General features: G+C 46.1%; 52 protein-coding genes, 1 tRNA gene, 1 other RNA gene and 1 riboswitch (2 of these 55 only partly in view). Of the genes, 17 read left to right on the forward strand and 37 right to left on the reverse strand.

The window, feature by feature from the left end:
* The 9 genes from DC345_RS08780 to pelA all read right to left on the reverse strand — a co-directional run.
* On the reverse strand, positions 1 to 2020 hold the 5' portion of the coding sequence (locus tag DC345_RS08780; protein ID WP_113052753.1) for a glycoside hydrolase family 95 protein. Its footprint begins 356 nt before the window's first position; the window shows 2020 of its 2376 coding nt (coding positions 1-2020); its start codon is at positions 2018 to 2020; its stop codon lies beyond the left edge, outside the window.
* 29 nt (positions 2021 to 2049) lie between these two features.
* Positions 2050 to 3813: a right-handed parallel beta-helix repeat-containing protein gene (locus DC345_RS08785; RefSeq protein WP_113052754.1), complete on the reverse strand. Its 1764-nt coding sequence runs from the start codon at positions 3811 to 3813 to the stop codon at positions 2050 to 2052.
* A 113-nt stretch (positions 3814 to 3926) separates the two neighbouring features.
* The gene (locus DC345_RS08790; protein WP_113052755.1) at positions 3927 to 5570 is read right to left on the reverse strand and encodes an extracellular solute-binding protein; all 1644 of its coding nucleotides are present in this window, start codon (positions 5568 to 5570) and stop codon (positions 3927 to 3929) included.
* 97 nt (positions 5571 to 5667) lie between these two features.
* On the reverse strand, positions 5668 to 6567 hold the full coding sequence (locus tag DC345_RS08795) for a carbohydrate ABC transporter permease (protein ID WP_076289382.1): 900 nt from the start codon (positions 6565 to 6567) through the stop codon (positions 5668 to 5670).
* Between the two features lie 15 nt (positions 6568 to 6582).
* Entirely contained in the window at positions 6583 to 7464 is an 882-nt protein-coding gene (locus tag DC345_RS08800; RefSeq protein WP_258530590.1) for an ABC transporter permease, read from the reverse strand.
* A gap of 324 nt (positions 7465 to 7788) precedes the next feature.
* Positions 7789 to 9999 (reverse strand): helix-turn-helix domain-containing protein, encoded by a 2211-nt coding sequence (locus DC345_RS08805; protein ID WP_113052756.1) that lies wholly within the window; start codon positions 9997 to 9999, stop codon positions 7789 to 7791.
* A gap of 369 nt (positions 10000 to 10368) precedes the next feature.
* Positions 10369 to 14298: a X2-like carbohydrate binding domain-containing protein gene (locus tag DC345_RS08815; protein ID WP_113052758.1), complete on the reverse strand. Its 3930-nt coding sequence runs from the start codon at positions 14296 to 14298 to the stop codon at positions 10369 to 10371.
* A 332-nt stretch (positions 14299 to 14630) separates the two neighbouring features.
* A tRNA-Leu gene (locus tag DC345_RS08820) sits at positions 14631 to 14714 on the reverse strand.
* 116 nt (positions 14715 to 14830) lie between these two features.
* Complete coding sequence (pelA, locus tag DC345_RS08825) at positions 14831 to 15790, reverse strand: pectate lyase (protein ID WP_113052759.1); 960 nt, start codon at positions 15788 to 15790, stop codon at positions 14831 to 14833.
* A gap of 413 nt (positions 15791 to 16203) precedes the next feature.
* Positions 16204 to 16335: riboswitch (cyclic di-AMP (ydaO/yuaA leader) on the forward strand.
* 5 nt (positions 16336 to 16340) lie between these two features.
* Here pelA and DC345_RS08830 point away from each other — a divergent pair.
* On the forward strand, positions 16341 to 16805 hold the full coding sequence (locus DC345_RS08830; RefSeq protein ID WP_090895654.1) for a C40 family peptidase: 465 nt from the start codon (positions 16341 to 16343) through the stop codon (positions 16803 to 16805).
* 79 nt (positions 16806 to 16884) lie between these two features.
* Here DC345_RS08830 and DC345_RS08835 read toward each other — a convergent pair whose 3' ends face one another.
* From DC345_RS08835 to DC345_RS08850, 4 genes are all read right to left on the reverse strand, one after another.
* Positions 16885 to 17214 carry a carboxymuconolactone decarboxylase family protein gene (locus DC345_RS08835; protein ID WP_113052760.1) on the reverse strand — a complete coding sequence of 110 codons (330 nt, stop codon included), beginning with the start codon at positions 17212 to 17214 and terminating at the stop codon, positions 16885 to 16887.
* A gap of 116 nt (positions 17215 to 17330) precedes the next feature.
* Positions 17331 to 17549: a hypothetical protein gene (locus tag DC345_RS08840; RefSeq protein WP_076289379.1), complete on the reverse strand. Its 219-nt coding sequence runs from the start codon at positions 17547 to 17549 to the stop codon at positions 17331 to 17333.
* A gap of 123 nt (positions 17550 to 17672) precedes the next feature.
* Complete coding sequence (locus DC345_RS08845) at positions 17673 to 18002, reverse strand: hypothetical protein (protein WP_024629266.1); 330 nt, start codon at positions 18000 to 18002, stop codon at positions 17673 to 17675.
* 98 nt (positions 18003 to 18100) lie between these two features.
* Positions 18101 to 18682 carry a xanthine phosphoribosyltransferase gene (locus DC345_RS08850; RefSeq protein WP_113052761.1) on the reverse strand — a complete coding sequence of 194 codons (582 nt, stop codon included), beginning with the start codon at positions 18680 to 18682 and terminating at the stop codon, positions 18101 to 18103.
* Positions 18683 to 18886: 204 nt separating this feature from the next.
* Here DC345_RS08850 and DC345_RS08855 point away from each other — a divergent pair, with 204 nt between their 5' ends.
* Complete coding sequence (locus DC345_RS08855; protein WP_113052762.1) at positions 18887 to 19945, forward strand: YkvI family membrane protein; 1059 nt, start codon at positions 18887 to 18889, stop codon at positions 19943 to 19945.
* Positions 19946 to 20032: 87 nt separating this feature from the next.
* Here DC345_RS08855 and DC345_RS08860 read toward each other — a convergent pair whose 3' ends face one another.
* From DC345_RS08860 to DC345_RS08885, 6 genes are all read right to left on the reverse strand, one after another.
* Positions 20033 to 21163 carry a glycosyltransferase family 4 protein gene (locus DC345_RS08860; RefSeq protein ID WP_113052763.1) on the reverse strand — a complete coding sequence of 377 codons (1131 nt, stop codon included), beginning with the start codon at positions 21161 to 21163 and terminating at the stop codon, positions 20033 to 20035.
* A 379-nt stretch (positions 21164 to 21542) separates the two neighbouring features.
* Positions 21543 to 22097, reverse strand: a complete 555-nt coding sequence (locus tag DC345_RS08865) for a GNAT family N-acetyltransferase (protein ID WP_113052764.1) — start codon at positions 22095 to 22097, stop codon at positions 21543 to 21545.
* 101 nt (positions 22098 to 22198) lie between these two features.
* Complete coding sequence (locus tag DC345_RS08870; RefSeq protein ID WP_113052765.1) at positions 22199 to 23254, reverse strand: hypothetical protein; 1056 nt, start codon at positions 23252 to 23254, stop codon at positions 22199 to 22201.
* A gap of 99 nt (positions 23255 to 23353) precedes the next feature.
* Positions 23354 to 24157, reverse strand: a complete 804-nt coding sequence (locus DC345_RS08875) for a Cof-type HAD-IIB family hydrolase (protein WP_113052873.1) — start codon at positions 24155 to 24157, stop codon at positions 23354 to 23356.
* Between the two features lie 270 nt (positions 24158 to 24427).
* Entirely contained in the window at positions 24428 to 25174 is a 747-nt protein-coding gene (locus tag DC345_RS08880) for a pseudouridine synthase (protein WP_113052766.1), read from the reverse strand.
* Positions 25171 to 26868 carry an RsmB/NOP family class I SAM-dependent RNA methyltransferase gene (locus DC345_RS08885; protein ID WP_113052767.1) on the reverse strand — a complete coding sequence of 566 codons (1698 nt, stop codon included), beginning with the start codon at positions 26866 to 26868 and terminating at the stop codon, positions 25171 to 25173. The genes DC345_RS08880 and DC345_RS08885 overlap by 4 nt, the downstream gene beginning before the upstream one ends.
* A gap of 222 nt (positions 26869 to 27090) precedes the next feature.
* Here DC345_RS08885 and DC345_RS08890 point away from each other — a divergent pair, with 222 nt between their 5' ends.
* Complete coding sequence (locus tag DC345_RS08890) at positions 27091 to 27639, forward strand: thioredoxin family protein (RefSeq protein ID WP_113052768.1); 549 nt, start codon at positions 27091 to 27093, stop codon at positions 27637 to 27639.
* A 215-nt stretch (positions 27640 to 27854) separates the two neighbouring features.
* Here DC345_RS08890 and DC345_RS08895 read toward each other — a convergent pair whose 3' ends face one another.
* The 3 genes from DC345_RS08895 to DC345_RS08905 form a co-directional block, all read right to left on the reverse strand.
* A complete protein-coding gene (locus DC345_RS08895) occupies positions 27855 to 28349 on the reverse strand; it encodes a DUF309 domain-containing protein (protein ID WP_113052769.1) in 495 nt (164 codons plus the stop codon).
* Positions 28336 to 29151: a GTP diphosphokinase gene (gene yjbM, locus DC345_RS08900; RefSeq protein WP_113052770.1), complete on the reverse strand. Its 816-nt coding sequence runs from the start codon at positions 29149 to 29151 to the stop codon at positions 28336 to 28338. Before yjbM ends, DC345_RS08895 begins: the two co-directional genes overlap by 14 nt.
* Positions 29152 to 29286: 135 nt before the next feature.
* Positions 29287 to 30384: a quinone-dependent dihydroorotate dehydrogenase gene (locus tag DC345_RS08905; RefSeq protein ID WP_113052771.1), complete on the reverse strand. Its 1098-nt coding sequence runs from the start codon at positions 30382 to 30384 to the stop codon at positions 29287 to 29289.
* Positions 30385 to 30639: 255 nt separating this feature from the next.
* On the opposite strand from DC345_RS08905, the gene DC345_RS31690 reads away from it, so the two are divergent.
* Complete coding sequence (locus tag DC345_RS31690; RefSeq protein WP_162842436.1) at positions 30640 to 30777, forward strand: hypothetical protein; 138 nt, start codon at positions 30640 to 30642, stop codon at positions 30775 to 30777.
* An 86-nt stretch (positions 30778 to 30863) separates the two neighbouring features.
* Here DC345_RS31690 and DC345_RS08910 read toward each other — a convergent pair whose 3' ends face one another.
* The 3 genes from DC345_RS08910 to DC345_RS08920 form a co-directional block, all read right to left on the reverse strand.
* Entirely contained in the window at positions 30864 to 32303 is a 1440-nt protein-coding gene (locus DC345_RS08910; RefSeq protein ID WP_113052772.1) for a L,D-transpeptidase family protein, read from the reverse strand.
* 173 nt (positions 32304 to 32476) lie between these two features.
* Positions 32477 to 32719 (reverse strand): ferredoxin, encoded by a 243-nt coding sequence (locus tag DC345_RS08915; RefSeq protein WP_053783645.1) that lies wholly within the window; start codon positions 32717 to 32719, stop codon positions 32477 to 32479.
* A 119-nt stretch (positions 32720 to 32838) separates the two neighbouring features.
* Complete coding sequence (locus tag DC345_RS08920) at positions 32839 to 34143, reverse strand: DNA polymerase IV (RefSeq protein WP_113052773.1); 1305 nt, start codon at positions 34141 to 34143, stop codon at positions 32839 to 32841.
* Positions 34144 to 34689: 546 nt separating this feature from the next.
* Here DC345_RS08920 and cimA point away from each other — a divergent pair.
* Entirely contained in the window at positions 34690 to 36309 is a 1620-nt protein-coding gene (cimA, locus tag DC345_RS08925) for a citramalate synthase (protein ID WP_113052774.1), read from the forward strand.
* A 93-nt stretch (positions 36310 to 36402) separates the two neighbouring features.
* On the opposite strand, the gene DC345_RS08930 is transcribed toward cimA, so the two are convergent.
* Positions 36403 to 36954, reverse strand: coding sequence for a TlpA family protein disulfide reductase (locus tag DC345_RS08930; RefSeq protein WP_113052874.1), 552 nt, complete (start codon positions 36952 to 36954; stop codon positions 36403 to 36405).
* A gap of 184 nt (positions 36955 to 37138) precedes the next feature.
* Between DC345_RS08930 and DC345_RS08935 the strand changes: the two genes are divergently transcribed.
* Positions 37139 to 37627 carry a Mov34/MPN/PAD-1 family protein gene (locus DC345_RS08935; RefSeq protein ID WP_113052775.1) on the forward strand — a complete coding sequence of 163 codons (489 nt, stop codon included), beginning with the start codon at positions 37139 to 37141 and terminating at the stop codon, positions 37625 to 37627.
* Here DC345_RS08935 and DC345_RS08940 read toward each other — a convergent pair.
* From DC345_RS08940 to DC345_RS08950, 3 genes are read right to left on the reverse strand one after another with little or no spacing between them, the layout of a single operon-like run.
* Entirely contained in the window at positions 37613 to 38350 is a 738-nt protein-coding gene (locus DC345_RS08940) for an exonuclease domain-containing protein (protein WP_113052776.1), read from the reverse strand. The two genes, DC345_RS08935 and DC345_RS08940, sit on opposite strands and share 15 nt — an antisense overlap.
* Positions 38347 to 39441 carry a DUF294 nucleotidyltransferase-like domain-containing protein gene (locus DC345_RS08945; RefSeq protein WP_397333653.1) on the reverse strand — a complete coding sequence of 365 codons (1095 nt, stop codon included), beginning with the start codon at positions 39439 to 39441 and terminating at the stop codon, positions 38347 to 38349. The genes DC345_RS08940 and DC345_RS08945 overlap by 4 nt, the downstream gene beginning before the upstream one ends.
* 33 nt (positions 39442 to 39474) lie before the next feature.
* The gene (locus DC345_RS08950; protein ID WP_076292032.1) at positions 39475 to 40875 is read right to left on the reverse strand and encodes an ammonium transporter; all 1401 of its coding nucleotides are present in this window, start codon (positions 40873 to 40875) and stop codon (positions 39475 to 39477) included.
* A gap of 354 nt (positions 40876 to 41229) precedes the next feature.
* On the opposite strand from DC345_RS08950, the gene DC345_RS08955 reads away from it, so the two are divergent.
* Together DC345_RS08955 and DC345_RS08960 are read left to right on the forward strand one after the other, a co-directional pair.
* Positions 41230 to 41658, forward strand: coding sequence for a MerR family transcriptional regulator (locus DC345_RS08955; protein ID WP_076292098.1), 429 nt, complete (start codon positions 41230 to 41232; stop codon positions 41656 to 41658).
* 29 nt (positions 41659 to 41687) lie between these two features.
* Positions 41688 to 42368, forward strand: coding sequence for a zinc metallopeptidase (locus DC345_RS08960; protein WP_113052777.1), 681 nt, complete (start codon positions 41688 to 41690; stop codon positions 42366 to 42368).
* A 33-nt stretch (positions 42369 to 42401) separates the two neighbouring features.
* On the opposite strand, the gene DC345_RS08965 is transcribed toward DC345_RS08960, so the two are convergent.
* Positions 42402 to 43313 (reverse strand): glutamate biosynthesis transcriptional regulator GltC, encoded by a 912-nt coding sequence (locus DC345_RS08965; protein ID WP_024629242.1) that lies wholly within the window; start codon positions 43311 to 43313, stop codon positions 42402 to 42404.
* Positions 43314 to 43383: 70 nt separating this feature from the next.
* On the reverse strand, positions 43384 to 44010 hold the full coding sequence (locus DC345_RS08970; RefSeq protein WP_076292034.1) for a rhomboid family intramembrane serine protease: 627 nt from the start codon (positions 44008 to 44010) through the stop codon (positions 43384 to 43386).
* 148 nt (positions 44011 to 44158) lie between these two features.
* Here DC345_RS08970 and tpx point away from each other — a divergent pair, with 148 nt between their 5' ends.
* Positions 44159 to 44677 carry a thiol peroxidase gene (gene tpx / locus DC345_RS08975; protein ID WP_113052778.1) on the forward strand — a complete coding sequence of 173 codons (519 nt, stop codon included), beginning with the start codon at positions 44159 to 44161 and terminating at the stop codon, positions 44675 to 44677.
* Between the two features lie 73 nt (positions 44678 to 44750).
* Here the strand turns inward: tpx and DC345_RS08980 are convergent, their stop codons facing one another.
* From DC345_RS08980 to cshA, 4 genes are all read right to left on the reverse strand, one after another.
* Complete coding sequence (locus DC345_RS08980; RefSeq protein ID WP_024629239.1) at positions 44751 to 45143, reverse strand: DUF1499 domain-containing protein; 393 nt, start codon at positions 45141 to 45143, stop codon at positions 44751 to 44753.
* Positions 45144 to 45328: 185 nt separating this feature from the next.
* A non-coding RNA gene (gene ssrS / locus DC345_RS08985) (6S RNA) lies at positions 45329 to 45520 on the reverse strand.
* A 51-nt stretch (positions 45521 to 45571) separates the two neighbouring features.
* The gene (locus DC345_RS08990; RefSeq protein WP_113052779.1) at positions 45572 to 46408 is read right to left on the reverse strand and encodes a YesL family protein; all 837 of its coding nucleotides are present in this window, start codon (positions 46406 to 46408) and stop codon (positions 45572 to 45574) included.
* 183 nt (positions 46409 to 46591) lie between these two features.
* The gene (gene cshA / locus DC345_RS08995) at positions 46592 to 48175 is read right to left on the reverse strand and encodes a degradosome RNA helicase CshA (protein ID WP_090895601.1); all 1584 of its coding nucleotides are present in this window, start codon (positions 48173 to 48175) and stop codon (positions 46592 to 46594) included.
* Positions 48176 to 48478: 303 nt separating this feature from the next.
* Here cshA and DC345_RS09000 point away from each other — a divergent pair, with 303 nt between their 5' ends.
* The 4 genes from DC345_RS09000 to DC345_RS09015 all read left to right on the forward strand — a co-directional run bounded on the left by DC345_RS09000 (position 48479) and on the right by DC345_RS09015 (position 52578).
* On the forward strand, positions 48479 to 49300 hold the full coding sequence (locus DC345_RS09000; protein WP_181586526.1) for a YitT family protein: 822 nt from the start codon (positions 48479 to 48481) through the stop codon (positions 49298 to 49300).
* Positions 49301 to 49475: 175 nt separating this feature from the next.
* Positions 49476 to 49664, forward strand: coding sequence for a hypothetical protein (locus DC345_RS09005; RefSeq protein WP_029880762.1), 189 nt, complete (start codon positions 49476 to 49478; stop codon positions 49662 to 49664).
* A gap of 160 nt (positions 49665 to 49824) precedes the next feature.
* On the forward strand, positions 49825 to 51006 hold the full coding sequence (locus DC345_RS09010) for a putative glycoside hydrolase (RefSeq protein ID WP_113052780.1): 1182 nt from the start codon (positions 49825 to 49827) through the stop codon (positions 51004 to 51006).
* Between the two features lie 210 nt (positions 51007 to 51216).
* A complete protein-coding gene (locus tag DC345_RS09015) occupies positions 51217 to 52578 on the forward strand; it encodes an MATE family efflux transporter (RefSeq protein WP_113052877.1) in 1362 nt (453 codons plus the stop codon).
* Between the two features lie 79 nt (positions 52579 to 52657).
* Here DC345_RS09015 and pfkA read toward each other — a convergent pair whose 3' ends face one another.
* Together pfkA and DC345_RS09025 are read right to left on the reverse strand one after the other, a co-directional pair.
* A complete protein-coding gene (gene pfkA, locus DC345_RS09020) occupies positions 52658 to 53629 on the reverse strand; it encodes a 6-phosphofructokinase (protein WP_076292040.1) in 972 nt (323 codons plus the stop codon).
* Between the two features lie 54 nt (positions 53630 to 53683).
* A complete protein-coding gene (locus DC345_RS09025; protein ID WP_181586527.1) occupies positions 53684 to 54763 on the reverse strand; it encodes a tetraprenyl-beta-curcumene synthase family protein in 1080 nt (359 codons plus the stop codon).
* A 305-nt stretch (positions 54764 to 55068) separates the two neighbouring features.
* Here DC345_RS09025 and DC345_RS09030 point away from each other — a divergent pair, with 305 nt between their 5' ends.
* The 4 genes from DC345_RS09030 to DC345_RS09045 form a co-directional block, all read left to right on the forward strand.
* Positions 55069 to 55350 (forward strand): hypothetical protein, encoded by a 282-nt coding sequence (locus tag DC345_RS09030; protein ID WP_113052781.1) that lies wholly within the window; start codon positions 55069 to 55071, stop codon positions 55348 to 55350.
* Between the two features lie 77 nt (positions 55351 to 55427).
* The gene (locus DC345_RS09035) at positions 55428 to 56042 is read left to right on the forward strand and encodes a class F sortase (RefSeq protein ID WP_113052782.1); all 615 of its coding nucleotides are present in this window, start codon (positions 55428 to 55430) and stop codon (positions 56040 to 56042) included.
* A gap of 286 nt (positions 56043 to 56328) precedes the next feature.
* Positions 56329 to 57162: an amidase domain-containing protein gene (locus DC345_RS09040; protein WP_258530591.1), complete on the forward strand. Its 834-nt coding sequence runs from the start codon at positions 56329 to 56331 to the stop codon at positions 57160 to 57162.
* An 83-nt stretch (positions 57163 to 57245) separates the two neighbouring features.
* Positions 57246 to 57671, forward strand: the start of a protein-coding gene (locus tag DC345_RS09045; protein WP_113052783.1) for an oligosaccharide flippase family protein. The gene runs 1044 nt beyond the window's last position; only the first 426 of its 1470 coding nucleotides appear in the window; the start codon lies at positions 57246 to 57248; its stop codon lies off the right edge, out of view.

Consider the following 57671-nt stretch of genomic DNA (forward strand, 5'->3'; position numbering starts at 1 on the left):
GTGCGCCCAGAAGATTCGGATATACACCGCCATGGTTGTAGTGCTCCGACGCTCCATCTCTGACGAGGCGCAGCATATTGGAGAGCAGATGCAGGGAGCGATTTCCCTCCCTGAAACGACTCCAAAGGGCAACACGCCATCCCAGGCTCCAGCCCGTGCTTTCGTCTCCCCGTCGCTCAAGGGAGGTTCTGGCGGCGACAAACAACTCTGGTGTCTCTTCGTCCGAAAGCTGTCGACCCGGATACACGCCTACCAGATGCGAGGTATGCCGGTGGTAAATGTCCTCATCCTCATAGTCCTTCGACCACTCCTGCAATTGGCCATATTTCCCGACTTGCAGCGGCAGAAGGCGTTCGCGGATGCTCACCAGCTCATTTCTGAAATGCAGATCCGTTCCAAGTATTTCCGAGGCTTCAATACAGTTTGTGAGCAACTCCCAGATTAATGAGATATCCATGGTTGAACCCGGACTGACCGCTGCTACGCCTTCCGCTGTCCGGAATTTATGCTCCGGCGAAGTCGAAGGCGAAGTCACAAGGTGACCGCTACCATCGTCAATGAGCCAGTCCAGTGCGAACAGCGCAGCTTCCTTCATTACTGGATAAGCGGAATCACGCAAATATGTCTCGTCTCCGCTGAAGGCATAATGCTCCCATAAATGCTGGGTCAGCCAAATACCTCCCATCGGCCAGAAAGCCCAGCTTGGATCACCGTCACCATAATTGCCCACCGGTGCCGTCTGCCCCCAGATATCCGTGTTATGATGCGTGGTCCAGCCGCGGGTACCATAGTTGACCTGTGCGGTCTCAACGCCCTTCTTCGCCAAATGGCTGATCAAGTCCAGCAAGGGCTCATGGCATTCAGCCAAATTGCATATTTCAGCCGGCCAATAGTTCATTTCAGTATTAATATTCAACGTGTAATTACTGCTCCAGGGAGGACGAGTTACTGCATTCCATATGCCTTGAAGATTTGCAGCCTGCGTTCCCGGACGGGAGCTTGCGATCAGCAAGTAGCGCCCATAATGGAAGAGAAGTTCCACAAGCCCCGGATCCTCCGCCCCATAGGTGGTAATCCGCTGTTCCGTGGACATCTGCTCTGGAGCAGGTGAATTCCCAAGCTGAAGCTTCACCCGATCAAATAGCAAACGATAATCCGCAATATGTGAGTCAAGCAGGCTGTCATATGGCTTGGCTACCGCCTCATTCAGAAATGAACTTGCAGTGAAGGAAGCATCTTTTCCCTCAACTCCTGGAATGGCATCCATACCATTAAAACTTGTAGCCGCACTGAAATAAAAGGTTGCCGTTGTCGCACCCAATACATGAATTCCACTGCCATCCACCGTTACCTGTCCGTCCACTGTCCTCACCGCTAACTGGCCTTCAAACACCATGCCCTTGTTATTTCCGGGGTCCCCGTATCGGATCGGATCGTCGCTTGCAAAGTAGCTGGGATCGACATGCTCCGGGGCTGCTCCTTCCAGAACAAAGCGGCCTTCCCTAACACTAGTCGCATGCCGAAGCGGGCTATCCAGTGACGCATGTACATTCAGCGCACCTTCCACACTTGCAGCCAGCCGCAGTACAAGTACCTGATCAGGATGCGAAGCAAACATTTCACGGGTATAGATCACATGGCCAATCTGATATTCAAGGCTGTGCACTGCATTTTCTATATCCAGCGTCCGCTTGTAGGAATGGTGGATGTCCCCGTGCTCAAAACGCAGGAGTAAATCCCCGAAAGGAAGATAGGACTGGGTGTACGGACCCAGCATCTCTTTGGTCAGCGTGTCTGCTTCCGTATAACGTTCCTCCTGTAACAGCTTTCGAACCTTTGGTAGAGCGTCCTTTGCGCCAGGATTACTGCCATCCTTCGGATAACCGGACCACAGTGTGTCCTCATTTAAGCTGATTTTCTCCTGCTCCACCCCACCAAAGATCATGCCGCCAAGACGGCCATTACCTATGGGAAGCCCTTCGGTCCATACATGTGCAGGTTTGTCATATTGAAGTTTCATGTGCACTCTCCCTTATGATTATTTAATTACTAGTCAGTTCCTTCTGGAACATTAGTGAACGTATTATCTACAATGTCAACCTCGCTGCAGGCGGTCACATAGACTGCTTCTTCAACGCAGGATAACTTTCCTGTCTCGCTGGGGGAACATATTTTATTCGACTTGAAAACCAACCCACGAGTGGACTTGGCACTTAAAATCGGGACATCACCACAAGTTTCGAAACGATTATTCAGGATGACGACCTGTCGGTGTACAGGAGTGCTCTCATCAACCACCACATTCTCTGGGGATATGAATATCACGGGATGCTCACTGCCGCCACATTCAATAAAGTGGTTATCGAAGATCATCACATCCTCTACCCTTCCGGACTCGTACCAGGACTCAGCATCCACCGCAATTAAAATAGCATTCATGGACATGCGTTCAAACGTATTCTCGGTAATCAGCACTTTCCGACGAGTCGTTACGAGTATTCCTCGTGTTGGCACTCGGGCAAAATGATTATTTGTAATTTCCACTTCTGGTGTCCAGGTTACATTCTCAATGACATCATGGCTGCCAATACCGTCCGGTACCGGATGAGCAAGAGTCAGCAAGAGCTCACGAGTACTTAAACGTTCTACCGCAACCACATTGTTGGAGGCGTAGGTCGTCAACGAACCGGAACTGACAAATTCGATCTCATCACCAGGATAAAATGCCGGAAGCCCATACGTCTGGGGATGCATGAATCGAACCTTCACACGATCCACCGCCGGCTGATCTACAATTCGTAAATAGGTACCGTGGACATTGACAGGATCATCATGCGAGCCGGAAAAATAGCTGTCCCTTACGGCAACCTTGCCTCTGCAGCTGGAAATGTGCAAGAAATCCGCAAAACCGGCAACCGTGCGTTCCGTTTCAGTGCGGGGAGCCAGGTTCATTCGTGAGAAGGTCAGATTTGTGCTGAACTGGCCGACGACACCTAGTCCGTGCAGGAAATGCATACTCACGTCTCTCCACGTTATATCTGAACATTCGGTCATAAAAACTCCAACTTGATCACGAATGCCGTCGCGATTTTGTAGTACATGACCCGGGACCACAGCAGGTTGAAAATCAAAATGCAAACGGATGGTCATAGGCTCAAGCTCTTCCACAGATTGGGCCAATTCCAGCCAATTGTCGATTCGCCAGGTTGTATTCCGTAATGGATCATAGGTTTGCATGGGACCTTCCGCAAAACTCCAGCCTTCACCGAGCCAGGTTAGCTTGTTGTCCCGAATCTGATAACGGGAATCGGGGTGAACCCGGGCATCGAAATAATGCTTTCCGCTTGAGATAATCGTCATCTCGGTCACCGTAGGCTGGTGATAGTCTGTACGCAGGTTGCGAATCTCTACATTTATGCAATTGTCCAGCAAAAACAGGGTCTGTTTGCCGTGGAAAATAAACAGGGAGCCGTTGCCCTCCAGTGTTACATCTGTCATTCCTTTAAACAGAATGGCAATGGTCTTGGTTACGTCTGGGTTTTCTTCTTCACTCGTCGTATTGGAGATATAATAGGGAGCCCGAATCGCCTCCTCCGGGTAGAAATGATACCTGCCTCTCGCACAGTCCAGCACGACCGGACCAGGAATTTCGGCCGCCGCCTGAATGGCACGAACCATGGCTGGCTGGGTGTCCAACTCAGAGTCAGGCACAGCGCCATAATCAGTCAGTCTTATCGTCGTGGAATTCGTGATATGTTCTTGTTCAGTCACAGGAATGTTGATCCCACCCTTCTTGGTATGTAACACATCCATTGCTTATCTTCTATCATCACATATACTCCATCATCATACTTCTCTTCTGCCTATATACAAGGAAAATCAGGTGCCGGTACATCATAGGCACCTGATTCCGATATCCCTGTTAATTACTTGCTTGTGTCATATGCTTTTTGCAAAATTTCCAGATAACGATCAAGCTTCAGGTTCTGTAAACCTTTCACATAAGCATCCCAGTCCTTATTCAAGTCCTTGTTGCCTGTGATGAATTGCAATTCATTTTGCTCAATGTAGTTTCTGATGTTGGTTTGCAGCAAGCTGGCTTCATCAATTTCGTTTGGATCAATCCAGACGGACCAGATTGGGAACAGCTCTTTAGGTTCATGCCCTTCGTACAACAGCGATGCATCATATAATCTGCGCTCATAACCATTGGATGCATAAATATCTGTGCCCTGTACGAAGGTATCACGATATTCTTTTGGCATATAGAAGTGAGCCATGCCGCTCCAGCCCGCATTACGTGGTGCCTCACCTTCAGCCATAGGAATTTGTTTCACCACAGGTTTAACGTCTTTACCCAGTGCCACATCACCTTCCACCGGGTCAGTCCAGTCAATCCCTTTCATTCCGCTCGCACCGTTCGTTTGGCCTTCTGGTGTGAACATGTAGTCAACCATTTTGATCAGGGCAATCTGTGCTTCTTCACTTGCCTTGTTTGTGATTACAAACTTCGCTCCTGGAGATACACCGCCCGCATCATGCGTCGCATAGGACACACCCTGTGGTCCAGAAATCGGTGGCAGCGGGTTATAGTGCGCCGAACGAGTATTGCCTTCGTCAATGTTTACGAAGATTGCGGGATGCATGGCTGCACCAGCACCCAAAATTTCAGCATCAGCATTTTCACCGATTTTCTTGAACGCTTCTGCGTTTTGTGTGAATGCGCCAGGGTCAATCAGACCTGCATCAAAGAGGGACTTGATGTAAGTCAATCCTTCTTTCCATTCAGGTGTAATTGCCGCAGATTGAACTTTCCCATTTTCCATTTGCAGGTAGTTCCGGTCATCGTCATAGACAAATGCATTCATCAGGAACGGAATAATTCGTACGCCGAACTCCTCTATGGAACCACTCAGCGGTACCTCATCTGCTTTGCCGTTTCCGTTCGGGTCCTGCGTTTTAAATGCTTGCAGCACGTTTTTGAATTCTTCGGTAGTCTTTGGCATTTCCAGATTCAGCTTTTTCAGCCACTCTGTATTAATCCACATCTTGCTCGGATAGGAACAGTGGAAACATTCCGTATACGCAACAAGTCCATAGATATTACCATCAGGCGCTGTATTAAGCGTTTTCAAATTAGGGTTCTTCTCCATGGCCGCTTTGATGTTGGGAGCGTATTGATCAATGAGATCGTTCAAAGGAACGAGCACACCCTGCTTGCCATACTTCAGCAGATCTGCCTGAGAGAATTGGTCTATATAGTGGGTCAGCAGATAGGCATCGGGATAGTCGCCGCTTGCAAGAGAGATTTGGCGCTTTTCCTTGGCCCCATCTGATGGATTGATCTCCCAATTGAATTTGATATTGAATTTGTCTTCCACAAATGCAGTGAATTTATTGGTCGGAATATCAATGCTAGAATCCTGAACCGCGAACACGCTGATATTCACCTTGCCGCCCTCTTCCGAGCTCCCTGGTTGTGCAGTAGATGAGCTGCCATTGGAACACCCGCTCATGACAACTGTAAATGCCACTACCAGCATCAATAACGTTACCATACTTTTCTTCAAATCTGATCACTCCCTTTTTGTAGTTTACCAGTTGAGACGATGGTACCTTGCGTATGAACTGTCTATATCTTCTTTCTCCATACACCGAATCTAAGGATCAACCTTTAACAGAACCGACCAGCATCCCCTGTACAAAATGACGCTGTACAAATGGATAGATGACAAGTACAGGCAAAGTGGCGACCACAATTAACGAATATTTTAACAGTTCGGTAAGCTGCTGTCTTTCCACCATTTTCGCCACATCCATGGCACCAGAACCGTTGTTTTGAATGATGATACTTCGCAAGATGAGTTGCAGCGGGAACAGGTCTGCCGATTTGAGATAGATCAGGGCATCAAAGTACGCATTCCACTGTCCCACAGCATACATGAGAACCAGGACGGCGATAATCGGCTTCGATAATGGGAGTACAACACTCCAGATGAACCGCATATCACTACAGCCGTCAATTTCACTTGCTTCCAGAAGCTCCCCGGGAATAGAAGATTGAAAGAACGAGCGAGCAATGATAACCTGCCATACCCAGATTGCATTCGGGATCAGTAACGCCCAGCGGGTATCAATCAGATGAAGCTGCTTCACCACCATATAAGTCGGAATCAGCCCTCCACTGAAAATCATGGTGAAGGTGATGATCATCATCAGGGTGTTTCTGCCGAAAAAGGTTTTGCGTGACAACGGATAGGCGATCATGATGGTTAATGCTACACTAATCAGCGTTCCGGCGGCAGTATAGAAAATGGAGTTACCGTAGCCGATGAGAATCTCAGGTGTATTAAACAATGCCTTGTAACCGTTGAAGGAAATATCTACGGGCCATAGCCATACCCGGCCGGAAGTTACTGCTGCCGGGCTGCTAATTGAGCTGCTGACGATAAATATCAGTGGGTAAATGACCACCAGCGCCACGAGACTGAGCAAAATGTAGATTGTAATCAGAAACGTTTTGTCCACGGCGGACTCTTTAATCTTGGTTTGAACATTTGCAGCCATAGGTGAACTCCTTTCCTACCAAATGCTATTCTTAGTAACTCTCTTCGCCAAACCATTCACCGTAACCAGTAAAACCAGATTGATTAGTGAGTTGAACAGCCCTACGGCAGTTGCAAAGCTATAGTTGGCATTCAACAGGCCGACTCGGTAGACATAAGTTGCAATGATTTCAGAATTAGCCAGATTAAGCGGATTTTGTAGCAGGTAGACTTTCTCAAAACCTATTGCCATGACATTTCCGACATTCAGGATCAAAATAATGACAATGGTTGGCACCAGCCCTGGCAGATCCACGTGACGGATTTTTTGAAAACGTGAGGCCCCATCGACTTTAGCCGCTTCGTACAATGTGGGATCGATTCCGGCAAGTGCTGCCAAATAAATAACCGCACTGTAGCCCGCAGTCTGCCAAATGTCGGACCAGACGTAGATTGAGCGGAACATGCCTGGCTCACCCAGAAAATTCACGGAATCCAACCCAAAAAAGTTCATGGCGATGTTCACAAATCCAAGCCGTGGTGCCAGGAACAGCATAATCATGGACACCATCACGACTGTTGAGATGAAATAGGGTGCAAAGGATACGAGTTGGACGAATTTCTTGAACTTGGCTCCGCGCACCTCGTTAATCATGAGTGCGAGCACAATCGGAATTGGAAATCCGGCCAACACTAAATAACCGCTAAGTAAAATGGTGTTCTTCACCAGGGTCCAGAATAATGGGTTCTCAAAGAACAGACGAAAGTTTTGAAAACCAACCCAATCACTTCCCCATATTCCCTTGATGACGTTATAGTCCTTAAAAGCAAGAACCGCATTGATCATCGGATAATACTTGAAGATGAGAAAAAATAGCAAGGGCGGAATCACCAGTAGATGTAACTGCCAGTGCTTCATCATTCTTTTGCGGGCATTGGTCAGAAAACCAGGTGCCTTCGGCTGTGTTGATGTCTTGTGATTTAATACGATTTCCTTCTCCAGAACAATCCCCCCTTACCAGCTGTCTGTTATGCGTAAATTATGATAGCGCTTTCTTGTATCTGATCATATTCGATTTTAATGTCCCATAAACAGGTACACCTGCGCCGTTAAACGTACAGTTATCCTGTTTTTTGGGGCACAAATCCGCAGTACGACAGACATTTTTCCATTATGGGGGCGGATAAAAAAAGACCGCATTGTCCGGAACACGGACAACACAGCCTAAAGGTCTTCCTTTCATCAATCGTCAACCGATTGTCTATACACACTAGGTGAAACGCCATTCAATCGTTTGAAGGCCCTCCTGAAGGAGTGAGAACTATTATAACCTACCCGTGACGCAATCTCGTCCACCGTATAATTGCTCTCTTTTAACAAAATCACAGCCTGGTCCATTCGGACTTTGATCAGGTGATCGGAGAAATTAACACCCGTAAACTCTTTGAATAATTGAGAAATATATTTCTCGGGCCGCTCCACATGCTCTGCCACCCTATACAGAGTCAGCTCTGTATCTGAATACATTTTCGCTGTATATTCCTTAATCTGTTTGATGATTTGAATATGAGCATCCTTCTTCTTGTTTGCAATAACGGAGCACAGCTCTTCCATGATTTCATAAAACTCAGCTTTTATCGTTTCAAGCGGCTCCGAGGAACCAATATCAATGACCCGCCGTTTCACATTCTCGATGGAGGCATATTCCGTAAACGCCTTTTGATCCAGCAACTTGAGAAAAGTACCCTTCATTTCTCCAACAAGTTGATGCTTCATTTCCATGGACAACTCCCGCTGCTCCATGTTCTGCACAATGATCGCATCGACAATCCGTTTGGCCTCTTCAAGTTCTCCTGCACGAATCGTGCCAATCAGTCGCTGCTCCGAATCCAGCGGGTAATAATACGTTGTATTTTCAGTTTGGGCTTCGTTGTTCCACATCATGCCTTTTTTGTTCATGTAGACTGCATACTCCAGTGCCTGATTGGCCTGATCAAAGGAAAGACTGACCTCTGTCAACGATGTAAAGAGATTTCCGAATCCTGACTGGATGGTGATCCTGTATTCATTGAAGACATACTGTGCCACATTCTCCATGATATGCGTGATATCTTCCTTTTCACGATCCCTTTCGGAGTCAGTTTCCTTGGAAAAGAACAGGATGACCACTTTATCCGAGCCCATGTCCGTCATCAGGACATCTACGCCCAGTTCAGCCAAGGCCTGCTTCAACAGAAGTCGGGAGGCATTCAGTTCATTCAGGATCTCAACGCTGTCCATACTGGCATAACCCTTAATCTGGACAATTCCCGCATATCCCGTGCCTTGATACAAATTAATATCTGCCTGTTCGGCCGCGGAAAGAATCTCATCCCGCGATTTGAATTCGCCGGAGATCAGCCGCTTCAGGAAGGCATCCCTGACCAGTGGGAGCTGGCGATTTAATTCGGATTCAAGCAGCTTGTTCTTGGTCAGCATATCAGCGATATTTCCACTCAAAAAGTCAAATTCATTTTTGGGAGCCGGCTCATCCTTCCCAAACTGCTCTTTCATTACACTTAACAGTCGATTGATTGGAACGCTGTTGCGATAAGCCAGCACAAGTCCAACAATCAGTCCGATGAGCAGTGTGCTGCCTGTGATCAGCATCGTCATCCCCTTGATCCTGTTTGCATTCTCCATCAGGACATGACGGGGAATGCCCGCTTGGTATACCCATCCGTTCTTATCAGATCTTGTAGTGATCACAAGATCATCTCCATAGAACTGGCTGACTCTGCTTGGATCAAAATGAGAGTCTGAGGCCATTTTCACCATCTCGGGCTCGGAGCTCCCTTGCAGCGCAATGGTATTTCCCTCCGCATCGCTGATATGAACCCAGCCACCGTATCGATCATTCAGGCTGGACAACAGACTAAGGATCATTTTCTCGTCAATGATCACAACGGCGACAGCTGGTGAAGAATCTTTGAAGCTGTCCAGAGGTAATGACTGCATATATGTGATTACCGAAGTCTGCTTCCCCCTACTGACATAGGAACTGAGCGGTTTAATCTCACTCCGGTGAGTCTTCCCCAACACATCCTTCATCCATTCCTCCAACGAAAGATCGTTATAACGAAAATCAGTGTAATAGTGATTCGGTCTGTAAGAAGAGCCCGGGGTCAAAATTAGATTGTAATTCGCAAGATAAATATAATAATTTTGCAGAAAATCATTGGTCTGTCCAAAGGTCAACACATTCTCCATCGTTCTCCATATCCCATATACGTTGGTTTCGTTGTCCCTTTCATTCATAAGAACGTTCAATTCCTGATTGACCGCAAGCTGTCGGGTGAAACCCTCAACTTCCGCCATGCGGCCCTCCAATATTTCCTGGCTTTTCTGAAGTTGGGTAACACTATTCTCAATGGAAATGGACTGTGTTACGGAGATGGACGTCAGATAAGACATATAACCGCCAATGCTGGGTATCACCAAAATGATCACGTAGGAAATTAAAAATTTACGAAAAACATTGGAATATTTAATGGGTAACCCTCCTCCCCCTCCTTGAGGTATTGGTAGCGTTATCAAAGATAATAATATTTTCCGGGTTAGTCAATTGTTTTATCTCATTCTTCCATCGTATTTCATTCGGGAATGAATAAAAGGCAACGATAAAAAGACGATTATCATTGCTTTTTTTAACATTTCCGAAACTCTTTGGTTTGAGATGATCTGCGACTCCAATAGTGTATTTTTTATAGTAAGCCTCCTTTTCCATAACTCCCTAACATTCAGAAAAAAGGGGCCGAGATGGCCCCCCAATCCTAGTTCACATCATTTCTTCTTCGGTTCTTCCCCCTCTGTCCGGTGTTTTACAATCTGATCAGCGGATGCTGCTTCAACATCACCAAAGGCCCAATGCGTGGAAGGAACATCCTTCCACTGCGGTTGCGAAACGTTCGTGAGCGGTGCTCTGCCCAAAACTCTGTTGATTGCTACAACGGCTTCCGCTCTTGTCAGTAAGGCATTCGGTCGAAAAGTTCCATCACTATAACCTTTCAAAACGCCTGCGCTTTGCGCTTTCAAAATGGCTTCCTTGGCCCAGTGGCCACCGATATCCGAGAATCCATCGCCTGAATTCTCGGAAGCCGGACCGAGAAGGGACACAAGAGCGGCCATCTCCGCACGAGTCAATGGCTGATTTGGCTTAAACGTGCCATCCTTGTAGCCATTCATAAGCCCCATCTTGCTTACCTTAGTAATGGCGTCGGCTCCCCAATATTCAGTTTTAACATCACTGAATGCAACAGCAGATCCAGTGGCTTCTTTCTCAGATACCATTGCGAGTATGGTTGCCATCTCTGCACGGGTGAGTTTGTTATCTGGCTTGAACAACCCGCCCGGATAGCCTTGGATATACTTCTTATAAGGAATATCCTGAGCATCATCCGTTCCTGTTGTCCCGTCAGTTGTTCCGGATTCAGGAGTTGGCGCTGGCACAGAAGTGTCTGAAGGCTGCGCGACTGGAGTCGATGGTCCGCCTGGATTGGATGGACCACCTGGATTCGACGGATTGGACGGATTCGTCGGTTCACCGTTTCCGTTTCCAGTAGGGACAGTAAATTTCAGTTGATCGGCCAGCATAAGATCACCAGATTTTTTCACAACTTTGAGTGTATGTTGACCTTCCACCAGTCCTGAGATGCTGTATATCTCCTGCATCATTTGGCGACTCGGACTGTATGCGTTCACGGTTTGTTTCAGCTGTCCATCGACATAGATATCCACTTCCCCTTGCTCCGGTCCCATAGGTGTAATCAAGCTTATTCCGGTACCCTTGAAGGTGTATTCGAAGAAATCTCCATCCGACGTCGTTGAATGTACGTCATTGAGATAATCACCACCGAAGGAAAAACTGAGATTTAACGTTCCCACAGGCTGGGCAGCAAGATACGTTTTGCTCAGTGTAACGCGGTCGCCATTAATCGTATAATCAGTACCTCGTGTCAGTTCATTGGAACCGTTGGTAATGCCCTTAAAGCTTCCCGCCTGGATCAGCAGCGTGACATCAATGTCAGCCTGAGCAGAAGCTAATTTGTCAAAGCTCGCATTCACCGGATTAATCATATTTGGGAGCTCAACCTTGAGCATATCAAGCAGCATAAATCTACCTGATTTCTTGACGGCCTTCAGCGTGTGCTGCCCATCAGGCAGGCCCGATATGCTGTATAGATTCTGCTGTGCCAATCTTCCGTTGCGATACGCACTGACCGTTTCCTTGAATTGGCCATCCACATAGATATCCATATCTCCCTGTGACTGGTCCACCTCCGTGAACAGCTGGATCCCTGTTCCTCTGAAGGTATATTCAAAGGAATCACCATTCGTCTCGGTATACTGTACATCATCCTTATAGTCGCCCATACCTCGCCCCGTGCTGCGGGACCATGAGCCATTATATTTAATTGCCGGATCGTCGTTATTGATCAGGACATAACGAATGCCCGTTGTATCGCTAACTCGAACAGTAAGAGTTTGCGGATCACCAGCACTGAAATTGACAATGAAGTCCGTTGTTCCTACATGCAGTTGGGTGAGATATTCTTTCTTGATGTTCAGTTGGTCATCGACCACCGTGTAGTCGTCTTCACTGAGCATTACTTCGTCATTTTCAATGCCAGTTAATGTATTACCGTTCAATGTGAGCGTGACAGTAATGTCCTTCTGTTGTTCTGTTGCCTTGTCAAAGTCAGCAGAAGGGGGACTAATGGTGCTGTTCTGCCCTCCGGTGGGAATTTCCCTTGTTACTCTAAGTGCATCCAGCAGCATATACTGTCCCGATTGTTTGACGACTTTCAGGGTATGCGAACCGTTAGTCAATCCAGCAGCACTATAGAGCACCTGTTGGACTTCTCGTTCACCATCGGTATCAGCGCTAACCGTCTCAGGCGTTCCATCGTCGAGTGTGACTATCATGTCTCCCAGACCCTTGTCCTTCTCCGTCAGCAAATCAATACCTGTGCCCGTGAAGGTATATTCAAAATAATCGCCGTCATCCTCAGTAAAATGTACATCATCTTTGTAATCTCCGAAACCTCTGCCGCTATTTTGGCTCCATGAACCGTTGTACTGAATATGGCTATCATCATCATTAATGTAAACCACTTCGGTAACAGCAGCCGCATCCATGGAAGCAGCATTTGCTACATTTTCTGTATTCGCGGTTGGGTCAACTCCAGCTTCCAAGTCAGCTCCTTGCTGCGTATTCATCTTCGCTGGACCAGTGGTCGAGGAATCCGTAATGGCGATGCTCAGATCCTGTCTGCCATCGATTTGCTCCTTGCCCCCGTTCCGCTTCCAATCCCCACTATAGCGCATGCCCGTATCATCATCATTAACAGCTGATGTGCCGCTCAGTGCGGTTACCTTAAGCATCCGGGAAGCATGGGGTTCCAGTACGCCGCCACTGAATTCATGATTAAAATTCCCCAGTTCGGAATGGCTCCAGAGATCACGGACCGAAGCCGGACCCTCGAGGCCAATATCACTCCATTTCACTTTGACCTCGGCACTCCGATTGCCCAGATTGAACAGAGCTACGTTGTACGTACCATCTCCGTTATTGGCATACCAAACCTGCTGTTTGGTGTCCATGGAAACGGGATGCGCTGGACGTCCGGCCTGATTGACCGCAATGACTTCATCATTCGTCAGCAGCTCCAGTCCATAGCTGTCCAGTCTGGTCAGATCATTACCTGTATAAAGCGGTGCTGAAGAGATTGCCCAGAACGTGGTAGCGGTCTTCCGCTCGTCCCTGGTCAGACCATCCATCGAGCCATTCCCGACATTCAGGGAATCAAAATCGTTCCAGCCTCCTGGACCTGCATCACGCCACCAGAGGGCCGCTATGGGAAATAAGCGGGAAATACTTGACCATTCGGTCAATCCCTTACTGCTGTCGTAGGCTTCAACATCCCAGTCGATCCTCCAGCCGTTTGCATACTTTTTCCAGAAGTCCACGTAATTGTGGTCAAGCGCCCAGGAAAGCTCAAACCAGATGTTATTCCTGTCTAGCGCTTTGGACCACGCCTCCACATCTCCGCGTGCATCCCGGCTCAAGTTATTGATCCCTGATCCTGGCGTCACACTGTCGAACTTGACAAAGTTGATACCCCACTCGCCCAGAAGATCCGCGATGGAGTCAATGTACTTCTGTGAGCAAGGGTTTGAAAAATCAATTTTGTACGTATACGAATCCCAAGCATCCATAACAACAAGCGGTTTTACTGCAATATCTTGCATACGACATGCCCCGCCCGTCCCATACACCTCAAGATTTTTATCATAGGCTGTGATGGATAATCCCGGAATGAGATAGATCCCGATCTTCTGTCCGTTATTATGGACATAATCGATGACCTCCTGAAATCCATTTGGATAAAGAACAGTACTCGGAATTGGACGGCCGTATTCATCTTCGTCACCGTTCCAGCCAGCATCAATATTAATGTATTCATATCCATGGGCTTGCAGCTTCTCGCGCATGGCGTCCGATTGCTTCTTAATACTCTCGGCCGATGTCCAGTTACCCGCCCCGTCATATACCTGCATGCTGTAACTGCTCCAACCCATATACGGCTTTTGGGCCAGACTCTTATCTGCTGCTTGTGCCACATTACCTGTTGTTCCGGTTATCCCGAACTGCACCGCCGCAATCATGAATACCATGAAACACATTGCCATCCTTTTTCCGATTCGTTTCAAATTATCCCTACCCCCTCTGAATTTGGTCATTCAAATCCCTGTTGATAGCGCTTCCATACGAGAAGAGAATAGTGGATGATGCATTCCCAAGATAGGTACAATTCGGTATTTTACGTACAATTAACCTGAATTATAGGGGCAAACCGTCGCAGAACAAACATATTTCCATTAATGGATAAATATACAAATGAAAACTTCATCTTTGCTCAAGTCGAGGGAATGGGTAGAAAAAAATCAGAATGAGCAAATATCAAAATCTGCAAACAAATAAAAAAAGGTTCCTAAAGAGGCAACAATGCCATTCTAGGAACCTTTCTTGGTGTTACACATGATGCGGTCGAGAGGACTCGAACCTCCACGGGGGTTAGCCCACACGGACCTGAACCGTGCGCGTCTGCCAATTCCGCCACGACCGCGTATCTCTTATCTCCGAGAAATTACATCGCGGCGACAAGAGATAATATATCATGTGCAGGTAATTAGTGTCAACAAATAAATAAATCCTCTTCTAACGTGTAAAGCTTTTTATAAATTAGATCTTAGAAGGCCAGTTGCCGTACCAGGCATACCCGCCCCTTCTTTCCTTATCAATATCGCTGAGCTTGTATTTCACAACCCCATCACGTCCTACAAAGATCGGTTTATCCGTTCCAATTTCGTAAAAACGTGCCCAAATTGGCGCTGCACCTGAATCAGCTACGAGTTTGCTATCTCCGTTTTCTCTGACATACTTGTATCCTGTAATTTTAACGTTGTTGAACCAGGATTCTGCTGCTTGAATTGAAGCCTTAATTTTCGAGTTCGACGGTCTTGTTTTCAAAAACTTTACAATCGTACTGCTCTCTCCAGCACTTAGAGAAGGCACTTCATAAATCCTTGCTCCTGCAGGTTTTAGGGAGCTGGAATCATGCTGCTGTCCCCATGCAGTCAGTTTACCATTTGCTACAACCTGAGTATTGAGAATAGCATCCACACCTTTGGCAACTGATTTTTTACTGCGATCCGCAAGAGAGCTGTCGATGAATGAGAAATCACCTTTACGTGCACCTACTTCATCCAGCATGTACATGACATTAATCATGGCATCGTCGTTGAAGGTAATGTGTTTGTGATAGCCTGAGCTCTGGTATACTTGCGGCCATCCTCCATTGGAGTACTGCATATTTAACAAAAAGTTGATTCCTCTGATGGCAGCAGCCGAATATCGCGGATCATTCGTCTTTTTAAATTCTTTGGCTAGTCTTCTAATTTCTGAGTATGTAGCTTTGTTATCAATCGTAGATTTGGCCCACTCACCACTTGTTTCTTTGTAATCCTTCTTCCATCCCCCGTCAGGACGTTGATTCTTCAAAATATCTGAGATACTTGCTGTTGTTCCAGAGGCGTCTGCAGCAGATACCTTAACAGCAGGCTGAAATACCATTCCGATAACAGAGAAAACCATTGTACATGCCATAACCAAAGATGCAAACCTTGCTTGTTCCTTCACCATCGTTTAGAACACTCCCCAATTCATTTTCTGCAAACTGTTTTCCTTGCGCCTACTTCCTCCTTATATTTGTTTTAAAACTCAAACTATTTCTTTAAATCCAATAAATGTAACTCATAATTAGAAGTCTATGCAAAAAGTTGTATTTTGTCAATATTTGCAACAATATGTAACAAATTCATTGGCTTAACCTACTAATTCTAGTCTAATCGTATGTGAGAAAGCCAATAAATTGTCCAATTTCTTTCCCTCTGAAACAGTAGTTACTTTTTTGTCATCTATTAAAACACTTCATTCGAGTTATTTCTACATAAAAAGCGATAATTCCGTTAACATTGAGATGATAAGAAGTGTTCAAGAACGGTTTGACATTTTCGCATTTATGCAATATAGTTTCAAAAGGTTACAAAAACTTAATTATTCATTTGCCGAGTTTCATGTTTGAAAACGGGGGAACCATTTTGGGTGAATTATTCTTATACATAGGAAATATAGGGAACCTTCTACCGAACCCTTAGCTAACTCCGTAGGCATCGAAGGGAGAACAAAAATTTTGAAAAAGCTTATCATCTCCATTTTTGGAGCAGCAGTTCTATTTACATCCGGTGCAGCAAGCACAGAGGCAAGCAGTATTAACACCGTCGTTAACAACATGACAGGCATACCTTACAAATGGGGCGGCACAACATTGGCCGGATTTGATTGCTCTGGATTTATGAGATATATTTTCAACAAATATAGCATTGAATTACCACGCACTTCCCAGCAACAAGCTAAGGCCGGCACTCCGGTATCCAAAGCTAATCTGCGTACGGGTGACCTGGTATTCTTTAATACGATGGGCAATGGCATTTCACATACAGGTGTATATATCGGGGGCGGACAATTCGCTCATGCTTCAAGCAGCAAGGGTGTCAGCATCACTCAATTATCCAATCCTTACTTCAATGATCGTTACGTAACAGCACGCCGGGTAACGGGACAGTTTATGTATAACAAGATGCTGGGCAAAATATAAGTTAAACACGAAAAGGCTTCGGTTATAACCGGAGCCTTTTCTTCGTCTATCTTTGTCTACAGTGATATTGAAATTGATTTTAATGTAAAGCCTTCTGTACTCTCAATGCACCCTGAGACAACGCATGGCCTCCGCCAACTGCTCCAGCCACAGCAACCGTCTCCATAATCTCCTGATCGGTCGCTCCTTTGGCACGTGCTTCTTCCACGTGGTAAAACGTACATACCTCATTGTTTGCAAACAAACCAATGCCCAGCGCAATCAGCTGTTTGGTCTTGGCATCAATCTCACCTGCCTGAAAACATTCTCCAGTGAATTCATGATAAGACTTCACCACAGCTGGAAGCACGTCGCTTAATTCACCAATCTGATCTTTATAGGCATGAACCTTATCATTCATCAATGTCATGGTACCGCACATCCTCTCGGCTGATATGTTACAAGCTCTCACTGTACCTATCTTTTCTCCCGAGAGGTGCAATTATGCCAATACACCCATGGTAAATGAACCTAAAAACGCCTGTCCTATTCTTCGAGCGGGCTCTTGCGTGGTTCGCTGAACAGCTGATACTGATAATTCCGATCAAGCTTAACCACACGACGATTCTGACGGCGAATGAGCACCTGCTCCCCGTCCCAGGCCACTACAATGCCTGTCACATCATTGGACTGAATCTCGTCCCGTACTACCCTTACTTTTTCACCCGATAAACGCAGTGCATCCAATTCTGCATCACTGATCATATTCATGGCGCCTACTTTCCCAAAAAAATTATTTACAAAAAGAGACCTAAATGAAAAGTCATTTAGGTCTCACGTGACTGTATTGGACTGTCATGTCATTCGAAAATATGTCCCGACTGAAAGTTACCGCTGCGCGTGCTCTTTGCTGTCGTTCTTCTCAAACCAAAAATCAAGCACTTTGGCGGACATCACACGTTCTTCAAGGTACTCCACTTGATGCGGTGTAAATTGTTCTTTCCAAGAGAAGGACAACTCTTCGCACAAGCCTACAATCGTCAGCAATTCTGACCAGGCTACGTAGCGTTTGTACCAGAAAAATTGAGGATGTTCAATCATATAGGGATAAAGGTCATCGAATTCCGTATGTTTACAATCCAGGGCACGCTCAAAATGTACTTTCGATTCAGCCAGCTTATCAATAAAAAATTGTTCTGTTGCCGGTTGGTTACCCATGGTGTTGCCTCCTCTCCCTAACATAACCCCATTATAAATGAAATCAGCGGTCATGCAAAGGCATTGTTATAAAAATAGGCACTTTTTCCTTTAAAAAGTCACAATTCGTTATCGTCAAATTGCACGGTGCCATCGTTCAGTGAACGAATGCGCACCAACGCTTCAACCGGGATACCCTGCTCACGAATGGTGCGCGCTCCGGCCTGAAAACATTTTTCGACCACGACACCGAATCCGACCAGTTCTGCACCCGAACGTTCGATAATTTTGATGACACCGCGAGCGGCATCTCCATTCGCAATGATATCATCAATAAACAAAATACGGTCATTCTCATGAATATATTCACGGGACACCATAATATCCGTTACGATCCCTTTGGTAAAAGAAGGCACTCTTTCACAGTAGGCATCGGGGTCAGCCAAAAGTGTTTTTTTGCGACGGGCAAATACCAGCGGAACACCCAGTTCATGTGCGGCAGCAAAAGCGACCGGAATTCCGGAAGACTCCACTGTAATGACCCGAGTTACACCACTTTCACGAAAACGGACGGCAAATTCACGTCCCATTTCCATCGTCAATGCAGGATCAATCTGATGATTCAGCAGACCATCCAGCTTCAGCACCTGATCCGACATGACTACGCCTTCTTGTAAAATTCGTTGTTTCAATACTTCCATAATTTGACCTCCCAAGCCTATCCTATGACGTAAAAGTATCATAGATCCGGCTATCAGTTCAAGCGAAATTGCCTTAACTCTTGTCCAGAGCATGTAAATGACCCCAGGTCACACTTCAATTGTCATGACTTTGATGGGTCAAGCATACCTTGTACCATGGCACCCGCATGTCCAAACTATTCAGGGGCCTGAGAGGGGAAACGCATGAAACAGGCATTTCGGGTGCTGCAGATCGCATTTACATACATTGGAACGGTAGTAGGAGCCGGCTTTGCAACAGGACAGGAGATATTGCAGTTTTTTACCCAGTATGGCAAATGGGCCACCATTACCATTGGCTTATCGACCATGCTCTTTGTCTGGTTAGGTACAAAAATGATGCTGATTGCCCATGATACCGGCTCACGCTCATACGAAGATCTCAACAAGCATCTATTCGGTCATAAAGCAGGAAACTGGATTACCTGGGTTACCCTTCTTATTCTCATCGGAGTAAACAGTGTCATGCTGGCTGGAGCAGGCTCGGTCTTTGTAGAGCATCTGGGGCTTCATTACCAGACCGGACTGATTGTTACCCTTATCGGTACTTATCTACTGCTTGGACGGGGCATTCAGGCTATTCTGCAAATGAACAGTATCGTAGTGCCCATGATGCTCCTGCTCTCTCTGCTTATGATCACCAGCACCATACATCATCCCGGCGCAAACCGATTTGTTACATTAACCACAGACAGCAATCCAATTCAGGTCTGGTTATCTCCTCTTTTGTATACTTCATTCAACCTGGCACTTGCCCAAGCTGTACTCGTTCCGGTGGGGAACCAGATTCGAAGCCGAAAGGTACTGAAATGGGGCGGCGTTCTGGGCGGGATTGGTGTAGGATTCATGCTTATGGCAGCTCACTTCGCCATGTCAGCCCAGATGCCTGGCATCACACAATTTGAAATTCCGATGGGCAGCATTGCCTTTCAACTTGGATGGGTAGTCCAGTCTATCTATGTATCCCTGATTTTTATGGAAATCTTCAGTACATTTGTAGCCGATATTTATGGAATGACCCTCCAACTCAGACAGCACGTCCACGTACATCCCAAACTAATCATACTGGCCATCATGCTGTTATGTTATTCGCTCAGCCAGTTTGGATTTAGTTCCCTGCTCTCTATCCTTTACCCCATTTTCGGCAGTTTGGCACTAATCTGGGGGGCAAAATTGGTAATGGATCGATGGGGAAGCTTTCGAGGTCGTAACAAACACCTATAACAACGTATTTTTAATGCGAAACATCATTTCCCTAAACATAAAAAAGCCGCTGTTCATACAGCGGCTTCTTTCTTTTCCTTCCAGAAGTTAGAACTGGCTCGGGAATTGCAAATACATTTTTTTCAGTTCATTGACCGATCTTCCCAAAGAGTAATGGGTTTTGGCCTTCTCACATGCTGAACGAGCGAGCTCATAACGGTACGCCGGGTCAACCATCACCTTCTCCAGTGCTTCTGCCAGTGCAGAAGGGTCTTCTGAAGGCACCAGCAAGCCGTTACTGCCGTTCTCGATCTGCTCTGGTATGCCGCCAACATCTGTACCTACAAGAGCAAGACAGCTAAGCGCTGCTTCCGCGAAAACAGACCCGAACGCCTCCGCCCGTGAAGGAAGTACAAAAATATCAAAAAATGGCATGAATTCCTCGGGGTGCAGCGTGTAACCATAAAAAATAGTCTCATTATAAATGCCCAGCCGCTGAGCTAATTCTTCCAAATCTGGACGGATGGGTCCGTCCCCGATAATATGAAGCACATAATCATGTCCCCGCGCTTTTAACTCGGCACAGGCTTTGAACAGAATATCCAGCCCTTTCGCCGGAACCAGACGGCATACGGTGACCAGCTGTGGTATCGCATTCTCATGGGGGATTGGCTTAAACCTTTTCTCATCAAAACCATTCGGAATCACACCGATAACATCGGGATGCTGTACATGAGGCGCCAGATAACGACGGAAAGAATCCGATACCGTTAATAATCGCTCTGCCTGGTGCTCTAGCTCACCATAGATGGCCAGCAGGAATTGATGGTCCGGTCCGTTCGGCTCAATGCGTCCATTCAGTATCAGCTCTCGCTCATAACTGGAGTGAATCGTTTGAATGAGAGGAACATCCGGGAAAACCTTCTTCATTGCAAGCCCCGCAATAGGGTGATGGGCATGAATCAGATCGTAAGGCTTCTGAATACGCAGCTTGGTCCACCACAAATAATCCCGGTAGGTTTGCATATATTTTTGCACGACAGGACTATCCTGATACGTAGTCCAATCGAACGTCTCAAACTGGATATCTTCCCTGCCTTTGTTGCGAATTCGCTTAGGCAAAGAGAACAGATCCATCTCCCACCTCGGGGTTGTAAACCTCTCTTGCATATACGGAATCATAGAGGATACACCTCCGGGCTGCTCCGGAGGAAAGAAAAGCGCCTGCAGCAATCTCACCGTTAGTTTCCCCCTTTCTAGCATAGATCTTTTCATTACATCTTCAATCATGATATATCAGAACATATGTTCAGTAAAGGTACAAAATGAGATTCCTTATCACTCGCTCATTTACTGCCGAATAATAGAATTCATTTCAATAACAATTGTACCATGTTGCATCTGACGATGACGACATTACGTATACTGTTAGGTACTGGGGAAAATAATTGCGTACGCCCTTACTACGGAGTCGTATATACAACATATTCAGAACATGCTTGGCTAAGAAGCGGATGTATGGTTTGAAAGTTAAACCTCTTTGCCCACATGCAAATAAAAGCCGGTGAGCAGTGGAAGCTCCCGGCTTTTTGAATGCAGCAGATATGTTGCATACGATTTATACAGATTGATGTGTGACCGCCTTCTCATACGTACTGAAGCCGTCTGTCTCTCCTACAAAAGTGTAGCCATTACGCACGTAGAATGCGTTCAATGTTGCGTTCTTGGCTCCACAATCCAATCGGACAATATGTTTGTCCTCAAACTGTATCCCGCTGCTGGACCATTGCAAAATCGCCCGTCCTAGTCCACTCTGGGCATACTTTCTGCGAATGGCTAATCGGTGCAGATAAAGCGCGCCATCCCCGGCATGCGCTTTGCTTCCCCACAAATGCACATCCCATGCACTTGGCTGGCTCATCAAAATGACCATGCCAGCTACGTCAGATCCCTTTTTAAATACAAATACGTCGCCACGCTGAATGGCCTCCGCCGTATTATGAGAATCCTCACCTTTTAACAACGCATTCCATTGAGAAGACCCCTGGCTCCGCAGCCATTCGGCTGTTTCCATAAGCAGAGACATCACATCCTCCGTGTCTTCTGGCTGAGCCCGCAATGCCTTAAATTCATCATTAATGTAGTCTGTTGTGATACTAAATGAGCGCTTCATGATTCTCCTCCACTTCCAGGTCTCTCTTAAACTAATGGTACTATACCGGGAAATGGCTTTTTCGTCAAAAAGAAAACAAAAAAGGCAAGAGGCTGTGCCTCTTACCCTTCAATCTTCGCTTCATCGATAATTTGATTTCGGTATAACATCGTGAGATGTAATGTATCAAATTCAAGCTCTTTGTCCAGCTCTCGCATCAGAACTTCAACCAGACTCTTTCGCTGAACGCTTGTACCGGGAACCTGATAATCTATATAACCTGACAAATCCGCTTGTGAGGTATCAATCGTTGCTGTTCCTACAGGTAACCCTCCGCGTTCTTGTAGAAACAGTTCGTATACCCGAAACTCCCGATCTTTCCGCACCATCATTACGTAACAGGCTTCTTCAGCAGCTTCAATCTCTTCGAGATCTTCTTCAGACTCTATCTCATCCTCATCCGCAAAATCCCGGTGTACCCATTCCGCCGATTCCAGCTCCTGACCTTGATGCCACATGCGGATCGTAATCGTATCGATGATTTCTTCATCCAGCTCTCGTACCAACAGCTCGGCAGCAGCATCTTGATAATTCTCAGCTGGTTCATCATACCAATGGATCTCACCCTGCACATCAGCACCATATTGTTTCAGAGAGGCTTCAGCCAGTTCCTGTCCATTGGCGTCATTAAATACATAGGTGGAAATGCTGCGTCCGGCGCTTACAAGCTCCATCTCGAGCAAATGTTCGGGGTCTTCATATGTAAATGATTCGGCTTGTGAGCCAGGAATGAAGTGTACTTCATTTACATCAGCTCGACCATTCTGTCCATTGTGATCATACATATCTTCAAACTGTGACGGCTGAATTACCACATCCGTTTGAGACTCTGACTTCTGTAACACAGAGTACAGTGTACCCCAGCTTACAAGCACTTCATATTCAGCAGCGCTTACCGCATCCGCAAGAGAACGAATATATTCGTGCACCTGCTCCACAATATATTGCTCTGTCTCGTCAGGTAACGAATTCTGCTCGATCTGAAGGCTACCGGATACCCGATCCCCTTCCCTGAACACAAGCAGCAGCGAACCCACATATTGACCGTCTACCATAATATCCTGTACTTCACCACCTGAAGTACGAAGATCAGGAATCAGCTCTACTTTCAGTTCCATGTACCTGTCCCCCTCAGTTCCTAACGTTATTCTGTTAGGTTACCCCTGAGAGCGGCATTTTATAAGATACAGCGTCTATTCAGATTTAAGAGTGTACGATTAGACAGACAACACATATTTTTGGATAGCGTGGGCCACACCTTGATCGTTGTTCGAAAGTGTAACCTCATCCGCAGCAGCTTTAACTTCCTCCGGGGAATTGTCCATCGCCACACCTTTGCCTGCAAAGGTTAACATTGTGATGTCATTATAGTAGTTACCTACCGCCATGATCTCGGAAGGCAGGATTCCTTTTGCTTCAGCCAGTCTTTTTAGAGCTGCACCTTTGGAGGCTTCGGGATGCATCAGATCAATGAAAAAATCACCGCTGCGCGTCATATAATATGGAAGATTCCAAGTCGACCACTCCTGTTGCACCGCATTCATTTGCTCGATGGGTCCAAACGCAGTGAATTTCGCAAGCGGCTCTGTCATATCAGCCCATTGAGGCAGCTTTAATGGCTCTGCCATGAAGTTTTGATACATATCGCGTACCTGCAACTCCAACCCTTCTGGCTGATCCACATAGAGTCCAAACGCCGTGTTGATATCAAAATGCACACCCTGCGTGCGGCAGTAGGTAATGAAAGGTTCCAGTCCTTGGCCATCCATAGCAAAATGGTGCACCACTTCACGAGTCTGAACATGAGCAGTTACCGCCCCATTATGTGTAATGACGTATCCGTCAAGTCCCATCTGCTCCATAAACGGAATCGTGTTCGCAGGACCTCTGCCTGAACACAGGACAATCTCAGCTCCCTGACGGGAAGCACGAATTAAGGTCTCTTGCGTCATTTCGGTAAGTTCATGATGATCATTAAGCAGTGTTCCATCAACATCCAGTGCGATTAATTTAATTGTCATTGTCTTCATTCCTTATCTGTAAAAGAGTCGCACCCACCCAAACCCTCCCTTCCGAGGGAGGGCCCCAGAGGGCTCTGCCCTCTGGACTCCCGTCTCGTTTACCGGCGGCAGGTTAGGATCTTGCTATGTGACGGTCGATGTGGGAGCGCTTGGTTGCCGGGTCTGCCGCTTGACAGCGCCGGTCCCGCCCAAGCTCAAGCGGAACCATTACGGGCAGGGCTTCACCTTCTGCCCAGACTTCCTGTTTCGCTTCGCGAAGGACGGGAACTGTTACTTCCGCAGACGATCTAACTCGTTAGCGGTTAATTCGCGATAACTGCCAATTTCCAGATTGGCATCCAGCTCCAGGTCACCCATGGCAACACGTTTCAAATAAACCACGCGTTTGCCTACGGCCTGGAACATTCTTTTCACCTGATGGAACTTGCCCTCATGAATGATCAGTGAGATGGAGGAAAACACGCCCTCTTCCGTTTCCTCACGATCCAGCACAGTCAGTTCCGCAGGCAAAGTCTCATATCCATCATCCAGCTGAATGCCGGCTTTGAATTTTTCGATGTCTTCTTCATCAACGTTCCCCAGTACACGGGCTTCATACGTCTTGGGCACATGTTTACGCGGGGATAATAGATCATGGGCAAGTGGGCCATCATTGGTAAGAATGAGCAGGCCCTCAGTATCTTTGTCGAGTCGTCCTACTGGGAATGGATCAAAGACACGCTCCTCTTTACGCAGCAGATCAATCACCGTTTTATCTCGATTATCTTCAGTTGCCGACACCACGCCAGGTGGTTTGTGCAGCATCAGATAGATCATTTCCCGATACACAATCCGCTCTCCGTCAGCTTCAATTACGTTTATGTCTGGATTAACCTGCACGCCGCTGTCTTTCACCGGTTTCCCGTCCACACGGATTCTGCCCTGCTTCACCATCTTTTTGAGTTCACTTCGTGACCCCACGCCCATATGGCTCAATATTTTATCCAGACGCAGCGTTTGTTTGCCTTTTCCACTCATACCGATGTCCACCTCCAGCCTGCCGGATATTCATTTTTCAGTACACCATCCAGCCATTTCCCCCAGCCAGCCGCAAAACCGTCCACACACACCAACACATAACCTTTGGCCGCCGTATCTGCTTGACGTTCAACTCGTGCTTCTTCGATGTTCAACGTTTCTCCTTTGAGATACCTTACTGCTTCACCCTCTGCTGAAGAAAGGTTAACGGATCTCTGGGCTTCAGCTGCATTCAAAGCACATGCAAGCGGATGAGAGGGCACAAATCGCCCATTCTTCACGGTACCCATAAACCAGCCTGGACGAATGACTTTCAGTCCCTCCAGCCGTGCTGCGCCAACCGATGATTGATACACACGATCTCCGTAACATACCGTTTCTCCGGTTAACTCCATCTCTAATTGTTCTTTCATAAACAAAGTGTAGATCCCAACCGGATCCATACTTGCCGGATCAGCTCCGCGTCCCTGACCCCGTTCCGATTTACGTCCACCGTGATCTTTACCTTTTTTGCTCGGTCTACCCGGATTCTTGCTGCCACCAGCCTGTCTGTCATGGGACTCTCTGGATTCGATTCGCAACAGACGTTCCTTTTTACGATCAGCCTTGGTCATAGCAATTGAAGAAGCAGCAATAGAGTGATCCTTGTTCCCCTCTACTTCAATCCTGGACACATCCCCGACCTGTCCATACTCCATTGCTCCTTCTTTAACTACTCCTAGTTGATCTGTTTCCAATCCTTGCCCTGCACGATGCTGTAATACAGCGACATAATGCCCCTCTCCTTCTAGAAGGTGTGGCCACAATCTTGCGGTACCACGTGTTTGATCCAGCACATCTTTAGTCTCATCGGCCTTCTCAGGCATCATCTGACGCACCCATTCCGGACGCCCTGGAGCAAATCCTGTCTCTTCAGAAATGTCCCTGACAACGAAATCACGGTTTACATTCAGAAACTCCGCAATCATCGCTTCATTTTCCTCCGGCGCAAAGGTACAGGTTGAATATACAATTGTACCTCCCGGAGCCAGCAATCGTGCCGCAGTCTCAAGGATATCGCGCTGCATGAGTACACATTTTTCCACCGAATGATGTTCCCACGATTTCACCATGTCCTCATCTTTGCGGAACATACCTTCACCTGAACAAGGCGCATCAATTAATACTTTGTCAAAATAATGAGGAAATGCGTTCGCGATCCGCTCGGGTGACTCATTCAAAACAACAGCGTTCCTCACCCCGTACAATTCCACGTTCTTGGCCAGCGCTTTTGTGCGTTCAGCATGGATATCGTTGGTGACAAGCACCCCCTTACCTTGCAACTTTGCAGCAATCTGTGTCGTTTTCCCTCCCGGAGCAGCACACAGATCAAGCACACGATCTCCAGGCTCCACCTGTAATAATTCAACTGGAGCCATTGCACTTGGTTCCTGTATATAATACAGGCCTGCATGATAATAAGAGTGCAGCCCCGGTTTAACACCATGAGGTACATAGAACCCTGTCTCACACCAAGGAATAGGTCTTAGATCAAACGGAGCAATCCCATCGAATTGTTCCATCGATATTTTCAGCGTATTCACTCTCAATCCCGCATGGGGAGACTGTTCATACGATTTCATAAATTGTTCGAACTCATCACCCAGCAAACTTTCCATTCGCTCAGCAAATATCAAAGGTAACTTTACACCCATATTCCCACTCATCCTGTCTTGGTAAGATTGCAATATCGTTTTATTTTATCATATCCAAGCTTTGCTTTCCTATCATATCGTATCTATTCCACTACAGCGTGTAATGTAGTATAATGGCAAGTAGATTGATTGATGTGCAAAAATTCGGGTGTTTATGCATATTATCCCATCCCGTATTTTTGCCAAAACTATATTCCGATATGATCGATGGGGGATGTCTTAATGAAATCCAAGAAGAAAAAGAAAAGCGCTGCGATCCTTATTTTCCTGGGTATTTTCGTCGTTTTGATTGCAGCACTTGTCCTGGTGAACCAGCAATCCAAGAAACAAATGGACGCCGTGGGGAATGCTTATGGCATCGCCGCCTCCAAGCTTAATCCTGCAACACGCGAACTGCTGAACGATCCGAACTACCAACAAATTATTTTGCCTGACGATCTGAAAGCCAGAATTGATAACAAAGACAGCTTCTTTGTCTATTTCTTTGCCTCCGACTGCTCACACTGCCGTGCGACTACACCTCAGTTGATGCCACTGGTCGATGAGGAAGGCATTCAACTACCACAGTTCAATCTGCGTGAATTCGATTCCGGTTGGACTGATTATAACATTGAGTACACACCAACTCTGGTATATTATCAAGATGGTGTTGAGAAAGACCGCATGGTTGGCGGGCTTCAGGAAAATGGCAGTGACAACGGTTATACCCTGGATGACTACAAGCAATTTTTCGAGAAATATAAAGGCAGTGCTACTCCATCAGCAAGCTAATCGTATCTTCCCTTTGCGGATTTGATGGACCCGCATGGATTATATTGTCCATTGCATGGACAAGCTCCTGAGTTATTCCTAACTTTTAATGATGTCCTTTAATACCGAACACCCCGGCCCATTCCTCTAGAGGAACAGTCGGGGTGTTTTTTTATAAATCATATGTCTGACAGTATGTTAATAAATGAAGCGGATGATGACTTTCCTTTACAAGTTTACTCGCTCTGCAAACCCTGCTCCTGCTGCATTGCCTTCATCTTCTCTTCATAGATTCGTCCACGTGTAGGGCTTCGGCGTTGGGGAACATTAGGCTTCAGTTCAAGAGCACGTTCTCGAACCTCCTGTACAAGCACCTCATCCTGAATCTGAATATACAAGTCTCTGTAAGGAAAATTCTGCGGCTCAGGACCCGAAAGCCCATGAACCAGCTCCTGTACTTCATGCACCAACGGCCCAAGGGCAATGCCTCGCGAAGTTTCCGGATATGACTTTAACAGATCTACTGAACTCTGTAACATCATGCGTCCTCCGCGAAGGTTATCATTCCTGAAATGATACAATCCCACTGCAATCTGCAGCAATCCTTTGTACAGAGAATCCCGATCCCGTTCAAGCCACAGTTCTTCCAATACCTCATGGCATTCAAAGTAGTCCTGATCGCGGTTGAAGTAGATTAGATAGTCAACATACAGCGGCTCATAGCTGCTCATCCGGGTTTTCGCCCTTTCTAGCCGCATTCAGAAGTGCTTTCACATCATCCAGAAGGTCTTTTAACCCTTCCATATCATGACGCTCCCAGCAGTCATTGAAACGCTTTTGTGCATCTATCGCTTCGTTCACAAGGTGGTAGAAGTACAATTGATGTATGATGTTCAACGTTCTTGATACAATATTGGAGTCATCTTCAAAGGCCTTTTGCGCCTCCAGAATTTGCAGACGGATCGCCGACATCTCATTATCGAGTACAAAAGCGGCTTCCGCCGTCTTTTTCAATCGTGCGCGCATATCATCCGGCAGACTCTCCCGGAACTTGTAGCTTAGGGAGTGCTCGATCGTGGCCCAGAAGTTCATCGCCAGCGTCCGAATCTGAATCTCGGCCAGCACATTCTTCTGCCCAAGAGCCGTCTGAACAGGATACTCAATAATCATATGGAAACTGCGGTAGCCGCTCTCTTTGAAATTGGTGATATAATCTTTTTCAATTAATACCGTCAAATCCTTACGACCACGAATATACTCGGCTACCCGCCGAATATCATCCACAAACTGGCACATAATGCGGATACCTGCAATATCCTCAATGCCTGTTTCCACCTGATCAAGCGGCACATTCAGGCGTCTGGATTTCTCCAGAATGCTGGATATTTTTTTGACACGACCGGTAACGAATTCGATCGGGGCGTATTCTTCCCTTTTCTTAAGCTCCGCCCGCATCGTTTTAAACTTAACTTTCAATTCCTCTACCGCTTGTTCATAAGGAAGTAAAAATGTACCCCAGTCTCTACCGTCCATGCTTATGCCTCCTGTCTCTATAGCTTCCCCTGTTCTTATCCATTATACATGATGTTAAGCGGGGGGAAGAGTCCCGTGCGACATCGCCCTCTTCCACGCTTCTAATTTTCAATCCGGGGAACTCCGAAACATTGCTTAACGATGCTCCGCACCGACAGCTTCCGAAATATGACTATAACCGTCTTTGCGCAGCAATTCACGCAGTCCGGCATGAATGCGCCGGTTCACTTCAGGTCCTTCATAGATCAATGCCGTATATATTTCCACCAGGCTGGCACCTGCTTTAATCTTTTCGTAAGCATCTTCGCTTGTGAAAATGCCCCCCGATCCGATGATTGGCAGTTTGCCTTCGGTCTGGCGATAAATTTGGCGAATGATTTCCGTTGAACGGTCACGCAGCGGCTTGCCACTTAGTCCGCCTGTCTCTTTGGCATGCTGATGGGACAGACCTTCCCGGCTAATCGTGGTATTTGTTGCGATGATTCCGGCAACTCCACTATCTGCAATGGTGCTCACCATATATTCAAGCTCCTGGTCATTCACATCAGGTGCGATTTTGACCAAGACCGACTTAACGGAACCACCCGCTCTTTTGCGCTGTGTCTCCATCTCATCCATCACTGCAGCAAGCAATTCCTTCAATTCATTCCCATGTTGCAGATTACGCAAATCCGGTGTATTTGGTGAACTGATATTCACCACAAACAGGTCCGCATAATCGTATAGCGCCCGAATGCATTTCGCATAATCCAAATGCGCTTCTTCATTCGGTGTCGCCTTATTTTTACCTATATTTACGGCCACTGGAATACGGCGCTCTGTGAGGCGTGCCAATTCACCCGCCATCGCTTCGGCTCCAAGGTTATTGAAGCCCATCCGGTTCACCAATGCCTCATCGGGAGGCAGGCGGAATAACCTTGGCTGGTCGTTACCTGGCTGTGCAAGCGGTGTGACTGTGCCCACTTCCATGAAGCCAAACCCGATGGAAGAAAAGCCTGTTACAGCCTGTCCGTTTTTATCCAAACCAGCCGCAAGTCCTACAGGTGTAGGGAAATGACATCCAAACATATCCACAGCCAGATCCGATGTTTCACGCACGCCATACATGACACGCAAACCGGAAGGAACCGGGCGAATACTCCCCATTCCACTGAGGCCACCGATAATTAGATGATGGGCCTGCTCAGGGTCCATTTTGAACAACAAAGGTTTAGCAAGACTTCTGTATAACAAATCACTCACTCCGTTCTGGTCCGGTACGCTGAAAAAATGCTTTCCGTCTTTTTCATATGTAAAAAAACACTCTATACACAAGTCTATCCGTTTCTTCTTCAAAAGGAAAGTAGTTTGAGCATAGACAGAAGGAATCCTATTATGCAAAATGCTCACAAGAAATCCACCCGCCTACTGGAAATGGCGAGTTGAATTCTTTACAATGGGAGCATGGCTACATCTATATAGCCTTATTCCATGAAGGAGGAACAGCCCATGGCTCCCAAACGCAAACCACCTACTTTGCAGCAAAAGAAAGATGAAGTCAACCGGAAAGCCATTATCTGGACCGCAGCCAGCGTCGGTGGACTGATCATTATCATTGGTGCGCTTATTATTATCGCCAACCTGTAAATGATTCAATCGACTGTTTCTGCATCTACATACCAATCCAGCACGGATTTTACGTTCTCTTCGGTCTGAATCATTTGGTTTATCGTTTAATTCAACCAATGATACGTCTTATTCGGATTATTTTGCTTGGGAACAAGTGTGTACCGGTAGCGATCCTTCGCTTCTGGAACCATAGCTGGCTCTGGCAGCAGATCTTTCCCGATGCGTACCGGAGTTCCCTGAGGAGCAAGAGCAAATAGCTCTTCCACATCTTCAGTATTCATTCTCACACATCCAAGGGATTCATCCAGCCCGATACTGTTTGGCTCGTTGGTCCCATGGATGGCATAATTCGTGTCCGATAGCTGCATGCCCCTACTTCCAAATTCGCCATTGGAACGACCATTGGGATTTACAACTTTGTCTGAAATGACAAACGAACCCTCTGGAGTGCGATCTCCCCCAAGCCCCACCTCGTAATTTCGAATAATGGTGTCGCCACTAATCAGTGCAAGCTTGTGTCTGCTCTTGTCCACGATGATCTCAAGCCGATCCTGCAAAAAAGGCTTTCCGCCTAACGTATCCACAAATGCAGCGTTTTTGCCTTCCGGCAAATCTGAACCTTCATGTGTTCCCTTAGCTGTGTTTTTTCCTATTCCCATTTGCCCTTGTTGATGCATGGCTAGTAGTGCCGGAAACATCCCGGTCATGCCAGGTGCAGTTTCACCCAGAATATTATTTGGAAATGGCTGGGCAAGTTGCGCAACACTTTTCGGCCAGTTTCCGTTTCGTTTCTTATATGTAATCATTGCACTCGACAGAGCTGCCGCGGATTCCTGTTTGACTGTCCAGGCTTGTGCCAGGCGTTTGATCTCCGGTGATACTTCCGGTGGTTCACAGTTACACTGTTTGGCATCATAACTCTGTGCCGTTAATTTGCCACTGCTGTTCGTCTGAACGATATATTTCACCGCCATGTTTCGCTTCCATAATATCCAGTTATCTGCGACCTGCATTCCAAGCACAGCCGATGTCTGCACTTTCGCACCAGAACCCGACCATGCAGCTGCAAGTGCAGCCTCCCCCTGGTTGCCTCCACCGAATGCTCCAGCTGTAAACACATTGGAGTTCACAACAAGAGCCAAGTCTCCCTTCGGGCTATTCCCTGATTCGTTATCCATGGAATCGTCCGTCGATTCCAAAGCTGAAGCCAAAGCCTCGGCTGCATCACGATTGAAACCAGGAGCATCCGCAGGTGGTAATCCTGCCAGCACAAGCAGCATCAGCAGGGTGAGCCACATCTTGCGAACACGATGTTTTTTCTCCTTTTGCTCAGCCATCTCAACCAGCTTCTCCTGATAATCCACCCATATATCTGCCGGTGCCTTGCTTCGCTCGAAAGCCTCGTAGACTTCACCCGCCTGTTGAAAACAATAGTTCGCTTTGGCTTCCTGCCCTTCAGCCAAATATTCCTTACCGAGTAAATACCAGGCCATTTTATTATCGGGATGTTTCTTTACATATGTTCGTAGGTGAGTATTTTGCATCCGATCCTCCATCATTTCGCCTTTTTCCGTTTATAAATATATATCGGCAAATGATGACAAGAAATCCATAGGACTTGAGTACCCGGATCTTAACCTCAATATTCGACAAAAAAAGCACACCCCACTGTCCCAAAGACAGAAGAATGTGCTTTTGTATGTTCATATGAAAGGAATTAACCTTCTTTGTTGAAAGGTTCATCCGCAACTTTAATGGAGTCCGTAGGGCAGCCGTCACAAGCATCCTGCATGTCGTCGAACAAGTCATCCGGAATTGCTTTGATCCCTTGGTTGGCATCTCCATCGAAGATTACTTCTGCCAAACCTTCATCATCATAATCATAAATGTCTGGCGCCGTTGCTCCGCATGCTCCGCACGCAATACATGTATCTTTTTCTACCCAAGTAAATTTACTCATTACCAATCTCTCCTCCTATTATTCAAAAACGTACAGTATTTTTATCTAGAAACATATTAATACAAAGTAAGAGTTATTACAAATAATTTTAACAGCCTCAAGACTCCATTATGCCCTATTTAATCGAGACTTTGCAAATTATCTTTTTGCAGCGATGTTCCTCGGACTTTATGATTGCGCAGTAATACGGAAGGATCATCCCCCAGCATGCCAGCAGTAACGACAGCATTTTCGCCAAATTTGTCACGTAACTGATCCATGATGCGAATCAGATTTTCCTTCTTCGGCTTCTGCTCATATTCAAACAGATCAAGCTGTATCGCCGACTCCTCACGTGGAATTAGGGTTTGAAGGGTCACACCCAACATACGAACAGGCTTCCCGCCGCCCCAATGTTTTGCAAATAAAGCACAGGCCTCCCGGTATATGATCGAGGAATCTTCAGTAGGCACCTCCATCATCCGCGATCTCGTAATTGTCTTCATATCCGGTGTACGAATCGTAATCTGAATGCCTTGACTGAGCATTTCGTGTTTGCGCAATCGTCTTGCAACTTGGTCACTTATATTCAGTAACACCCGATGTACATCATCCATTTCAGATATATCCGCAGGTAATGTTGTCGTGTGTCCAATCGATTTGTTCGCTTCACGTTCAGCCTGAACTGCTGAATGATTAATGCCGTTTGCTGAATTTTTTAACCAGGAGCCATTAATTCCAAACACATCGGTTAACATCCGTTCGTCTGATTTGGCCAGCTGTCCTATGGTTTCAATACCCAGTTTCTTCAGCTTTTCCGCTGTCTTTTTTCCGATCCCAAACATCTCGTTACAAGGTCTATGCCACAATATTTGAGGTACATCCCTCATCCTCAAAATCGAAATGCCATTAGGTTTTTTCAAATCAGAAGCCATTTTGGCAAGCAGTTTGTTTGGGGCAATTCCGATTGAACAAGGCATTCCCAGCTCATCCCGGATTCTATTCTGAATACTTTCCGCAATTTCCAGCGGTGTACCGAACTGTCTGGACCCCGTAATATCGAGATAACACTCATCGATTGAGGTCGCTTCAAGCAGCGGTGTATAACTGTAAGCTATTTTCATGAATTCTTTCGAATACCGACGATATAAATGAAAATCCGGACGAATCACAATTAAGTCAGGACATTTCTTCAATGCTTGATGAACAACCATGCCTGTAGAAATACCTCTTCTTCGAGCTGTGTATGAACAAGTTACTATGACACCTTTGCGCACTTCACTACTGCCAGCAACGGCCGTCGCTTTTCCTCTATATAATTCCGGTTCCTCGGCTTCATGTACAGAGCAATAAAAAGCATTCATATCGACATGCAAAATCACTCGACCGGCGGTAGGATAATATCGATCTACATTTAGGTTGTTATGCGTCTGGTCTGAAGACATGATCCACCACCGCCCTTTCGTATACACAATTCCGTTAAATGTTATCTCTACTCTATTATATCAAAATCCCTTATGTAAAAATCATTTATGTCGCCTTATTTTCGGAGAGCCTTTACGATCGATCGAATGATACCCCACACGGCAACGACGATAATAGCGATTATAATGAGTGAAATAATTATATTCTCCCAAACAAAGCTCATTCTTTCCCCTCCATTTATAAAGACAAAATTTGAAGCCATGTTCGATCCTGGAATACTTGTATTTAGATGAAGCATAACATATTACAAGACTACGTTTACAGCTCACTTTACTCTACAATCCATCATTTGTTACACCAAATGGTGAATTCGATGTAGCATTTGGCGATAATGGTGCTATAATAATTAATTATACAAATTCACGATTTTAGGACAAATCTACACTTTGAATTTAATACAGTGTAGCGGTACAGAATCGAAGGATTCGTCACCAACATTCTAATATGTTCTTTAAACACACCATTAAACTTTCCAAAAAAGCGCTTCATCTTAAAGGAGGATCTTCATGTCAAAGGCCATCTCCATCTTCGATACGACTTTACGTGACGGCACACAAGGGGAGGGAGTCAGCTTATCGGCAGATGACAAGCTCAAAATTGCCAAGAAGCTCGATGACCTGGGTGCTCATTATATTGAAGGCGGAATTCCAGGCAGCAACACCAAGGACATTGAGTTTTTCAAAAGAGTTAAGGAACTGAATCTGAACGCGAAGGTTGTCGCTTTTGGCAGTACACGTCGTAAAGGCAGCATCGCCAGTGAAGATGCCAACTTGAAGCGCATGATCGAATCCGGTGCTCAGGCAGCGACTCTGGTAGGCAAGTCGTGGGATTTCCACGTGCACACTGCTTTGCAGACCACTTTGGAAGAAAACCTGTCCATGATCTACGACTCCATTGCTTATCTGAAACAAAACGGTATGGAAGTCATTTTTGATGCAGAGCATTTCTTCGATGGATTTAAGCACAATCCAGAATATGCACAGGCTGTATTGACCAAAGCCCATGAAGCTGGAGCAGACTGGCTTGTGATGTGTGACACCAACGGTGGAACGATGCCGCATGAGGTGTACGAGATCGTATCTACACTCGCTGGACGGCTTCCGCAAGCCCATCTGGGCATTCATACACATAATGACTGTGAACTTGCTGTAGCCAATACCTTAAGCGCAGTACAAGCTGGTGCCAGACAGGTTCAAGGTACAATGAACGGGTATGGAGAGCGATGTGGCAACGCCAATCTGGCTTCGATTATCCCTAACCTGCAACTGAAGCTTGGATATGAATGCGTTTCTGAGGATTCGATGAGACAGCTCACGAATGTTGCCCGTTATGTTAGTGAGATTGCCAACGTAAATATGCCAATCAACCAGCCTTATGTCGGAAATGCTGCTTTCGCTCACAAGGGCGGTATTCACGTCTCTGCCATCCTTCGTGATTCCCGGACCTACGAACACATCGTTCCTGAGTTGGTTGGTAATAAACAACGTGTGCTCGTCTCCGAACTGGCCGGACAAAGTAACATTGTGTCCAAAGCACAGGAACTGGGTCTTGAATTCGATCCAAGCAGTGCCAACTCACGTCAGATCATTGAGAAAATCAAAGATCTGGAACATCAGGGTTATCAGTTCGAAGGCGCCGATGCCTCTCTTGAATTGTTGATCCGAGAAGCCAACGGTGACATGAAAGAATTGTTTACCTTTGAATCGTTCAAGATGCTTGTTGAAAAAGCGGCTGGAAAGTCTGTTGTTTCGGAAGCCTTTGTTAAACTTAACGTAGGCGGAACAAGTGCGTATACCGCAGCTGAAGGCAATGGTCCGGTCAACGCACTGGATAACGCACTTCGGAAAGCACTTGTGCAATACTTCCCTTCCCTTGCCAACATGCATCTGTCCGACTATAAAGTACGTGTTCTGGATGAAAAAGATGCTACTGCCGCGAAAGTTCGTGTATTAATTGAATCCAAAAACACAGAAAACACATGGAATACGGTCGGTGTATCCGAGAACGTGATTGAAGCGAGCTGGGAAGCTCTCGTACACAGTTTCCGTTATGCCCTTCTTCAGGAAAAATTGCAGGACGAGCCTGATGTAGTCAATATTCCAGCTCACGGTCTAAGCAACCATTAATGCATATTTCCCGGAAAATAAAAAAGCGCCTGACTCCAAAAAACATTGGAAGACAGGCGCTTTTGCTTCTGACTTGGCTAGCTTCTTGCTTGGTTAATCCACAATTAACTCCTTGATTTTTCGCTCCAACTCTTTCTCTGGCAAAATCCCCAAGATAATTTCCTGAACGACTCCTCGGGAATCAATCAGTACATTCGTCGGAAAAGCTAAACCGTTATATTTGGCATATGCTGTTCCGTCTTCATCAAGCAGAATAGGGAACATCAGTTTGTATTCATCTACAAAAGCTTTGGCATCCTTGATTTTATCGTACGTGGTTACATTCACACCATAGAGGTCCAGTTTATCCTTGTATTTTGCTGCCAATGTATTGAGCGCTGGAGCTTCCTGCTTGCACGGTTCACACCAGGATGCCCAGAAACTGACGAAGATGGCCTTTTCCTTGGCTCCGCCTACAGAGTAGGTTTTTCCATCCATAGCTCGCAAAGAGAACGCTGGTGCCAGTAAACCCGCTTTCGGGCCCGTCTCCGTGGGCATCGGCTCCTCTTGCTTAAACACGGCTGCGATTCCGTTGTCTGCATTTTGAGCCAAAGCAATGCCCACCAGCAATACAACACCCAGCAGTATGTATATATTTCGTTTCATGACCAGCCACCCTTTTGTATATTCAAACATATTGAGATTTACGTCCTTCTAACATGTGAGATATTTCAAGCTCTCTCTCATATTGTACCCTTTTCCTTTAAAATTTTACAATCCGGGTCACACAAAATAAAATAAAAAAGGACTCCTGCCGAAGCAAGAGCCAAAGAGAGAGGGGTGAATACAAATGGCAGCACTTCACGGGCAGCAAAACACCTTCTACATCCCTTCCTCCGTAGAGCAGGAGATGTCTAAGTACATGTTCGCTTCGCTGCCATTGGAAGCCTGCGGGGTTGTGCTGGGTGAAGCCGCAGCGGGCGGCATACGAATCAGTCGGTTTCAGCCCATTCGTAACGTAGCGCCTGACCCGCTGCACCATTTCGCATTGGAAGATGCAGAATGGATCCGATGTGTGTTCAATGAGCCGCAACTTATCGGGCTCTTTCACTCCCACCCTAGATCCACTCCCGTACCTTCCAATGAGGATCTGCGAAACCTACCGATTTTCGCTGGACTACTCCAGGTCTATTTTATAGGCTCACCAGATTTTACAGCTGACACACAATCAAAGATGCTTCTAAATGGTTTTCAAATTCATTCAAATGTTGCTTCAAGCGTTAGAATGAGCCATGTCCAACCATACAGCTTACAGCTCGCCCGGCTATGCGTGACTTAACTGAGTGTATAGATCACCCAATGTTTCTACATTTTTGCGAGACATATCCTCCAGATAACAGGACCATAGCTGCGCAGTCATTTTAGCGTCCTCCAAAGCGTGGTGGCGCCCATAGATGGGAATGCCTTTGGATTCCAGCAATTCATCCAGTCCATAACCAGGTCTACTCGGCTCAAGCCAACGTGCCAGCATCATCGTATCAATGAGCCGGTGCGTTAACCTTACTTTGGATGTCCGCCACAATGCCGCATTCAGAAAAGCCCGATCATGCGCGCTTGCATGGGCAACCAGTACACTTCCGCCAACAAAAGACATGAAGTCATGCAAGCCTTCCAGGAGTGACGGAGCCTCTATGGTCATTTCCTGTGTAATTCCCGTCAGTTCGGTAATGTGTTCCGGAACGGACACTTTGGACTGAACCAACGTGTAGAACTGCTCATTCTCCAGCATCACACCCCCATTAATACGCACCGCCCCAAAGGAAAGGATCTCATCCCCATGCTGGGGAGAGAAGCCCGTCGTTTCCAGATCGAATACAACTGCATTCAATTCGTTCAAGGGCGTGTGCAACACCTCGGGTCTGCGCTGTTCTCTCATCATCGAACGGATAAACGCCATATGTTGCGCCGTAGGGGCTCCCATTATGGAAGCGATGGCGGAAGGAACCCCTCCCTGGCGCAGCGAATTCCAGAATCCAGTATTGCCCCTTGCCGGCTCTCTCATGGACGTCTCCTTTCTGCAAAACGAAGTTGTCTTTGCAGCGCACGATGTACTCGCCGCACCAACCCTAACGTATCCCGGAGTTCATAAAGCATTTGTTTTTCCTTCAACTGTTTCTCATTCAGGTAACCACCGCTATGCTGCAACCCTTGTTTGACCACAATGGGTGTACTGCGTCGCAGCTTCAAAGCCGTCATAAATGCACGCTGAGCTGCGTCCAGCAGAGTAAGTGGAACTGCTTCGAGTGCGACCAACCTCTGAATCCGCTTGAGTGTGGACGTTTCTTTGATACCATGCTGCAAAGCCAGAAAACGCGCACTGTTCACTAGCGGAATATATAAGCCATATTTCACATCAAATCCACCCGCATGTTCACCAAATCGTTCGGTCACTACCCTTCCGAGGATGTTCAGTGTCGCCTTGTGTTTAACGGTATTGCGCAGCACGGCATCGGAAAGCTCAGGAACCGATCTGAACCCTTCGTAAAATGCATAAATCCATTCCTCCGCAAGCTCAGGCTCACCCGCAACAAAACGCATGTCAGAAGCAATAATTAGATTGCGAACCGGCTCCCAGGACAGGTCCGATCCCCATGCTTTCAGTTGTTCCTTCCATGATTCCAGTGTTTTTCTCCATAAAGGCTCTGAACACATCACTTTACCTTCACATTTGGCGTAACCAAGTGCCTCCAACATGTCAGTCATTCGAAGTCCGAGTTCGGCAAAATATGCCTCTTTTCCCTCATGTGGGATATCACTGATAATCATGCCATTATCCTGATCACTCCATAACGTCGCTTCTTGCCTGCCGGAACTGCCAAAAACGATAAAGGCATAGGGGACGGGAGGACGGCCTAAGCCTTCCTCTACCATCCCCTGGATGCATAACTCCACTGCCCGCCGAGCAATCCGGTCATGCAGTTCATTTACCGTCTGGTACCATTCAATCGGCGACAAGGAAGCGGACAACAGTTCCTGGAGCTCATTCTGCAATATCACACGCGCCTGGCGCAGTTCTTGAGAAGATGCCGCACCATCTATTCCCTGATAGGACCAGGATTGATTTATATACGGGATGGGTTCCATCATGTCCAGCCTCCTTGAAGCATGATTCAGCAATCATTCCTCTTAGGAGCTGAACGTACCGCCATTGGATTTAGTTTCTACATTCTTCATTTGTTCAGGGTACCCGTAAGTACCATGCTCACTTAAATCCAGACCCATCGTTTCTTCTTCTTCCGTTACCCGGATTCCCATGACAGCTTTCATACCACCAAGAATAATGAAGGACATAATCAGTACGAAGGCAAATGCGCCTGCCAGACCCAAAAGCTGAACGCCCAGTTGGTGGAAACCACCACCGTAGAATAGACCCGCTTGACCTACGCCTGCATTCTCAGCGAGTTCCGGTGTTGCGAACAAACCTGTGGAGATCGCTCCCCACATACCGGCAATACCGTGTACAGAGAAAGCATAGATTGGATCATCAATTCCTTTACGTTCAAAGAATTGAGCAGTAAAGAATGTGATAATACCTGCCAGAGCACCAATAACCAGCGCTGCCCATGGTTCTACGAAAGCACAAGCACCTGTGATGGCAACGAGTGCCGCAAGCACGCCGTTCAGCATACTAGGAATATCGGATTTACCCAATACAGCCCATGAGATCAACAGTGCCGCAACACCACCAGCAGCCGCAGCTACGTTTGTAGTCAATGCAACATAACCGAAGAATCCATCACCCATGGCAGATAATGTACTACCTGGGTTGAAACCGAACCATCCAATCCAAAGGATAATTACACCGAGTACGGAGTAAACTTGGTTATGACCTGGAATGATGTTAGGTTTACCATCTTTGTTATATTTTCCGATACGCGGCTTCAACAAGATGGTAGCTACCAGTGCAGCAGTTGCACCCGTCAAGTGGACAACCGTTGAACCTGCAAAGTCTTGCATACCAAGCTCAGCCAACCAGCCGCCGCCCCATACCCAGTGAGCAACAACCGGATACATGATAATGGTATACAGCGTACCGAAAACGATATATACACTCATCTTTGCACGTTCAGCCATACCACCACAGGCAATGGCCAGGGATACTGCTGCAAAGGCAAGGTGGAATACAAACTTAATTGTTAGCGGAACATCAGAGAAGGCCAATGATTCGAACGAAGCCGCCATTCCGTCCCCACTCAGGAAAAATCCAGTTGTTCCGAAGAAACTGTTACCATTACCGAAACCAAGACCGAAGCCAAGAGCCCAGAAGGCAATAACCGATATTCCCAATGTCAGGATTGTTTTACCCGCAATATGTCCTGCGTTTTTCATTCGAGTCGAACCTGCTTCAAGTAAAGCAAATCCCCCTTGCATCAGGAAAACCAGCACAACAGCCAGAAACGTAAAGGCTGAGTTCAGACCGCTTTGAAGTTCGATGTTAGTCGGCCCCTCCGCAGCTGCAAATGCGCTGACCGGAAAAGCCAATAAAGTAAGCATTATTAACACCGAAACCAACCATTTCTTTCTCATATACCCCACTCCCTCTTATGTTAAGTTTCTTCACATATCGTGAAACTCTTAATGCCATTATAAGCAGAAGACAGGAAAGTTGACAAGAGTATTTTCAGCAAAAATGAAAAATATTTCTGGGAATAAAGTCTTACGTCTTTTTCTTGCACTTAAGTACATATTCATGTCCTATGAGCACATAGATATAGAAACGCAACCTGACAGCCGTCAAAGCGTAACGTTTGACTGTATGGTTAAAGATCATGTATCATAACTAATAGTAAGAAAAAAATTGGGCGGGTTATGCAAAGCCGCAACTGGAATCTACAATTCCCTACATTTGAACTTGCAAGCGAGGTGAATATCATTGGGGATATGAAATTGTTTCGGATTGGCGAACTTGCCAAAACTGCAGGTGTGAGCGAACGGACGATTGATTATTACACAAAGCTCGGTCTCATCGCTCCTGAAGAGCGCACAGAAAAAAACTATCGTCTTTATAGTAATGAAACTTTAACCAGGCTCGAACGTATTGTACACATGAAACAAGAGAAGTATAGTCTCGACGAGATTAAGCAATCTCTTGAGAAGTGGAGTATGGTGAGCACGGAAGAACAGGTTGCCAGCAAACTGACAACATTGGAGCTCCATGTGCAACAGCTTGAGCGAGAGGTAAATGAGCTTAAACCGCTGCTAGGCGAGATGAAACCTGTACAAGCACGTAAGATGATGGCCGGACTGCTCGCCAAAAGTGCTGGTACGATGGAAGCCTTGAAGATCTTGCTTGAGAACACCATGATGTAGCTTATTATTTTGAAAGCGGAGGAATGAATATGAGTTTTAATAACGGTATGTTCGTTTTGATCATTATCGCCTTTGTGCTATCCTTGTGGGCGCAATTTCGCGTTAAGAGTACCTTCAACCGTTGGTCAGATGTTAAAAACCTAAATGGAATGACCGGGTATGATGCTGCCCGTCACATGCTGGACTCTAATGGCCTACACGACGTTCCTATTGAGCCCGTGCGTGGAGCACTCTCCGATCACTACGATCCAATCAATCGTGTCGTGAGGTTGTCTGAGCCTGTATATTATGAAAATTCAATCTCGGCTGTCTCTGTTGCATGTCACGAAGTTGGCCATGCAATCCAGCATAAGGAAAGTTATCCGATGTTGGCACTACGTCACCGGATTTTCCCAATCGTCAATTTCGCATCCGGACTTGCACCCTTCTTGCTCATTGCCGGAATCATCTTTAATGCAATGAACTTAGTCGGCATTGGTATTATTTTCTTCTCCGTAACTGTTGCATTCCAGCTCATTACGTTGCCGGTTGAGTTTAATGCAAGCAACCGCGCAAGAGAGATTATGGTATCGGAAGGTTATATCCGTAATGAAGAAGAAAGAGGCGTTGCCAAAGTACTCAACGCCGCAGCATTGACCTATGTAGCAGCAGCACTTATCTCCTTGCTGGAACTGATTCGTTACATCGGAATTTTTAATAGCCGGGACTAATTGAATACACAAACAAAAAACAATACCCCACCGTTAATCGGATGGGGTATTGTTTTGCTGTAAACCAAAATAATTAAGCAAAAATGAACGAAATGACTGCGCAACAAGCGGAAGCTTGTCATCTGCACGATGGATCAACCCGATTGTACGCGTCACTTTTGGATGAGAAATGGCTACATGCGCCGGTTGCAGCGGATTCGTCTGGAAAAGTGCCATTTCCGGCAACAAACTCACACCCATGCCAGCGGCAACCAGTCCACGAATGGTATCAGTCTCTTCACCCTCAAAAGCAATCTTGGGCGTAAACCCGGCTTCAAGGCACGCGTGCCAAACAATCGGACGCAAAGAATAGCCTTTACTGAATAATACAAACTTATCATCTTTAAGCTGTTCTAACGCAATACTCTCTTCACCGGCCAATGGATGATTAGGCGGAAGGATTGCATGCAGTTCTTCCGTAAGCACAATGTCTCCATCCACCTGGTCGTGTTTCTCCGGAAATGGAGATATGAACGCCAAGTCCACTTCAGCCGATAACACATCACGAATGAGCGTCGGGAACATGCCCTGCTTGAATCTGAATTTAACGTTAGGATAACGCTGACGGAACGCTGCTACAACCGAAGGAATCAAGTGAATACCGAGACTATGAGGAAAACCGATACGAATTTCACCATGCTCCGGGTCGAGAAACTCATGAACCTCCCCGACCGCTTTGTCCAGATCTTTTAATATGCCTTCAACCCGTTTGCAAAAGAGCTGCCCAACTGCGGTCAACTGCAGATTTCGCCCTTTTTGCATAAAGAGGTCCACTCCCAGTTCTTCCTCCAGCTGATGAATCTGACGACTCACTGCAGACTGCGCTACGTGCAATTCCTCCGCCGCCTGCGTAACATGCTCCTTCTGTGCCACTTTCAAAAAGTAATGCAACTGTCTTAATTCCACTGCCCCTGATCTCTCCAATCTGCTATACCCTACTTATCCTTGATTGCATTCCGTCTTCAGATCAAACCGACTACTGCTTAAAGCTACGAGGTTTCCACAAGCGGATGAGAAGTCCATAAATGAAAAATCCACCTAACAACCCACCCAAATGCGCCATCCAGTTAATGCCTGTCATCGCAAAGGAAAAAATAATTCCGAATACAAGCAGTGTATACAACGTTTTACGTGAAGTTTCGTCCATCATTGTCCGCTGGAACAAAGCCACATACAGAAACGCACCATAGATTGCATAGATTGCTCCTGAAGCACCCACTGAAATTGTCGTTGCTCCAACCGAGTTATACCACGCAACAGCCAGAATGTTGCCCAAGATGCCTCCCCCCAAGTACAACACACCATATCTTACCGAACCAAGTAACCGTTCCATTGGTGGTGCAAATACAATGAGAGCAAAGCTGTTAAACAACAAATGGCTGAAACCAGCATGCAGGAACATCGAGGTAATGTAACGCCACCATTCTGCTGCAAATAATTCATGGTTAACAAGAGCTCCAAACTTAAGCAGCGTCATACTGTTAGTGGAACCGCCGTTCAAACTCAACACAATAAACATAACAACATTGGCAATTAAAAGAATCGACGTCAAAGGGAAAAATTTTAAATAACTTTTCCAGTTCTCATACCTTATAAATATCATACGTTTCTGCTTTCACTCCACCCTGTTCAGATCGGCCTTTAAGTCTGACCCATTCTAATAATCCTTCGTCCGAATTGGACAATGCCTTTCATAAAAGATTATAATGGATTTTGGCACGGATCACCAACTTATAAGGAGGAACATTATTATGGCACAAGAACGTACAGGCGCAGCCACCTTTAAAGGCAACCCTATTACATTGATCGGACCCGAGTTGAAAGTGGGCGATCAAGCACCCGATTTTACACTAAGTAAAAACCTGGTTGAAGATGCATCCCTGAAAGACTTCGCAGGTAAAATCAAATTAATCAGCGTTGTTCCTTCACTGGATACTGGCGTATGCGATGCTCAAACCCGTCGTTTCAATGTTGAAGCAGGAGATCTTGGAGACAATGTTGTCGTATTGACAGTAAGCGTTGACCTTCCATTTGCACAAGCACGCTGGTGCGGAGCAGCCGGAGTTGACCGCGTCGTAACACTGTCCGATTACAAAACTCGTTCATTCGGTGAAGACTACGGTGTTCTGATCAAAGAATTCCAATTGGACATGCGCTCCATCTTCGTGGTGGATGCTGAAGACCGAATTACATATGTGGAATATCTGCCTGAAATGACAGACTCCCCTAACTTCGAGCAAGCGATTTCCGCTGTAAAAGCCTTGCTGTAAAAGGTAGTTCACGTTCAGAACAAAAGCGAGGAAGGTTAACCTTCTCTCGCTTTTTGTTATTCACCCATCTATTTCAATCATTTGACTTATACTTACTCAGCTTCTTATCCAATACGGAGAACAAGTTCATGATCGTGCGATAATTAGAACCCAGATCTCCCAGTGAACCACGTGAAGCCGAATACATATCGACCGCACTGCGTACAGGACTTACCGATATAATGGAAACCGTAATATCCATCGTCCGTCCAAAGGTAGTCCGCTTCTCCAGTATGACCTCTCCCACAGAAGGCACTTCATGCAGTACTTTATAACCCGGAATCTTTTTGAGTGTCGAAGAAACCTCTTCCCAGGCTCTGTCTTTGGATAAGTTATAATACCGTGTTTTTAATTTGGGATCCTTGGCTCGATCGCTGGTTCCCTCCATGCTGCGGATGATACCGACGAGCGTTCTCTTTAAGGTCAAGACCCTTCCTCCTTTGAATGTAACCGTTCCATTTATGTATACTAGTGTAACATTGTTCATGTAGTAACAAAAGGGCAAGCGACACTTTTAACAAAATACAGCCAAATCAACAAAATAAGCTCAAATAAAAAGCACCCTGAAATTCCTGGATTAGAGGAAGAGTCAGGGTGCTGTACATGATAAAATAGGAACCCGCCTATGCCGTCCGGATACATTGTCTTATGAACCTGCTTAGCAGGTGGGTGGCCGCAAAAATGTTTTTTGAAGTCCCCATGTCATATAGACAGGGCGTTTCAGCAACATTCTGTATTGATCTCCCGAAGACATCATCATTGGTTCAAAACAACGAATAACCGAAACGTACATCGCAGGATGTACAATTATTATATCCCTAACTGTGTAAAAAGTAAATGGTGACAGCTCATGTTTTATTTTTGGATATTATCTTGTTTTTCGTCAGATGGCTTAATTTCAGATGGTTCAGCCGTCTCTATTGTCTCAACAGACTCCCCTGCCTGTTCAGCGGCTTTTGCAGCTTCCTCTTCTTCTTTCTTCAGCTGCATCTTCTCCATCTGCTCCTGCATCTTATTAAACGTAGCGTAGAAGTTGAAGAAAGCAAACCAGGCAACAATGCTAATAATGAAGAAGATGAACAAGACCGGATAACGAAAACCGATATAGAACAACAATCCGCTTCCCAGCAACGTGGAAAATACACGGAATGGTCTAATCAGCGTCAATAGAACCGCATTTTTGATAATCATTCCGATCGACATGTGATAGTGCACAACCATCGAGAAGAAGTTAAAGAGAGAAACAAACAGCAGCAGCAACAGTACGAGCATAATAATTCCGACCAGCTGCATATTCTTGAATTGTGTCATGTATACTGTGTAATCCAGATACATGATGGCAAACAGCAACGTATAGAAGATGCCTCCAATTAAACTCTGTTTGTAGTTCTCTTTGTAACCTACAAAGAAAGTACGGAAGATCGGCACGTCCGTATCACCCATATTCCATTTACGAACAACCGTAAACAGCGCCGACGTCGCCGGGAATAGTGTAAGCGGTGCCACAATGGCTATAGCCCAGTTCATTTGTAGTGATTCGTTAGCCAGGTTCTGCTGCATCACGAGCAGTTTCATAAACAAGAAAAACAAGAACGGAGACGAACAAATAGCCCACAACAGATTGGTTGCGGCCAGTCTCGTAATCCACTCTGTAAGTCGGTAGATCCCACCCATAGCTCCTTTAAATTCCAAACAATTCTCCTCCTCCGCAGCCTTGCGTCTAGCCTTAATTCTAATAATATTAATATACCTTATTATAGATAGGAAAAGCCAGCCCTTCCCGAAAAGAGATCACCAGCATACTGGTTTGGCATAATCTGCACATAAAAAAATGGAGCAGTCGCCCTGCTCCATTTTCCAGTTCACACTTGTATATTATTCGAAAGAAGAATCTTTGGCAGGACGACGTCCTTCATTGTTGCTTGGACGCGGTTTGCGGTCACGGTTGTAACCACCTTCTCTGCTTCCACTTCCACTACCACTGCTGTTACGATCGCGGTTGTATCCACCACGTCCACCGCCACTGCTGTTGCGATCACGGTTGTAACCACCGCCACCACCACTGCTGCGGTTGCCGCTGTAACCAGATGGTTTGCGTCCGCCAGAGCGAACATCCGGTTTACGACGTTTCGCACGAATCGGATCTTCAGGAGTCAGATCAACTTGAGCATCTTTTTTGTCACCTGTCAGGAGCTTCAGAGCAGCCGACAACAGTTGAACAGAATCATATTGCTCAAGCATTTGAATCGCGATACCTTTGTATTCGTTCAGTTCGCCAGATTGTACGATTTCGAGCAAACGCTCAGCTGTCAAACGTTGTTTTCCTTCTACAGCCTCAGCCATTGTTGGCAGTGGTTTGCGAGGAATACGGTGACGTGTTACACGCTCGATGAAGTGCAGGTGGTCGATCTCACGCGGAGTAACGAAGGACCATGCAGCACCCTCTTTACCCGCACGACCTGTACGGCCGATACGGTGAACATAGCTCTCCGGATCTTGCGGAAGGTCAAAGTTCACAACGTGAGTTACGCCGGATACGTCGAGTCCACGTGCAGCTACGTCAGTTGCAACGAGTACATCAATGCTGCCGTCACGGAACTTACGCATTACTGTATCACGTTGGTTTTGCGACAAGTCACCATGAAGACCGTCAGCAGAGTATCCACGTTTTTGCAAAGCTTCAGCCAATTCGTCAACACGACGTTTAGTACGTCCGAATACGATCGCCAATTCAGGAGATTCCATATCCAACAAACGGCTGAGTGCTTCGAATTTTTGACGCTCAGGCACTTCGATGTAAGCTTGGTCAATCAAAGGCGCGCTTACTTGTTTAGGGATCACGGAAACGTGCTCAGGGTTGTTCAAGAATTGTTGAGCCAATTTTTGAATGTTAGGAGGCATTGTTGCTGAGAACAGCATCGTTTGACGCTCGTCTGGAACTTGTTTCAGGATGGATTGAATATCCTCCATGAAACCCATGTCGAGCATTTCATCTGCTTCATCCAATACAACAGTTTGTACATCATCGAGTTTGATTGTTTTGCGGTTGATATGGTCCAAGAGACGTCCTGGTGTACCAATGATGATCTGTGGTTTTCTTTTCAGTGCACGGATTTGACGAACGATATCTTGTCCTCCGTAAATTGGCAGGGAGCGCAAACCTTTGAAGCGGGTGAGTTTTTCGATTTCTTCGGCAACTTGGATCGCGAGTTCACGTGTAGGTGCCATAATGAGGGCGCGGATTTTTTCATCACTTTTGGAGATTTTGCTGATCAATGGAATACCAAATGCAGCGGTTTTACCAGTACCCGTTTGAGCTTGACCGATCAAGTCTCTTCCTTCAAGAGCAAGAGGGATTGATTTGGATTGAATCGGAGTTGCCTCTTCAAAACCAAGTTCGGTGATCGCTTGCAGCACCAGTGGTTCAAGATTGAAATCTGTGAAATTTAAATTTGTCAAAATTATTCATACTCCTTCTATATGGTGGACATGGTGGACAATCCACTTTGTTGTCTGTATTCTTAAGTAGCGTTAATATTTATAGGTTATCCCATCAAGTCGAATTATTTTCACAAACGAACATAATTCGTGAATGGGTCCCCAACATAAGACTAAAACTACATACATGCGTTTGAAACATTTCAAATTTTATCGTTCCATTTGGAAAAAGTTTCCTACTCAAGAATATCCACAAATCATTATATCACAAAACAATTCAAGATTACCAGCAATCTGGTTTTAAATATAAATGAGGTGATTAAATTGCCCAAAATGGTTTGGCACTGTTTAGTGATCGTATTGGGTGCTGCAGCTATTGCCTGCGGCTTCAACTGGTTTTTGGTTCCCCATCAGCTTCTCAGCGGCGGGGTATCCGGTATTTCCATGCTTCTCGGCTATTTTACGAATTTGAATCTTAGTATAATGTATTTTGTTCTAAACATTCCTCTGCTCATTGCAGGTTGGTTTATTCTTGGACGACGTTTCATTACATTAAGTATTGTTTCGGTAGCAGCCACTTCATGGTTCATCGGGCTTCTGCCTGTTTTTGCTGTGGCAACAGATCCCCTTCTGAGCTGTGTTTTTGGCGGTGTTTTAGTGGGATTAGGTACAGGAGTTTCCTTCCGAGTCGGCGGCTCGACGGGCGGGCTCGACATTGTTGGTTCCATTTTCACCCGTAATCGTGATTTCCCGATTGGTACGGTAATGGCTGGCATGAACGGAGCCATTATTATGCTAGCAGGGTATCTGAATGATGACTGGAACATCGCGCTTGCCTCCATGGTATCGATCTATATCACAGGCAAAGTGCTGGATCTGATTCACATCAGCCATGTCAAAGTCACCTTGTACATCATTACCAATGAAACCGAAGCGATGTTGAAAAAATTGCTTGTTCGCCCTCGTGGGGTCACCAAAATCAAAACCCAGGGAGCATATACAGACATCGAAAAGGACATGTTAATGACAGTGACTACTCGCTACGAACTCGTTGAAATCAAACGAATTATCAAGGAAACGGATCCGAACGCTTTTGTTAATATTGTGGAAACGGTTGGAGTTATGGGCTCTTTCCGCCGAAGTTGAGACAGATGTACGGTTAACAATTCTAAACATTGTGGTATAATAACGGTGTACGGCTCCTAAATATGTTGTATAGCAGGATGTACCCTTCAATTTCACAGAACCATGTGCTTTTCCGAATCGCGCCGAATGACTTACCATTTTGGAATTCGAGTAGGGAAGGGTGATTATTGTGGATATGGAAACGGTAAAACTGTTTGAAATCGTCAACAGATGGTGCCCGGAAATGCTCCCTTTCTTAAAACCGAATGAGCTCGACTCACTGATTGTTCTCCGGGATGGGCTGGGCATCCTGGAACAGGGAGACGCAATGGAAATCATTCAGTACAGTATTTGTGAGCATCAAAATGAGATTTACATTCAATAATTTTTTTAGATTGATCACGCCGCTTCTTGTGGGGGTTACCCTCAACAGGAAGCGGTTTTCATTTTTCCCATGTGTTTCATCCCTTGAATAATATGGTTAAAAGCCCAGAGGCTTTATTGTATAATTCAAACATGGAATGCACATAGGGGAGTGGAAATGAATGAACCTGTTTTGGGCTTTACTGGCTATGGCGTGGGGAACCTTCAGTGGTACACCAGCTACTGCGGATCAAGGGAATCAACCTTTTCAATCATTAACGAACAGTTTCAACACGGCCATCATTCAATCTCAAAAAGATCAGATCGTTATTGATGCGGATAACCCGCCTGCCAAAATTGACCCACAGCCTGATGCACCCGTTGTCAAAGGCATTTATGTGACGGCTTACAGCGCCGGTGGCGCACGCATGACATCATTACTCGATCTAATGGATAACACAGAGCTCAATTCCATGGTCATTGATATCAAAGACGATCTTGGATACATAACTTACCCTACGGAGAACAAGACGTTACAGAAAATGGGCAAATCTCAGCCTTTTATCCGTGATATGGATGCCTTGATGAAACGTCTGCAAAAACATGATGTATACCCGATCGCACGAGTCGTTGTATTCAAGGATACAATTCTCGCCAAAAAAAATCCGGAGCTCTCTTTCCGCAACAAGGACGGTTCTGTATGGGCCAATGGCAAAGGCGACAGCTTCGTGAATCCCTACAGCAAGGAAGTATGGGATTACAACATAGAGATCGCCAAGGAAGCTGCTAAATTGGGATTTAAAGAAATTCAGTTCGACTATGTTCGTTTTCCGGAAGGTTTTGAAACACGTGCAGACGCATTAAAATACACTAAGTCTGACAAGTCCCGGGTCGACATTGTAGCCGAATTCGTGCAGTATGCACGCAAGGAGCTGGCACCGCTGGGTGTCCGAGTCTCGGTTGATATATTCGGTTACGCGGCCTCAGTACCCGCAGCCGAAGGTATTGGACAGGATTTTGTGAAAATATCTGAAAACGTGGATGTCATCTCACCGATGGTTTACCCAAGTCACTACTCCACCGGCTGGTACGGTGTGAAGGACCCAGACAAAGATCCCTATACAACCATCAAAGGCTCCATGAAAGATACACATAAGAAACTTGATCCAATCAAAGAGCTAAAACCCGTTATCCGCCCATGGATTCAGGACTTTACCGCAAGCTGGCTAGGCAGTGGACATTACATCAAATACGGCAAAAAACAGGTAGAGGACCAAATTCGTGCGATGAAGGACATGAATGTGAATGAGTACCTGCTCTGGAATGCGTCCAATCGGTATACGCCAGACGTAAACTATAAATAATGCACTCTTATTTTTGTTCAGTTTACTCCAATAACCTCGTTCCGTCCTCATCTGGAGCGAGGTTTTTTACTACTCTCTTAACCTTACCTTCCGCACAACCACATCCCCCCCTCCCTATTCAAATCGCTCAAAATCCACTACAATAAATAGCTGTCCGTACATGACAGTTTAGTGATAACTCTTAAGAATAGTGAGGCACTGCCAGTGAACATGACCACCACCAGTTTTTCTCAAAAAGTAAAGCAATTTCTGATTATATTTTTACCCATCTTTACAACACAAATTGCCCTATCTGCGATGTCGTTTTTCGATACGAATATGTCAGGCAAGTTCTCCCCGGCTGATCTCGCGGGTGTTGCCATTGGCACAAGTCTGTGGTTGCCGGTGCAAACAGGACTAAGTGGTATACTGATTGGCATTACACCTGTCGTCTCCCACCTGCTCGGCTCAAAGCGTAACGACAAGATCGGTCATAGTGTCATTCAAGCCTTATATCTCGGTGTGGCGGTCGGAATCGTCGTTCTTGCAGCAGGCACATTGCTGCTTAGTCCGATTCTAAACGGAATGCCATTGGAGCCGCGGGTTGCCCAAGTCGCCTTCTATTTTCTGTGTGCTTTGGCTTTTGGGGTTATCCCTCTTTTCGGCTACACTGTGCTGCGCAGTTTTATGGATGCACTGGGCCAGACACGGATCACCATGATGATTACGCTGGTTTCGCTGCCTGTAAACATCTTTCTGAACTATTTGCTTATCTTTGGACGCTGGGGCTTTCCCCAACTGGGAGGTGTCGGAGCAGGGGTGGCCACTGCAAGTACATATTGGCTCATTTTTCTCCTCAGCCTCTTTTTCGTACACCGGATTGAGCCCTTTGCCCAATATGGGATTTTTCGAAAAATGCCCAAAATTTCATTGAACAAATGGAAAGAGCTGCTCAAGATCGGCGTTCCCATCGGTTTCGCTACTTTTTTTGAAACCTCTATCTTTGCAGCAGTCACATTATTAATGAGCCGGTTCGACACCATTACGATTGCTGCACACCAGGCGGCCCTGAATTTCGCTTCTACGCTGTATATGCTGCCTGTGAGCATATGTATGGCCCTTACGATTCTTGTCGGCTATGAGGCAGGTGCAGGGCGTGTGAGAGATGCAAAGCAATACAGTCTCCTTGGTATCGGAGGTGCCATTGGGCTTTCTCTGTTAACCGCTGTGGTATTACTGGTATTCGGGGAACAAATTGCGGGCGTGTACTCGAATGATCGTGAAGTTATTGCTTTGACACAGCATTTCCTGATTTACGCCATCTTCTTTCAAATCTCTGATGCCATTGCCACCCCAACACAGGGAGCACTTCGGGGCTACAAAGACGTGAATCCTGCATTGATTATAACGTTTGTTGCGTACTGGATCATCGGTCTACCTGTCGGCTACATCACGGCTACGTATACCTCACTCGGTGCATTTGGATACTGGGTTGGACTCATTACTGGCCTCGCCGTTGGAGCAACAGCGCTTCTCTGGAGATTGTTCCTTGTGCAGAAACAAGCATCGGTACGTTTGGCTGAAAATAAATAATGGAAATATAACAAAAAGAGCACAGCCCGTGATAAAACGGGCTGTGCTCCTTTGATTTTAACTTTTGGTGATGACTTGATTATTGGGACAAACGCTGTGCAAGCTGGTAAGTCTCCATATCGAAGTCTTTTTTGGTATTAACAACTTTATCAATGTCGGTCAGGGTCAGCTCACCCTTGATAATACCGCAACCTTTGTCTGTCTCTCCTGCGATCAGACTGCGTACGGCGAAATCTCCCAAACGACTGGCAAGGTTACGGTCAAACGGAGTTGGCGTACCTCCACGCTGAATGTGACCCAAGACAGTTACACGTGGCTCATATGTTGGGCAGCGTTCCATCAGTTCTTTCGCTACATCCTCACCTTTACCCACACCTTCAGCAACGATGATGATACTGTGGCGTTTGCCATGTGCAAAGTTGGCTTTCATGCGATCTGCCACTTCGTCCATGTCAAACGGAACTTCCGGTACAAGAATTGTTTCTGCACCCGAAGCGAGTCCTGCATGTAAAGCGATATCGCCACAGTGACGACCCATGACTTCAACGATGGAAGAACGTTCGTGTGAAGACATGGTATCGCGCAATTTGTTAACTGCATCTACTACTACGCTTACTGCTGTATCGAATCCGATCGTGTAATCGGTGAAAGAAACGTCATTATCAATCGTTCCCGGAAGACCCATCGTGTTGATGCCCAACTTGCTCAGTTTGTTGGCGCCGTTATATGAACCGTCCCCACCAATAACAACCAGGCCGTCAATGCCGCGTGCACGCAGAATGTCTGCACCTTTTTGCTGACCTTCAGCGGTATAGAATTCCTTACAGCGTGCCGATTGCAGAACCGTTCCCCCACGCTGGATGATATCCCCTACACTCCGCAAGTCCATTGGGAAAATATCGTTATTCAAAAGACCCTGGTATCCACGTTGAACCCCGTACACTTCGAGACCGTGAAACAGTCCGCTGCGAACAACCGCACGAACAGCCGCGTTCATCCCTTGTGAATCACCACCGCTCGTTAAAACTGCGATTTTCTTTACTGCTGTCATGATGTTTCTTCCTCCTCTAGTTTCACTTCAGGCTCCCACCAAATCACGCCTGACTTACATATGCTTACGAATCCAGCGGCTAAAGATAAAGAAAAATACTCTTGTCATCGGACTATTCTTCATCAAACGCTTGGAAACGACGCGAACTTCCTGCTGTTCGCTGACTTTGGGATCAGACAGGTAAATGGCAAGCAGTCCTTCGATAATCATCCGGTGGAACGAACTTCCCGGAATCTTCTGCACATCACTGCGGGCCATCTCCACAATAAAAGCAATTCGGTCCAGCATTGTCTCCACATTCTCATAATAATTGCAGAAGTTGAGATCTCCTCCGATACGATCTTCATCCTGATCGATTAAATAATCGAGCATGATGTGCAGTGCGCATACATGAGGAAAATAGGCAGTGTGGATCGAAGCCGCCTGCTCTTCTGTCAGCTGTTCATCACTCGCAGCCAGAAACAGCATGAATACGCCCAGCGTAGAGCCGGTTGCGGCGGCAAATTCGTTCCAACGGAACTGAGGTGTGCGGTGGCGATGTTCCGACCACCATTCCAGCAATGCTGTTTCTCTCAGTTCCGGCTTGATGTGCTTATATACCTGCAGGTCCGTGTATAGGCCTGCCAGATCCTGAATTTGAGGCTTGGCGGATGCATAACCTGGCAGCTGACGAGTCAGCTCCTGACATGAGGTAACCAGATTCCTTAGGTATCCACCATCATCCTGCTCCTCACGGAGCGCGTAATAATTGACAGGGGTTGCTTCGGGATCTACCGCATCAAGCATAGATTGATGGAGAAGCCGAAAGTCATTCGGGTCCATCGATGTACTGCGATCACACAGATTGTCCAAATAATCACTAATAGTCTGATATGAAACGATCAGTGGAATCAGAATGTGCCTGTTCGGCAAATCAGGTAAAGCATAAACGGTCCCGCCTTCGCAGTGGAACTGCTTGTCCCTGAGACTGGCCAGTGCCTGGTTGCGCAATTCCTCATTCGGAATTTTTTCAGCTTGGGCACGCCATCCATCCAATTCCTTCCGCGTTTCCGGAATGGTGTATTTGTACACCCCTCTCATCAATGCCAACGGTCCACGCGGATATTGATGACGATTTCGATTTGATTGGCTCAAAATAAATGTGCCTCCACTTGGTTGAATACGTATTAGAGCGATTTTTAACCAATCCTATTATAATATGATCCCCTTAATTGTACAAATGATCTCCCGCATAATCACAGCAAAAAATCACATTCGTGAACAACTTTTTGCAAAATCACTCATCACCCATTTGCGTCACTCGTAATTCAACTTTACAACATTCACGATTGACATGGACTACTTCCACAATAGCTGTCAAAAAATACAATCCATAATCATGCGCGACTCGGGGATATTAAATTCTGCATTGCAAATTACCCACAAGGAGGAATTCAAGTATGAATAAAGCAACCATTGTTTCTCTATCTGCTTGCCTAATGCTGGCTGTATCCGGTGCATCTGGTGCATCTGCATCCGCTGCAACTGAACCAATGCACAAAATGGAGAAATCCATACACAAAGCAGAGCATAAAGCAGAACACAAGATGCACATGAAATCGCATAAAGGCAAGGAACACAAGCTACATCAGGAATCCGTCAGCAAAGAGCATAAAATCCATGCGAAAAGCGTTACACCAAAAGCCCTTCCCAAAACAGGATATGGCGGTGTAAGCGAGTAAAAAAAGTAACAAGAGAAAAGAAAAAAGCTATTTTCTTTTCTCTTGTTCTTTAATTTATTAATAAGGATGAGAAGCGCATGAAAAACTACACTTCATTAGCCGCTATTGTCATTTATGTAATTATCATGTCCCTGATCTTATCTCCAGCACATGGCTTGAAGGAACAGACCGCTTTCCGAATAACAGCTCTTAACGATCACATTGGTGCTGGTACCGAGATAAAAACAAAGATTCGCCAAACCATGGTCATGAAGAAGCCGGTCCGTTTATGCATTCCATCGGTTCATTTGAGTACTTCAATTATTCCTATTCATCTTTCAGAGGATGGACAACTGAAAGCACCCAAGTCCAGTGAGGTGGCAGGCTTATATGCAGATGGAGTTTTGCCGGGAGAAAACGGAAATGCAATTGTTGCCGGTCATGTGGACAACTACACAGGTCCAGCCATATTCTACCCACTCAAACATCTGAAACCAGGTGCTTTTGTTTTTTTGTTTGACCAGAACAACCAATATATGAAATACGAGGTCCTGGAGGTTCAATCTTATTATACGCAAGAAGCTCCTTTGGACAAAATATTTGGTGACAGCCCTGAAAAACAGTTGAATCTGATCACATGTACTGGAAAGTACGATCGCAGAAAAAAAGAGCACGAAAAGCGTCTCGTCGTGTATACCCGATGGGTTGAATAACATTTAAGAGGAGATAACCATGTATAAATGGATAATCATACTCCTGGTTAGCTGTTTGTTTATGAATATGCAACAAATAAGGCCTGTCGAGGCTTCTTCCATCCCAACAGAACGTGAAATCACTCAACATCTTGAATCCCTTTTTTCAGAAAGATCGAAATACTTAGCCGCACAAAATAATAATATGGACCGCTATTATGATATTAAATCTCCCTTGAGCCGTCACGCTCACACCATGGAAGTCAATCGCAAAACCTATCTTCATGCATGGGCTGATCATCGTAACATGAAAATTACCGATGTACTGTCCAAAATCCATATCTCCAAAATTCGTCTTAGAGATAACACGGCAACCGTTTCTTTGGGGCATTCGCAGCAGATCTCATACGCCTATAATGACCAGTTATCATCAACCCATTCGTTTGGACTCGGAACGTGGCATGCGGTCACACTGAAAAAAATGAATGATCAATGGATCGTTTGGAAGGAATGGTACCTCGATCCTCTGGAAGAAAACCCTAGTATGATTGCAAAGGGAATGCCTTCTCCACCGCCCCATCGTCCTGTACTGAAGGACGGCAAGAATTACAAACGAAAACAAGCGGTTGCCTACGCAAACAAATATGCGGGGATCGCTTGGAGAGTGAACGATAATGTCAGATATAATGCCAAATATAAAAATTACAATAATCTCGGGGGCGACTGTACCAATTTTGCTTCCCAGGCTCTTGGAGACCAGGCGGAAGGCGGCGGGTTACCGATGAAAGGCGCGTGGAGATACCATTTTCCCAAGGGTGGCACCAGAACATGGGTACAAACGGATGCATTCAAAAATTTCATTCTGTATTCCGGGTATGGGAAACGAATTGCGACAGAATCTTTTTCGAAGCTGGTGGAAAAAACAGAGACTCACCCCCACGGGTCAATAGGCGAGCTCGCGGCTGGCGATCTGATTGCCCATGTCATGCATAACGATGTAGACCATTTCTCCATAGTTACCGGATTCGATCAACGCGGCTATCCTCTCGTCAATTCCCACACTGCCGACCGATTTCAGGCGCCGTTTGACTTGGGCTGGGACAATAAAACAAAGTATATCCTCATTCATATTCGGGACTGATCGCAGCACAACACACATACTTGCCCTCCTTTGCTCATATAAATGTTGGACAAGATGTGTTTGTGTTGGATGGAGTGAACTGGATGAACATCTCTCCCGGTCTCAAGCAGACGGGTATTCGTATCGGTGCTGTCTCTCTGGTCAAAGTGATAGGTCTGACCGGACGTATCATCCTTACCCGCATGGCGGGGCCTGAAGGTATAGGATTATTTCAGATCGCCTATTCCTATTTTGGCTTCATACTTATGCTAATAACAGGAGGGATTCCTACCTCCCTGGGTATGTACACCGCCAGACAGCCAGCAAATGGCTGGTTCTGGTTCAAGCGATTGTCCATCCTGCTCTCGCTTATTGGTGCAACCCTCAGTTTACTTACCCTCGCCTATTCCTCAACCATCTCCACATGGTTAGGTAATCCAGTTCTGGAGCCGTTTTTGCGCTCATTGTCCCTTGCTATACTCGTCGTACCTCTTCTAAGCCTGCTGCGGGGGTATATGCAAGGTCTTGAA

Source organism: Paenibacillus taichungensis (assembly GCF_003287275.1).
In the GTDB taxonomy this organism is placed as follows: domain Bacteria; phylum Bacillota; class Bacilli; order Paenibacillales; family Paenibacillaceae; genus Paenibacillus; species Paenibacillus taichungensis_A.

Coding starts and splice junctions, on each gene's coding strand:
- DC345_RS08785 (WP_113052754.1), bottom strand. CDS start 3,813: ATGGATGTGTTACATACCAAGAAGGGTGGGATCAACATTCCTGTGACT.
- DC345_RS08795 (WP_076289382.1), bottom strand. CDS start 6,567: ATGGCTGCAAATGTTCAAACCAAGATTAAAGAGTCCGCCGTGGACAAA.
- DC345_RS08800 (WP_258530590.1), bottom strand. CDS start 7,464: ATGAAGCACTGGCAGTTACATCTACTGGTGATTCCGCCCTTGCTATTT.
- DC345_RS08805 (WP_113052756.1), bottom strand. CDS start 9,999: ATGTCTTATCTGACGTCCATCTCCGTAACACAGTCCATTTCCATTGAG.
- pelA (WP_113052759.1), bottom strand. CDS start 15,790: ATGGTGAAGGAACAAGCAAGGTTTGCATCTTTGGTTATGGCATGTACA.
- DC345_RS08835 (WP_113052760.1), bottom strand. CDS start 17,214: ATGACATTGATGAATGATAAGGTTCATGCCTATAAAGATCAGATTGGT.
- DC345_RS08840 (WP_076289379.1), bottom strand. CDS start 17,549: ATGATCAGTGATGCAGAATTGGATGCACTGCGTTTATCGGGTGAAAAA.
- DC345_RS08845 (WP_024629266.1), bottom strand. CDS start 18,002: ATGGGTAACCAACCGGCAACAGAACAATTTTTTATTGATAAGCTGGCT.
- DC345_RS08850 (WP_113052761.1), bottom strand. CDS start 18,682: ATGGAAGTATTGAAACAACGAATTTTACAAGAAGGCGTAGTCATGTCG.
- DC345_RS08855 (WP_113052762.1), top strand. CDS start 18,887: ATGAAACAGGCATTTCGGGTGCTGCAGATCGCATTTACATACATTGGA.
- DC345_RS08865 (WP_113052764.1), bottom strand. CDS start 22,097: ATGAAGCGCTCATTTAGTATCACAACAGACTACATTAATGATGAATTT.
- DC345_RS08870 (WP_113052765.1), bottom strand. CDS start 23,254: ATGGAACTGAAAGTAGAGCTGATTCCTGATCTTCGTACTTCAGGTGGT.
- DC345_RS08875 (WP_113052873.1), bottom strand. CDS start 24,157: ATGACAATTAAATTAATCGCACTGGATGTTGATGGAACACTGCTTAAT.
- DC345_RS08880 (WP_113052766.1), bottom strand. CDS start 25,174: ATGAGTGGAAAAGGCAAACAAACGCTGCGTCTGGATAAAATATTGAGC.
- DC345_RS08885 (WP_113052767.1), bottom strand. CDS start 26,868: ATGGGTGTAAAGTTACCTTTGATATTTGCTGAGCGAATGGAAAGTTTG.
- DC345_RS08890 (WP_113052768.1), top strand. CDS start 27,091: ATGAAATCCAAGAAGAAAAAGAAAAGCGCTGCGATCCTTATTTTCCTG.
- DC345_RS08895 (WP_113052769.1), bottom strand. CDS start 28,349: ATGAGCAGCTATGAGCCGCTGTATGTTGACTATCTAATCTACTTCAAC.
- yjbM (WP_113052770.1), bottom strand. CDS start 29,151: ATGGACGGTAGAGACTGGGGTACATTTTTACTTCCTTATGAACAAGCG.
- DC345_RS31690 (WP_162842436.1), top strand. CDS start 30,640: ATGGCTCCCAAACGCAAACCACCTACTTTGCAGCAAAAGAAAGATGAA.
- DC345_RS08910 (WP_113052772.1), bottom strand. CDS start 32,303: ATGCAAAATACTCACCTACGAACATATGTAAAGAAACATCCCGATAAT.
- DC345_RS08915 (WP_053783645.1), bottom strand. CDS start 32,719: ATGAGTAAATTTACTTGGGTAGAAAAAGATACATGTATTGCGTGCGGA.
- DC345_RS08920 (WP_113052773.1), bottom strand. CDS start 34,143: ATGTCTTCAGACCAGACGCATAACAACCTAAATGTAGATCGATATTAT.
- cimA (WP_113052774.1), top strand. CDS start 34,690: ATGTCAAAGGCCATCTCCATCTTCGATACGACTTTACGTGACGGCACA.
- DC345_RS08930 (WP_113052874.1), bottom strand. CDS start 36,954: ATGAAACGAAATATATACATACTGCTGGGTGTTGTATTGCTGGTGGGC.
- DC345_RS08935 (WP_113052775.1), top strand. CDS start 37,139: ATGGCAGCACTTCACGGGCAGCAAAACACCTTCTACATCCCTTCCTCC.
- DC345_RS08940 (WP_113052776.1), bottom strand. CDS start 38,350: ATGAGAGAGCCGGCAAGGGGCAATACTGGATTCTGGAATTCGCTGCGC.
- DC345_RS08950 (WP_076292032.1), bottom strand. CDS start 40,875: ATGAGAAAGAAATGGTTGGTTTCGGTGTTAATAATGCTTACTTTATTG.
- DC345_RS08955 (WP_076292098.1), top strand. CDS start 41,230: ATGAAATTGTTTCGGATTGGCGAACTTGCCAAAACTGCAGGTGTGAGC.
- DC345_RS08960 (WP_113052777.1), top strand. CDS start 41,688: ATGAGTTTTAATAACGGTATGTTCGTTTTGATCATTATCGCCTTTGTG.
- DC345_RS08970 (WP_076292034.1), bottom strand. CDS start 44,010: ATGATATTTATAAGGTATGAGAACTGGAAAAGTTATTTAAAATTTTTC.
- tpx (WP_113052778.1), top strand. CDS start 44,159: ATGGCACAAGAACGTACAGGCGCAGCCACCTTTAAAGGCAACCCTATT.
- DC345_RS09005 (WP_029880762.1), top strand. CDS start 49,476: ATGGAAACGGTAAAACTGTTTGAAATCGTCAACAGATGGTGCCCGGAA.
- DC345_RS09010 (WP_113052780.1), top strand. CDS start 49,825: ATGAACCTGTTTTGGGCTTTACTGGCTATGGCGTGGGGAACCTTCAGT.
- DC345_RS09015 (WP_113052877.1), top strand. CDS start 51,217: ATGACCACCACCAGTTTTTCTCAAAAAGTAAAGCAATTTCTGATTATA.
- pfkA (WP_076292040.1), bottom strand. CDS start 53,629: ATGACAGCAGTAAAGAAAATCGCAGTTTTAACGAGCGGTGGTGATTCA.
- DC345_RS09030 (WP_113052781.1), top strand. CDS start 55,069: ATGAATAAAGCAACCATTGTTTCTCTATCTGCTTGCCTAATGCTGGCT.
- DC345_RS09035 (WP_113052782.1), top strand. CDS start 55,428: ATGAAAAACTACACTTCATTAGCCGCTATTGTCATTTATGTAATTATC.
- DC345_RS09040 (WP_258530591.1), top strand. CDS start 56,329: ATGAAAATTACCGATGTACTGTCCAAAATCCATATCTCCAAAATTCGT.